The 56,315-nt window shown below is 70.1% G+C and carries 56 protein-coding genes (2 of these 56 cut by a window edge); 28 read left to right on the forward strand and 28 right to left on the reverse strand.

Features of this window, described 5'->3' with window-relative positions; translation table 11 throughout:
- The 7 genes in view from MIAR_RS08845 to MIAR_RS08875 are tightly spaced (at most 50 nt apart) and all read left to right on the forward strand, a layout consistent with a single transcriptional unit that may run on beyond the window.
- Positions 1-601: the 3' portion of an enoyl-CoA hydratase/isomerase family protein gene (locus MIAR_RS08845; RefSeq protein ID WP_285634342.1), read on the forward strand. 179 nt of this gene lie to the left of the window's left edge; the window shows 601 of its 780 coding nt (coding positions 180-780); its start codon lies beyond the left edge, outside the window; the stop codon is at positions 599-601.
- The gene (locus tag MIAR_RS08850; protein ID WP_285634345.1) at positions 598-1,452 is read left to right on the forward strand and encodes a 3-hydroxyacyl-CoA dehydrogenase family protein; all 855 of its coding nucleotides are present in this window, start codon (positions 598-600) and stop codon (positions 1,450-1,452) included. Before MIAR_RS08845 ends, MIAR_RS08850 begins: the two co-directional genes overlap by 4 nt.
- Positions 1,449-3,530: a phenylacetic acid degradation bifunctional protein PaaZ gene (gene paaZ, locus MIAR_RS08855; protein ID WP_285634348.1), complete on the forward strand. Its 2,082-nt coding sequence runs from the start codon at positions 1,449-1,451 to the stop codon at positions 3,528-3,530. Before MIAR_RS08850 ends, paaZ begins: the two co-directional genes overlap by 4 nt.
- On the forward strand, positions 3,527-3,916 hold the full coding sequence (gene paaI / locus MIAR_RS08860) for a hydroxyphenylacetyl-CoA thioesterase PaaI (RefSeq protein ID WP_285634351.1): 390 nt from the start codon (positions 3,527-3,529) through the stop codon (positions 3,914-3,916). Before paaZ ends, paaI begins: the two co-directional genes overlap by 4 nt.
- Positions 3,917-3,943: 27 nt before the next feature.
- On the forward strand, positions 3,944-5,245 hold the full coding sequence (gene paaK, locus MIAR_RS08865; RefSeq protein ID WP_425561569.1) for a phenylacetate--CoA ligase PaaK: 1,302 nt from the start codon (positions 3,944-3,946) through the stop codon (positions 5,243-5,245).
- A gap of 50 nt (positions 5,246-5,295) precedes the next feature.
- Positions 5,296-5,790 (forward strand): helix-turn-helix domain-containing protein, encoded by a 495-nt coding sequence (locus tag MIAR_RS08870; RefSeq protein WP_285634357.1) that lies wholly within the window; start codon positions 5,296-5,298, stop codon positions 5,788-5,790.
- Positions 5,787-6,125, forward strand: a complete 339-nt coding sequence (locus MIAR_RS08875) for a HepT-like ribonuclease domain-containing protein (protein WP_285634360.1) — start codon at positions 5,787-5,789, stop codon at positions 6,123-6,125. Before MIAR_RS08870 ends, MIAR_RS08875 begins: the two co-directional genes overlap by 4 nt.
- 81 nt (positions 6,126-6,206) lie before the next feature.
- Here MIAR_RS08875 and MIAR_RS08880 read toward each other — a convergent pair whose 3' ends face one another.
- Positions 6,207-8,291, reverse strand: a complete 2,085-nt coding sequence (locus MIAR_RS08880) for a RecQ family ATP-dependent DNA helicase (protein ID WP_285634363.1) — start codon at positions 8,289-8,291, stop codon at positions 6,207-6,209.
- Between the two features lie 54 nt (positions 8,292-8,345).
- On the opposite strand from MIAR_RS08880, the gene MIAR_RS08885 reads away from it, so the two are divergent.
- The 8 genes from MIAR_RS08885 (at position 8,346) to MIAR_RS08920 (ending at position 14,979) form a co-directional block, all read left to right on the forward strand.
- Positions 8,346-8,765, forward strand: a complete 420-nt coding sequence (locus MIAR_RS08885) for a pilus assembly protein CpaE (RefSeq protein ID WP_285634366.1) — start codon at positions 8,346-8,348, stop codon at positions 8,763-8,765.
- An 86-nt stretch (positions 8,766-8,851) separates the two neighbouring features.
- Positions 8,852-9,826, forward strand: coding sequence for a 1,2-phenylacetyl-CoA epoxidase subunit PaaA (paaA, locus tag MIAR_RS08890; protein WP_285634369.1), 975 nt, complete (start codon positions 8,852-8,854; stop codon positions 9,824-9,826).
- On the forward strand, positions 9,826-10,131 hold the full coding sequence (gene paaB, locus MIAR_RS08895; RefSeq protein ID WP_285635722.1) for a 1,2-phenylacetyl-CoA epoxidase subunit PaaB: 306 nt from the start codon (positions 9,826-9,828) through the stop codon (positions 10,129-10,131). Before paaA ends, paaB begins: the two co-directional genes overlap by 1 nt.
- Complete coding sequence (paaC, locus tag MIAR_RS08900; RefSeq protein ID WP_285634372.1) at positions 10,128-10,946, forward strand: 1,2-phenylacetyl-CoA epoxidase subunit PaaC; 819 nt, start codon at positions 10,128-10,130, stop codon at positions 10,944-10,946. Before paaB ends, paaC begins: the two co-directional genes overlap by 4 nt.
- A gap of 5 nt (positions 10,947-10,951) precedes the next feature.
- The gene (gene paaD / locus MIAR_RS08905) at positions 10,952-11,452 is read left to right on the forward strand and encodes a 1,2-phenylacetyl-CoA epoxidase subunit PaaD (protein ID WP_285635725.1); all 501 of its coding nucleotides are present in this window, start codon (positions 10,952-10,954) and stop codon (positions 11,450-11,452) included.
- A 14-nt stretch (positions 11,453-11,466) separates the two neighbouring features.
- Entirely contained in the window at positions 11,467-12,615 is a 1,149-nt protein-coding gene (gene paaE, locus MIAR_RS08910) for a 1,2-phenylacetyl-CoA epoxidase subunit PaaE (protein ID WP_285635728.1), read from the forward strand.
- Positions 12,616-12,653: 38 nt separating this feature from the next.
- Positions 12,654-13,424, forward strand: a complete 771-nt coding sequence (locus MIAR_RS08915) for an enoyl-CoA hydratase/isomerase family protein (protein ID WP_285634375.1) — start codon at positions 12,654-12,656, stop codon at positions 13,422-13,424.
- Positions 13,425-13,455: 31 nt separating this feature from the next.
- Positions 13,456-14,979 carry an ATP-dependent DNA ligase gene (locus MIAR_RS08920; RefSeq protein ID WP_285634378.1) on the forward strand — a complete coding sequence of 508 codons (1,524 nt, stop codon included), beginning with the start codon at positions 13,456-13,458 and terminating at the stop codon, positions 14,977-14,979.
- Positions 14,980-14,997: 18 nt separating this feature from the next.
- Here MIAR_RS08920 and MIAR_RS08925 read toward each other — a convergent pair whose 3' ends face one another.
- From MIAR_RS08925 to MIAR_RS08940, 4 genes are read right to left on the reverse strand one after another with little or no spacing between them, the layout of a single operon-like run.
- Positions 14,998-15,507, reverse strand: coding sequence for a phosphoribosyltransferase (locus MIAR_RS08925; RefSeq protein ID WP_285634381.1), 510 nt, complete (start codon positions 15,505-15,507; stop codon positions 14,998-15,000).
- Positions 15,508-15,511: 4 nt separating this feature from the next.
- A complete protein-coding gene (locus MIAR_RS08930) occupies positions 15,512-16,939 on the reverse strand; it encodes an amidase (RefSeq protein WP_285634384.1) in 1,428 nt (475 codons plus the stop codon).
- Entirely contained in the window at positions 16,932-17,108 is a 177-nt protein-coding gene (locus MIAR_RS08935; protein WP_285634386.1) for a hypothetical protein, read from the reverse strand. Before MIAR_RS08935 ends, MIAR_RS08930 begins: the two co-directional genes overlap by 8 nt.
- Positions 17,105-18,484 (reverse strand): hypothetical protein, encoded by a 1,380-nt coding sequence (locus tag MIAR_RS08940; RefSeq protein WP_285634388.1) that lies wholly within the window; start codon positions 18,482-18,484, stop codon positions 17,105-17,107. The genes MIAR_RS08935 and MIAR_RS08940 overlap by 4 nt, the downstream gene beginning before the upstream one ends.
- An 80-nt stretch (positions 18,485-18,564) precedes the next feature.
- On the opposite strand from MIAR_RS08940, the gene MIAR_RS08945 reads away from it, so the two are divergent.
- Entirely contained in the window at positions 18,565-19,458 is an 894-nt protein-coding gene (locus MIAR_RS08945; protein WP_285634390.1) for a polysaccharide deacetylase family protein, read from the forward strand.
- Positions 19,459-19,475: 17 nt separating this feature from the next.
- On the opposite strand, the gene MIAR_RS08950 is transcribed toward MIAR_RS08945, so the two are convergent.
- From MIAR_RS08950 to MIAR_RS09020, 15 genes are all read right to left on the reverse strand, one after another.
- A complete protein-coding gene (locus MIAR_RS08950; protein WP_285634392.1) occupies positions 19,476-20,201 on the reverse strand; it encodes a maleate cis-trans isomerase family protein in 726 nt (241 codons plus the stop codon).
- A 20-nt stretch (positions 20,202-20,221) separates the two neighbouring features.
- Positions 20,222-20,839, reverse strand: coding sequence for a cupin domain-containing protein (locus MIAR_RS08955; RefSeq protein ID WP_285634393.1), 618 nt, complete (start codon positions 20,837-20,839; stop codon positions 20,222-20,224).
- Between the two features lie 10 nt (positions 20,840-20,849).
- On the reverse strand, positions 20,850-21,605 hold the full coding sequence (locus MIAR_RS08960; protein ID WP_285634394.1) for an aldolase/citrate lyase family protein: 756 nt from the start codon (positions 21,603-21,605) through the stop codon (positions 20,850-20,852).
- Positions 21,602-22,012, reverse strand: coding sequence for a cupin domain-containing protein (locus MIAR_RS08965; protein WP_285634395.1), 411 nt, complete (start codon positions 22,010-22,012; stop codon positions 21,602-21,604). Before MIAR_RS08965 ends, MIAR_RS08960 begins: the two co-directional genes overlap by 4 nt.
- A gap of 1 nt (position 22,013) precedes the next feature.
- Positions 22,014-22,931 carry a polysaccharide deacetylase family protein gene (locus MIAR_RS08970; RefSeq protein WP_285634396.1) on the reverse strand — a complete coding sequence of 306 codons (918 nt, stop codon included), beginning with the start codon at positions 22,929-22,931 and terminating at the stop codon, positions 22,014-22,016.
- Between the two features lie 81 nt (positions 22,932-23,012).
- Entirely contained in the window at positions 23,013-23,831 is an 819-nt protein-coding gene (locus MIAR_RS08975) for an MBL fold metallo-hydrolase (protein ID WP_285634397.1), read from the reverse strand.
- Entirely contained in the window at positions 23,828-24,532 is a 705-nt protein-coding gene (locus tag MIAR_RS08980; RefSeq protein WP_285634398.1) for an MBL fold metallo-hydrolase, read from the reverse strand. The genes MIAR_RS08975 and MIAR_RS08980 overlap by 4 nt, the downstream gene beginning before the upstream one ends.
- 13 nt (positions 24,533-24,545) lie before the next feature.
- Positions 24,546-25,217 (reverse strand): cysteine hydrolase family protein, encoded by a 672-nt coding sequence (locus MIAR_RS08985; RefSeq protein WP_285634399.1) that lies wholly within the window; start codon positions 25,215-25,217, stop codon positions 24,546-24,548.
- Positions 25,218-25,287: 70 nt separating this feature from the next.
- Positions 25,288-26,889, reverse strand: coding sequence for an ABC transporter substrate-binding protein (locus MIAR_RS08990; RefSeq protein ID WP_285634400.1), 1,602 nt, complete (start codon positions 26,887-26,889; stop codon positions 25,288-25,290).
- A 61-nt stretch (positions 26,890-26,950) separates the two neighbouring features.
- Entirely contained in the window at positions 26,951-27,769 is an 819-nt protein-coding gene (locus MIAR_RS08995) for an MBL fold metallo-hydrolase (protein WP_285634401.1), read from the reverse strand.
- A gap of 11 nt (positions 27,770-27,780) precedes the next feature.
- The gene (locus tag MIAR_RS09000; RefSeq protein WP_285634402.1) at positions 27,781-28,608 is read right to left on the reverse strand and encodes an MBL fold metallo-hydrolase; all 828 of its coding nucleotides are present in this window, start codon (positions 28,606-28,608) and stop codon (positions 27,781-27,783) included.
- 72 nt (positions 28,609-28,680) lie between these two features.
- On the reverse strand, positions 28,681-29,742 hold the full coding sequence (locus tag MIAR_RS09005; protein ID WP_285634403.1) for an ABC transporter permease: 1,062 nt from the start codon (positions 29,740-29,742) through the stop codon (positions 28,681-28,683).
- Entirely contained in the window at positions 29,739-30,563 is an 825-nt protein-coding gene (locus tag MIAR_RS09010; RefSeq protein ID WP_285634405.1) for an ABC transporter ATP-binding protein, read from the reverse strand. Before MIAR_RS09010 ends, MIAR_RS09005 begins: the two co-directional genes overlap by 4 nt.
- 1 nt (position 30,564) lies before the next feature.
- The gene (locus MIAR_RS09015) at positions 30,565-31,416 is read right to left on the reverse strand and encodes an ABC transporter ATP-binding protein (protein ID WP_285634407.1); all 852 of its coding nucleotides are present in this window, start codon (positions 31,414-31,416) and stop codon (positions 30,565-30,567) included.
- A complete protein-coding gene (locus MIAR_RS09020; protein WP_285634409.1) occupies positions 31,413-32,300 on the reverse strand; it encodes an ABC transporter permease in 888 nt (295 codons plus the stop codon). Before MIAR_RS09020 ends, MIAR_RS09015 begins: the two co-directional genes overlap by 4 nt.
- 301 nt (positions 32,301-32,601) lie before the next feature.
- Between MIAR_RS09020 and MIAR_RS09025 the strand changes: the two genes are divergently transcribed.
- From MIAR_RS09025 to MIAR_RS09050, 6 genes are all read left to right on the forward strand, one after another.
- Positions 32,602-33,546 carry a branched-chain amino acid transaminase gene (locus MIAR_RS09025; RefSeq protein ID WP_285634412.1) on the forward strand — a complete coding sequence of 315 codons (945 nt, stop codon included), beginning with the start codon at positions 32,602-32,604 and terminating at the stop codon, positions 33,544-33,546.
- Positions 33,543-34,445: an acetamidase/formamidase family protein gene (locus MIAR_RS09030; RefSeq protein ID WP_285634414.1), complete on the forward strand. Its 903-nt coding sequence runs from the start codon at positions 33,543-33,545 to the stop codon at positions 34,443-34,445. Before MIAR_RS09025 ends, MIAR_RS09030 begins: the two co-directional genes overlap by 4 nt.
- A 1-nt stretch (position 34,446) precedes the next feature.
- Positions 34,447-35,871, forward strand: coding sequence for a dihydroorotase (locus MIAR_RS09035; RefSeq protein WP_285634416.1), 1,425 nt, complete (start codon positions 34,447-34,449; stop codon positions 35,869-35,871).
- Positions 35,872-35,881: 10 nt separating this feature from the next.
- Complete coding sequence (locus MIAR_RS09040; RefSeq protein WP_285634419.1) at positions 35,882-37,372, forward strand: MFS transporter; 1,491 nt, start codon at positions 35,882-35,884, stop codon at positions 37,370-37,372.
- Positions 37,373-37,473: 101 nt separating this feature from the next.
- On the forward strand, positions 37,474-38,289 hold the full coding sequence (locus tag MIAR_RS09045) for a class II glutamine amidotransferase (RefSeq protein WP_285634421.1): 816 nt from the start codon (positions 37,474-37,476) through the stop codon (positions 38,287-38,289).
- A gap of 164 nt (positions 38,290-38,453) precedes the next feature.
- On the forward strand, positions 38,454-40,190 hold the full coding sequence (locus MIAR_RS09050) for a thiamine pyrophosphate-binding protein (RefSeq protein ID WP_285634423.1): 1,737 nt from the start codon (positions 38,454-38,456) through the stop codon (positions 40,188-40,190).
- A gap of 33 nt (positions 40,191-40,223) precedes the next feature.
- Here MIAR_RS09050 and MIAR_RS09055 read toward each other — a convergent pair whose 3' ends face one another.
- From MIAR_RS09055 to MIAR_RS09080, 6 genes are all read right to left on the reverse strand, one after another.
- Positions 40,224-41,969, reverse strand: a complete 1,746-nt coding sequence (locus MIAR_RS09055; protein WP_285634425.1) for a Na+/H+ antiporter — start codon at positions 41,967-41,969, stop codon at positions 40,224-40,226.
- Between the two features lie 102 nt (positions 41,970-42,071).
- Positions 42,072-42,683, reverse strand: coding sequence for a response regulator transcription factor (locus MIAR_RS09060; protein ID WP_285635731.1), 612 nt, complete (start codon positions 42,681-42,683; stop codon positions 42,072-42,074).
- Positions 42,677-43,855, reverse strand: a complete 1,179-nt coding sequence (locus MIAR_RS09065) for a sensor histidine kinase (RefSeq protein ID WP_285634426.1) — start codon at positions 43,853-43,855, stop codon at positions 42,677-42,679. The genes MIAR_RS09060 and MIAR_RS09065 overlap by 7 nt, the downstream gene beginning before the upstream one ends.
- A gap of 26 nt (positions 43,856-43,881) precedes the next feature.
- Positions 43,882-44,694 carry an ABC transporter permease gene (locus tag MIAR_RS09070; protein WP_285634428.1) on the reverse strand — a complete coding sequence of 271 codons (813 nt, stop codon included), beginning with the start codon at positions 44,692-44,694 and terminating at the stop codon, positions 43,882-43,884.
- A 2-nt stretch (positions 44,695-44,696) separates the two neighbouring features.
- Complete coding sequence (locus tag MIAR_RS09075; protein ID WP_285634430.1) at positions 44,697-45,668, reverse strand: ABC transporter ATP-binding protein; 972 nt, start codon at positions 45,666-45,668, stop codon at positions 44,697-44,699.
- Positions 45,669-45,752: 84 nt separating this feature from the next.
- Complete coding sequence (locus MIAR_RS09080; protein ID WP_285634432.1) at positions 45,753-47,621, reverse strand: FAD-dependent monooxygenase; 1,869 nt, start codon at positions 47,619-47,621, stop codon at positions 45,753-45,755.
- 147 nt (positions 47,622-47,768) lie between these two features.
- Here MIAR_RS09080 and MIAR_RS09085 point away from each other — a divergent pair, with 147 nt between their 5' ends.
- Positions 47,769-48,458, forward strand: coding sequence for an IclR family transcriptional regulator (locus MIAR_RS09085; RefSeq protein ID WP_285634434.1), 690 nt, complete (start codon positions 47,769-47,771; stop codon positions 48,456-48,458).
- Positions 48,459-48,508: 50 nt separating this feature from the next.
- On the opposite strand, the gene MIAR_RS09090 is transcribed toward MIAR_RS09085, so the two are convergent.
- Positions 48,509-50,005: an APC family permease gene (locus MIAR_RS09090; RefSeq protein WP_285634436.1), complete on the reverse strand. Its 1,497-nt coding sequence runs from the start codon at positions 50,003-50,005 to the stop codon at positions 48,509-48,511.
- A 136-nt stretch (positions 50,006-50,141) separates the two neighbouring features.
- Here MIAR_RS09090 and MIAR_RS09095 point away from each other — a divergent pair, with 136 nt between their 5' ends.
- The 4 genes from MIAR_RS09095 (at position 50,142) to MIAR_RS09110 (ending at position 54,549) form a co-directional block, all read left to right on the forward strand.
- Complete coding sequence (locus MIAR_RS09095) at positions 50,142-50,690, forward strand: TetR/AcrR family transcriptional regulator (RefSeq protein ID WP_285634438.1); 549 nt, start codon at positions 50,142-50,144, stop codon at positions 50,688-50,690.
- A gap of 79 nt (positions 50,691-50,769) precedes the next feature.
- The gene (locus MIAR_RS09100) at positions 50,770-52,101 is read left to right on the forward strand and encodes an NAD(P)/FAD-dependent oxidoreductase (RefSeq protein WP_285634440.1); all 1,332 of its coding nucleotides are present in this window, start codon (positions 50,770-50,772) and stop codon (positions 52,099-52,101) included.
- A 14-nt stretch (positions 52,102-52,115) separates the two neighbouring features.
- Complete coding sequence (locus tag MIAR_RS09105; protein WP_285634442.1) at positions 52,116-53,144, forward strand: AraC-like ligand-binding domain-containing protein; 1,029 nt, start codon at positions 52,116-52,118, stop codon at positions 53,142-53,144.
- Positions 53,128-54,549 carry an aldehyde dehydrogenase family protein gene (locus MIAR_RS09110; protein ID WP_285634445.1) on the forward strand — a complete coding sequence of 474 codons (1,422 nt, stop codon included), beginning with the start codon at positions 53,128-53,130 and terminating at the stop codon, positions 54,547-54,549. Before MIAR_RS09105 ends, MIAR_RS09110 begins: the two co-directional genes overlap by 17 nt.
- Before the next feature lie 100 nt (positions 54,550-54,649).
- Here MIAR_RS09110 and MIAR_RS09115 read toward each other — a convergent pair whose 3' ends face one another.
- Positions 54,650-56,065, reverse strand: a complete 1,416-nt coding sequence (locus MIAR_RS09115) for an MFS transporter (protein WP_285634448.1) — start codon at positions 56,063-56,065, stop codon at positions 54,650-54,652.
- Positions 56,066-56,194: 129 nt separating this feature from the next.
- On the opposite strand from MIAR_RS09115, the gene MIAR_RS09120 reads away from it, so the two are divergent.
- On the forward strand, positions 56,195-56,315 hold the 5' end (the start) of the coding sequence (locus tag MIAR_RS09120; protein WP_285634451.1) for a fumarylacetoacetate hydrolase family protein. 1,349 nt of this gene lie beyond the right edge of the window; 121 of the gene's 1,470 nt are visible here — the first part of the coding sequence; the start codon lies at positions 56,195-56,197; its stop codon lies beyond the right edge, outside the window.

The following is a 56,315-nucleotide window of genomic DNA, read 5'->3' on the forward strand; positions in this document are numbered from 1 at the left end:
CGGCGTCTTCGCCTCCGGAGCGGACATCGGGCAGTTGCGCGACCGCACCGCCGAGGATGCCCGTCGCGGCATCAACTCGACGGCGTTCCGCCGCATCCGCTCCCTGCCGATGCCGGTGATCGCCGCCGTCGACGGCTACGCCCTGGGCGGCGGCGCCGAGCTCGCGTACGCCGCCGACATCCGCATCGCCACCCCGCGCGTGAAGTTCGGCAATCCCGAGACGGGCCTCGGCATCATCGCCGCCGCGGGCGCCACCTGGCGGCTGCCCGAGATCGTCGGCCACGCCCGCGCCAGCGAGCTGCTCCTCACCGGCCGCATCATCGATGCCGATGAGGCGCTGTCGTGGGGCCTGGTGTCGTCGCTGCACGAGCCGGGCACGCTGCTCGACGCCGCGCACGCCGTCGCCGACCGCATCGGCGCGAACGGCGCCCGTGCCACCGAGCTCACCAAGCGCGCACTGCTCGCGCCGGCCGATCAGCATCCGGCGATCGAGCTCGAGGTGCAGGCCGAGCTGTTCGACAGCGATGAGAAGCACCGCAGGATGACGGCGTTCCTGGAGCGCCGCACCGCCACGCAGCAGAAGACGGAGAAGAACTCATGACCGTACCCGGAACCGTCGGGGTGCTCGGCGGCGGGCGCATGGGAGCGGGCATCGCACATGCGTTCCTGCTCGCCGGCTCCCGCGTGATCCTCGTCGAGCGTGATGCGGAGTCGGCGGATGCCGCCCGCGAACGCGTGCTGGCCAGCATCGCCACCTCGGTGCAGCGCGGCGACCTCTCAGACGCCGATCACGCCACGTCCTCGCTCTCGGTCAGCACCGACTTCGCCGACTTCGCGGCCGCGGCGCTCGTCGTCGAGGCCGTGCCCGAGGACCGCGATCTCAAGGCGGGCGCGCTCGCCCGGATCGAGGACGCCGTGGCCGCGGAGGCCGTGCTCGCCACGAACACCTCGTCGATCTCGATCGACGATCTCGCGGCATCGCTGGCCCGGCCCGACCGATTCCTCGGCCTGCACTTCTTCAACCCCGTCCCGGCCTCCAAGCTCGTCGAGATCGTGGTCGGCGAGCGCACCGCCAAGGACGTCGTCACCTCCGCCCGGGAATGGGTCACGACGCTGCGCAAGACGCCGGTCGTCGTACGCGACTCCCCTGGCTTCGCGTCCAGCCGGCTGGGTGTGATGCTCGCGCTCGAGGCGATCCGGATGCTGGAGGAGAACGTGGCGGATGCCGCGGACATCGACGCCGCCATGGAGCTGGGCTACCGCCATCCGATGGGACCGCTGCGCACGACCGACGTGGTGGGGCTCGACGTGCGGCTGGGGATCGCCGAGGAGCTGGCGCGCGAGCTGGGGCCTCGGTTCGAGCCCCCGGCGCTCTTGCGGCGCATGGTCGCCGAGGGGAAGCTGGGCCGCAAGAGCGGCGAAGGATTCTACGTGTGGAACGAGGAACGATGACCGACTATCTGCCCAGCTACGTCCAGGGCGCCTGGTGGACTCCGTCCGGTGCGCCGAAGGCGACCGAGGTCCGCGACGCCTCCACCGGCGAGGTGGTCACGCGCGTCTCCACGGAGGGCCTCGATCTCGCAGGCGCGCTCGAGTACGCCCGCACGACCGGGCATGCGAGTCTGGCCGCGCTCACCTTCCACCAGCGTGCCGTCCTGCTCAAGCGGTTCGCTCTCGCCCTGACCGAGCGCAAGGACGAGCTGTATGCGCTGTCGGCGCGCACCGGCGCCACGAAGGCGGACTCCTGGGTGGACATCGACGGCGGCATCGGCGTGCTGTTCTCTTATTCCGGAAAGGGCCGCCGCGAGCTGCCCAACAGCCGCGTGTACGTCGACGGCCCGGTCGAGCCGCTCTCGAAGGACGGCACCTTCCTCGGCCGCCACGTGTACACCACGCTCCCCGGCGTCGCCGTGCAGATCAACGCCTTCAACTTCCCGGTCTGGGGATCGCTGGAGAAGTTCGCACCGGCCTTCCTGGCCGGCATGCCCACGCTCGTGAAGCCCGCCACGCCCACCGGCTACCTCGCCGAGGCGATGGTGCGCATCCTCGTCGAATCCGGCCTGCTGCCGGAGGGCTCGCTGCAGCTGGTCAGCGGCAGCGTGCCCGATCTGTTCGACGACCTGCAGCTGGGCGACCTCGTCGGCTTCACCGGCAGCGCATCGACCGCCGAGTCGCTGCGCCGGCACCCCTCGGTGCAGACCGGCGGCGTGCGGTTCACCGCCGAGACCGACTCGATCAACGCCTCGGTGCTGGGCACGGATGCCACCGCAGGGACGCCGGAGTTCGATGCCTACGTGCGGCAGCTGGTCACCGAGATGACCACGAAGGCCGGGCAGAAGTGCACCGCGATCCGCCGTGCGATCGTGCCGACCGCTGCGGTCGATGACGTGATCGCGGCCGTGCAGGCCCGTATCGCCGAGAAGACCGTGCTGGGCGACCCGCGCGCCGAGGGCGTCACCATGGGCCCTCTGGCGTCGACTGCGCAGCGTGACGAGGTGCTGCGGCAGGTGCAGAAGCTGCAGGATGCCGGCGGCCAGGTCGTCGTCGGCACCATGGCAGCCCCCGAGGTTCGCCTGGCCGACGGCAGCACCGGCGTCGCACCGGACGGAGCGTTCGTCTCGCCGGTGCTGCTGCGCTTCGATGACGCGCAGGCGGACGCCGTGCACGGCGTCGAGGCGTTCGGACCCGTCTCGTCGCTGCTCACCTACGACACCACCGCCCAGGCCGCGGCGCTCGTGAACCGCGGCGGCGGATCGCTCGTGACCAGCGTCGCCACGCACGACCCGGCTCAGGCCGTGGAGCTCGCGTCGCGCATCGCGCCGTTCAACGGCCGGATGCTGCTCCTCGACCGCGACGACGCCCGCTCCTCCACCGGCCACGGATCCCCGCTGCCCAACCTCGTGCACGGCGGGCCGGGGCGCGCCGGCGGCGGCGAGGAGCTCGGCGGCATCCGCGCCGTCCTGCACCACATGCAGCGCACCGCGGTGCAGGGCTCCCCCGAGATGCTCACGGCGCTGACCGGGGTGTGGCACGCCGGTGCGACCGCGCACGCCGATGGCCGGCATCCGTTCCGCAAGTCGCTCTCGGAACTGCGCATCGGCGACCAGATCGTGTCGGCGTCGCGTGAGGTCACCCTGGACGACATCGAGACCTTCGCGCACTTCACCGGCGACACGTTCTACGCCCACATGGACGAGAAGTCGGCCGCGGCGAACCCGTTCTTCCCCGGCCGGGTCGCACACGGCTACCTGCTCGTCTCATGGGCGGCCGGCCTGTTCGTCGACCCGGAGCCCGGCCCCGTGCTCGCCAACTACGGTCTGGAGAACCTGCGGTTCATCACACCGGTCTCCCCCGGCGACAGCATCCGCGTCGAGCTGACCGCCAAGCAGATCACCCCACGCGAGACTGACGAGTACGGCGAGGTGCGCTGGGATGCTGTGATCCGCAACCAGGAGGACGAGCTGGTCGCCACCTACGACGTGCTCACGCTGGTGAGCAAGGAGCCGGTCTCGGCGGAGGTGTCGGCATGAGGGCGATGATGCAGCGGGACGCCGCGTCGGCATCGCTGGGCATGGTGGTGGAGCTCGATGAGCCAGGGCGGGCCGTCGTCTCGATGCCGGTGCGCGAGGACATGCTCAACGGCTTCGCCATCACGCACGGCGGACTCGTGTTCACGCTCGCCGACACGGCGTTCGCGATCGCCTGCAACGAGGACGAGCGCGTGACCGTCGCCGCCGGCGCGGACATCACCTTCCTCAAGTCGACCGGTGCCGGCCAGACCCTGACGGCGACCGCGGTGAAGCGCGTCGTCAGCGGACGCACCGGCCTGTACGACGTGACGGTGACCGACGAGACCGGCGAACTGGTCGCCGAGTTCCGCGGCCGATCCATCACCACCAACCGCGCCGCCGAATGACGCGCTGACCCTCACCCGGAGCACCAGATGTCGACGATGACAGCACCCGCAGCAGACCAGCTCGACCCCGCCGAGCGACTCTCCCGGCCGGAGCTGGAGGCGCTCCAGCTGGAGCGCCTGCAATGGACCGTCCGCCACGCCTACGAGAACGTGCCGCACTACACGCGCAAGCTCGACGAAGCCGGCGTCTCACCCGACGACATCCGGTCCCTCGCCGACGTGCGGCTGCTGCCCTTCACCACCAAGGAGGATCTGCGGCAGAACTACCCGTTCGGCATGTTCGCCGTGCCGATGGAGCAGGTGCGCCGCGTGCACGCCTCATCGGGCACGACGGGCCGCCCGACCGTGGTCGGCTACACCGACGCCGACCTGTCGAACTGGGCCGACCTCATCGCCAGATCGCTGCGCGCCTCCGGCATCCGCCCCGGCATGAAGGTGCACAACGCCTATGGATACGGCCTGTTCACCGGCGGGCTGGGCGCTCACGCCGGCATCGAGCGGCTGGGTGCGACAGTCATCCCGATGTCGGGAGGTCAGACCGCGCGACAGGTGCAGCTCATCCAGGACTTCCAGCCGGATGCCATCCTCTGCACGCCCAGCTATCTCCTCACGATCGCCGACGCGATGGAGGAGGCGGGCATCGACCCGAGATCGACATCGCTGAAGATCGCGGTGCTCGGCGCCGAGCCGTGGACCAACGAGATGCGCGCCGAGCTGGAACGTCGCCTGGACATCGACGCGCTGGACATCTACGGCCTGAGCGAGGTGATGGGCCCTGGCGTCGGAAACGAGTGCGTCGAGACCAAGGACGGCCCGCACATCTGGGAGGACCATTTCCTCCCCGAGGTGGTCGACGAGAACGGGCAGCCCCTGCCCGACGGAGAGATCGGCGAGCTGGTGTTCACCTCGCTGACCAAGCAGGCGTTCCCGGTGCTGCGCTACCGCACGCGCGACCTGACCCGCCTGCTTCCCGGGACCGCGCGACCGGCGATGCGCCGCATGGAGAAGGTCACCGGGCGCAACGACGACATGATCATCCTGCGCGGCGTGAACATCTTCCCCACCCAGATCGAGGAGCTCGTGCTGGGAATCGAGCAGCTCACCCCGCATTTCGTCATCGAGCTGACCCGCGAGGGCCGGATGGACGCCATGGCGGTGCGCATCGAACGGCACCCGAGCCTGGAGCGCGACGTGTGCGAGGCTGCGGCGAAGGTGCTGGCCGAACGCATCAAGACTCACGTCGGCTCCAGCGTCGCGGTGCGACTGGAGGAGCCCGGAGCGCTCCCGCGCAGCGAGGGCAAGTACAAGCGGGTGTACGACCTGCGCTGATCCGACTATCGCGGATAGGTGATATCGCGCATCCGCGATAGACTGCCGATGTGAGCCGAGCCGGGGAGATGATCCGTCTCGCACGGAGCGAGAGCGGTCTGACTCAGTCCGCCCTCGCTCAGCTGGCAGGCGTCCCTCAGAGCGTCATCAGCGCCTACGAGAACGGACGGCGCGAGCCGTCTTTCGCCGCTGTCGACCACCTCATCTCCGCCGCGGGCCTGACTGTCGAGGTCGTTCCGCATCCGCCATCGAAAGAACGGATGCTGCCGCGCGTCCGCGCTCGTGCTGCGGAACTGCGCAGTGCACTCGAGCCGCTCGGCGCCCGTTCGATCCAGGTCTTCGGCAGCGTCGCCCGCGGTGACGACACGGCCACCAGCGATGTCGACCTGCTGGTCGACATCGCACCGGACGTCGGAATGTTCAGTCTGCTTCGGATGCAGAGCGAGGCGGAGGCGATTCTCGGCCGAGCGGTGGATCTGGTCCCCCGCGGAGGCTTGAAGCCCGAGGTCGCCGAGACCGCGCTGCGCGAGGCGATCCCGCTGTGAACCGCCGAGCAGACAGTCGACTCGAGGACATCGCCGCCGCGTGCGATGCGATCAGCAGATACATCCGCCGCGCCGATATGGACGATGAGATCGTCTTCGACGCGATCCGGATCCGGCTGATCGAGATCGGCGAAGCGGTGAAGGACCTCAGCGTCGATGTCACAGACCTCGAGCCCGAGGTGCCCTGGAAGGACATCGCCCGAATGCGCGACCACCTCGCGCATCGGTACTTCGACACGACACATGCCATCGTCGACGCGACCGCGCGACACGATGTTCCCCTCCTCGCCGCCGCTGTACGGCGGCTCCTCGGAGACGCTTCCTCGAAGGCCTGAACAAGCGAGCCTTACTCTCCAGGACGAGACTTCGCGTCGTGACGCCGGTCCCATGCTGGAACGGAGGTTTCGATGGTTGTCCTATCCCCGCAGCGCGAGGGTGAACGGGAGCACCGCGGTCGCGCCTGCCTGGCGCAGTGTCCGGGCCGCGACGGTGACGGTCCAGCGACTGTCGGCGATGTCGTCGACCAGCAGCACGGGGCCCTCCGGGACCTGCAGGCCCTCAGCGGTGAAGCGATCCCAGACCCCGGCCAGGCGGAAGGCGCTGTTGCCGCCGGGGCCTCCGGTCGGCCCTCCGCCGGCGAAGCCGAGCTCGCCCAGGTACGGCAGCCGCCCGATCTCCGCGAAGCCGCGCGCCAGCGTGCCGGTCAGCTGCGGACGTGAACGCGACGGCATCCCGACCACTGCCACCGGGCGCTCGTCCCAGTCCCAGCCGGCGAGCACGCGCACGCAGGCGGCCAGCACCTGCGGTGGCACCGGGGCATCCGACGCTCCTGCGGCGAACAGTTCGCGCAGCGTGCCGCCCCAGCCCAGGTCGGTGAGCCGGGCCAGCGCCCGGCCTTCTGCGGCCTGCTCATCCGCGCCGATGCGCCCCTTCACGGGGACGCCGAGCCGATCGGCGCCCGTGGGCCACTGACGACGCGGCTCGATGGGCACGCCGACGCGATCCAGGGCACCGGAGGCGGCTGCTCCGGCATCCGCGCCGATCTCGGTCGGGAACCAGGCGCCGGCGCAGTTGTCGCAGCGGCCGCAGGGCGCAGCGGTGGCATCGTCCAGGGAGCGCTGCAGGAACTCCATCCGGCAGCCACCGGTCCGCTGGTAGTCGATCATGTGCTGCTGCTCGGCCCGTCGCTCGCCGGCGATGCGCTCGTAGCGCTCCGCGTCGTAGGTCCAGCCGGCCCCGGTGGACACCCAGCCTCCCTGCACGCGCCGGACCGCGCCGTCGACGTCGAGCACCTTCAGCAGCAGCTCCAGCGGGGTGCGGCGGATGTCGACCATCGCCTCGAGGGCCGGCGTCGATACCGGGGCATCGCCGAGCGCGGCGATCACCCGCTCGGCACGCTCCCGGTCGGGCATGGACGCCGTGGCGAAGTAGTGCCAGATGTCCTTGTCCTCCACGCCGGGCAGCAGCAGCACGTCGGCGCTCTCGCTGGCGCGTCCCGCACGCCCGACCTGCTGGTAGTACGCCACTGGCGACGACGGGGCGCCGAGGTGGATCACGAACCCGAGATCCGGCTTGTCGAAGCCCATCCCCAGCGCGCTGGTGGCGATCAGCGCCTTCACCTCATTGCGCTTGAGCATCCCCTCGGACTCCTCGCGCTCCTCGGCGTCCGTCTGCCCGGTGTACGCGCGCACGTCGTGACCGTGCTCGCGCAGCAGCCGCGCGGTGTCGACGGCCGCCGCGACCGTGAGCGTGTAGATGATGCCGGAGCCGGGCAGATCATCGAGGTGGCTCAGCAGCCAGGCCAGCCGGCTCGCGGCGTTCGGCAGCTGCAGCACGCCGAGTCGCAGGGATGCCCGCGCGAGTGGTCCGCGAATCGTGAGGACGTCCTCGCCACCCAGCTGCTCGGCGACGTCGGCGACCACACGGCTGTTCGCCGTCGCCGTGGTGGCGAGCACGGGCACCCCGGCCGGCATCTGCGCGATCAGGTCGCGCAGCCGCCGGTAGTCGGGCCGGAAGTCGTGGCCCCAGTCGCTGATGCAGTGCGCCTCGTCGACCACCAGCATCCCGATGCGCTGCACCAGCGTCGGCAGCTGCTGCTCCCGGAACGCGGGATTGTTCAGCCGCTCGGGCGAGACCAGCAGCACGTCGACCTCGTCGCGATCGAGCCGCGCCACCACGTCGTCCCACTCGTGTGCGTTGGTGGAGTTGATCGCGACCGCCCGCACCCCGGCGCGCTCGGCCGCGGCGATCTGGTCGCGCATCAGCGCGAGCAGCGGAGAGACCAGCACGGTGGGCCCTGCCCCCTGCCTGCGCAGCAGCAGGGTCGCGACGAAGTACACCGCGGACTTGCCCCAGCCGGTGCGCTGCACTACCAGCGCCCGGCGGCGCTCGGCGACCAGCGCCTCGATCGCCTCGTACTGCCCGTCGTGGAAGCCGGCATCCGGGCGCCCGACGAGGTCCCGCAGGGCGGCTAGGGCGGCATCGCGGGTGGTGGAGGTCATGCCTTCCACTCTGCCCCACGCGACCGACACGGACGACCGGACTAACGTGGGCACATGATCAGTCGCGAGCTCGCCGTCGCCCTGCGGGAGGCCGGGCTCGTCTGGCATCCGGCATCCGGTGATCGCTTCCAGCTCGACCTGCCCGACGACGTCGAGCCGGAGGTCGAGGCCGAGACCTTCACGGTCAGCGAGATGACGATCGAGGCGCGGCGCACGCCCCGCGGCACGGACCTCGCGTTCAACGGCACGACCGAATGGGCTCTGGACGCCGTCGAGCTCGACGATGCCGTGTGGCTCCCCCGCGAGGACCAGCTGCGCGACCTGCTGCGCGGCACGTTCCGCCGTCTCGTCCGCCTGCCCGATGCGTTCCTCGTGGAGGTGGAGATCGCCGGCGAGACGCTGCAGTACGAGCATCCGGATCCCTCCGAGGCGTACGGGCGAGCGCTCCTGGAACTCATCGAGCGCTCCCGCTGAGCAGTTGCGCTTGTGCCGCCCGGCATCCGTGTGCGAGAATTACCAAACGATCGGTCAGTAAAAGATCACACGCCGAGGAGTCGAAGATGACCGCACCCGCAGACCTGTCCGTGGTGGACGACGCCGACGCGCTCGCGCGCTTCGACGAACTCGTCGCCAACGAGCAGCGCATCGAGCCCCGCGACTGGATGCCGGAGGCGTACCGCAAGACGCTGATCCGCCAGATCTCCCAGCACGCGCACTCCGAGATCATCGGCATGCAGCCCGAGGGCAACTGGATCACGCGCGCGCCCAGCCTGAAGCGCAAGGCGATCCTGATGGCCAAGGTGCAGGACGAGGCGGGCCACGGCCTGTACCTCTACTCCGCCGCGCAGACCCTGGGCATCACGCGCGACACGATGATGCAGCAGCTCATCGACGGCAAGGCCAAGTACTCGTCGATCTTCAACTACCCCACCCCCACCTGGGCCGACATGGGGGCGATCGGCTGGCTGGTCGACGGCGCCGCCATCGTGAACCAGGTGCCGCTCTGCCGCTGCTCGTACGGGCCCTACGGCCGCGCGATGGTGCGCGTGTGCAAGGAGGAGTCCTTCCACCAGCGACAGGGCTTCGAGATCCTGCTGACGCTCATGCAGGGCACCGAGGAGCAGCGCGAGATGGCGCAAGACGCAGTCAACCGCTGGTACTGGCCGAGCCTGGCCATGTTCGGCCCGCCCGACGACCAGTCCCCCAACTCCGCGCAGTCGATGACCTGGAAGATCAAGCGCTTCTCGAACGATGACCTGCGCCAGCGCTTCGTCGGAATGCTCGTGCCGCAGGCCGAGATCCTCGGGATCACGCTGCCCGACCCCGACCTGCGCTGGAACGACGAGACGCAGAGCTACGACATGGGCGAGATCGACTGGGACGAGTTCTTCGAGGTGCTCAAGGGCAACGGCCCCTGCAACGCCGAGCGGATCGAGCGTCGCCGCACCGCCCACGAGGAGGGCGCCTGGGTGCGCGAGGCAGCCGCCGAGTACGCCCGCAAGCAGGCCCTCCGTGCGGAAGGACAGGTGGCGTGATGGCGACCCCCGGTGGCTCCCCCGAGGAGACCTGGCCTCTGTGGGAGGTCTTCGTCCGCGCGAACCGCGGCCTGAGCCACGTGCACGTCGGCTCGCTGCACGCGCCCGATGCCAGCATGGCGGTCCGCAACGCCCGAGACCTGTACACCCGTCGCAACGAGGGAGTGTCGATCTGGGTCGTGCCGGCGGATGCCATCACCACCAGCGACCCCGACGACAAGGGCGCGTTCTTCGAGAGCCCGGCGGGGAAGAACTACCGGCACGCCGTGTACTACACGGCGTCCGAGGGGGTGCCGCACCTGTGAGCCACGACGACGTCCACGTCTCGGTCGACGAGCTGGAACTCGCGTCCGAGCTGTCCGGAGGGGAGGCGACCGCCGCCTCCGCCAACATCGCCGAGTACGCGCTGTGGCTCGCCGACGACGCCCTGATCCTGTCGCAGCAGCTGGGTGCGTGGATCTCCCGCGCACCGGAACTGGAGGAGGACGTCGCCCTCGGCAACATCGCCCTGGACCTGCTCGGTCACGCCCGCTCGCTGCTGCGGTACGCCGGTTCCTGGGACGGGCGCAGCGAGGATGACCTGGCGTACTTCCGCGACGAGGCCGAGTTCCGCAGCGCCTGGCTCATGGAGCAGCCCAACGGCGACTTCGCGCAGACCATCGCGCGTCAGCTGCTGGCATCCGCCTACATGTTCGAGCTGTACTCGGCGCTGCGCCGCTCAACCGATGAGACCCTCGCCGCGATCGCAGAGAAGTCCCTCAAGGAGGTGGACTATCACCGCGACCACGCCGTGCAGTGGGTGCTGCGGCTGGCCGGCGGCACCGAGCTCTCCCGCGAGAGGATGATCCGCGCGCTGAACGATGTGTGGCCGTACGTCGACGAGCTGTTCCGCGACGACCCGCTGATCGATCGCCTCGGCGATGCGGCGGCGCGTCCGTCCGCGCTCCGCGCCGGTTTCGACGCCGTGATCGCGACCGTGCTCACCGAGGCCGAGCTCGAGACACCGACGATCGGCCAGTCCCGGGCCGGCGGCCGGCACGGCGCTCATTCGACCCCGATGGGCCACCTGCTCGCCGAGATGCAGGTGCTCGCCCGACGGCATCCGGGAGCGAGCTGGTGACCACCATGACCGTCTCCGATGTCACCACCGCACGTGCGCGGGAGATCGCCGCACGCGTGACCGACCCCGAGATCCCCGTCCTGACCATCGAGGACCTCGGCGTGCTGCGCGATGTCAGGACGGATGCCGCGGGGCGCGTCACCGTCGACATCACGCCGACGTACAGCGGATGCCCGGCGATGGACGCCATCCGCGACGACGTCATCCTCGCGCTCACCGCCGAGGGATTCGAGGACGTCGAGGTGCGGCTGGCGCTCTCCCCCGCCTGGACCACCGACTGGATGAGCGCCGAGGGCAAGCGCAAGCTCACCGAGTTCGGCATCGCCCCGCCCTCCGGCCGGGCCGCCCTCGGGCAGGGGCCGATCCGCCTCTCGCTGAGTGTCAAGTGCCCGCGGTGCGGTTCGCTGAACACCCGCGAGGTGTCCCGCTTCGGCTCCACCTCGTGCAAGGCGCTCTACGAGTGCCGCGCGTGCCTGGAGCCCTTCGACCATTTCAAGGTGATCTGATGTCGCTGTTCCGGATGCCCGATTCCCGCCCGCATGAGAGCGCCGCCGCGCGCCCGAGCGGAGACCGGCACCGCGCACGGTTCCACACGCTGACCGTGTCGGACGTGCGCCACCTCACCGACGACGCCATCGAGGTGGGCTTCACGGTTCCCGCCGAGCTCGCCGACGACTACGCCTACCTGCCCGGTCAGTACGTGGCGCTGCGGGTGCACCTCGACGGGGCGGAGGTGCGCCGCTCGTACTCGCTGTGCCGCCCGCCGGTGCCCGTGCTCGACGGCGCGACCAGCCTGGCGGTCGCCGTCAAGCGCGACGAGGGCGGCCTGTTCTCCACGTGGGCGCAGACCGAACTGCATCCGGGCTTCGAGATCGACGTGATGAGCCCGCAGGGCACGTTCACCTCGGGGCTCGAGGAGCTCGAGGGCACGCACGTCGTCGGCATCGCCGCCGGCTCCGGCATCACGCCGATGATGGCGCTCGCGCGCAATCTGCTCACGGCGTCCGAGACCACGCGCTTCACGCTGCTGTACACGAACAAGTCCACCAGCGACGTGATGTTCCTCGAAGACCTCGCGGACCTCAAGGACCGCTACCCGACCCGGCTGGTGCTGCACCACGTGCTCTCGCGAGAGCAGCGCACCGCGCCGGTGCTCTCCGGACGCATCGACGAGGAGAAGCTGCGCACGATCCTGGACTCGCTCATCCTGCCCTCCACGGTCGACGAGTGGTTCCTGTGCGGGCCGTTCGCCCTGGTGGACCTGTGCCGCGAGGTGCTGGCCGACATCGGCGTGCCCCGCGAGCACGTGCGCTTCGAGCTGTTCACCACCGGCGACGCGCCCTCCGAGCGAGGCCCCCGCCAGGTGGAGGTGCGCGCCGGCGAGAAGGCGTACCGCATCGAGATCAACCTCGACGGGGTCTCCTCGACGGTGGAGAGCCCGGTCGACGCCCACGAGTCCGTGCTGAACGCCGCGCTGCGCGTGCGCCCGGACGCCCCCTTCGCGTGCTCGGGCGGCGTGTGCGGCACCTGCCGTGCACGGGTGCTGGAGGGCAGCGTGACCATGACCGAGAACTACGCGCTGGAGCCCGATGAGCTCGAGCGCGGCTACGTGCTCACCTGCCAGTCCCACCCCACCAGCGACCGCATCGTCGTCGACTACGACGTCTGACCGGACCGCGCAGGCCCGCCCACGACCGAAGGAGCATCATGATCGACCTCGCCATCGCCGACGGCGTCGCGCACGTCACCCTCAACGCCCCCTCGAAGCTCAACTCGCTCGACGAGCAGGCGCTGCACGACCTGGGCCGCGCCTACGACGAGGCCGAGCAGGCCGGCGTCCGCGCGCTGGTGCTGCGCGGCGAGGGCCGGGCGTTCTGCGCGGGGCGTGACATCTCCGGCGTCGACCCCCGGGATGACGACGTGATCGGCTACCTCGGAGGCCTGGTCACGCCGCTGCTCAAGCGGATGGCGGCCTTCCCCGCCCCGACGTTCGCCGTCGCGCACGGCGCATGCCTGGGCGTCGGCCTGGGGCTGCTGATCGCCACGGATGTCGTGTACGTCGCCGAGTCCGCGAAGATCGGCTCCCCGTTCGCCGCGCTCGGGGCGACACTCGACTCCGGCGGGCACGCCCTGTTCCTCGACCGGCTCGGCGCGCACAAGACGCTGGACCTCATCTACACGGGCCGGCTCATGACGGGCGCCGAGGCCGTGGCATCCGGCCTGTTCTCCCGCGTGCTCCCCGATGACGAGGTCGTGCAGGCCACCGAGGCCGCGGCGGTTGCGGCCTCCCGCGGAGCGACGGCGGCGTTCCTCGCGAGCAAGCAGCTGGTCGCCCGAATCCGGGACGGGCGGCTCGCGCTGTGGGAGTCGGTCGAGATCGAGAATGCCGCTCAGGCCGCCCTCTGCGACACGGACGACTACCGCGAGGGCTTCGCCGCCTTCCAGCAGAAGCGCAAGCCGGAGTTCCACGGGCGCTGACAACGTCGGTGGCCGGTGCGACAATTCCGGGATGATGCTCTCGGAGCTGGTCGCCACCACCGACGAGGTCGCGGCGACGTCGTCGCGGCTGGCCAAGATCGACGCGCTCGCACGGCTGCTGGAGCGCGCCGACCCGGACGAGGTCGTGCCACTGGTCGGACTGCTGCTCGCCTCACCGCGGCAGGGCCGGCTCGGAGTGGGCTGGCGCACGCTGACCTCGCTCGACGTCACTCACGCCACCGCAGCGACCCTCACCATCACCGACGTCGACCGGATGCTGGATGCCCTGGCCGCCGCGTCCGGTTCCGGATCCGCCGCCGCGCGGCATGACCTTCTCGCCGACCTCGCCGCGCGCGCCACCGGGGCCGAGTGGGACCTGCTCGCCCGCGCGATGCTGGGCGAGCTGCGCACGGGCGCCCTGTCCGGCGTGCTGCTCGACGCGATCGCCAGGGCATCCGGGCGACCGGTGGCCGCCGTCCGTCGCGCGGCCATGCTCGCCGGCGATCTCGGCGAGACCGCGCGGCTGGCGCTGACCGGCACGGAGGACGAACTGGACGCCGTCGGCCTGCAGGTGGGCCGCGCTGTGCTGCCGATGCTCGCGGCGAGCGCCGCGACCCCGACGGCGGCGCTCGAGATCACGGGCCGAGCCTCGGTGGAGTACAAGCTCGACGGAGCCCGGATCCAGGTGCACCGGCACGGCGATGAGGTGAGCGTGTTCACCCGCAGCCTCGCCGACATCACGCACCGGGTGCCCGAGCTCGTCGAGATCGTGCGTGCGCTTCCCGTGCGCGATGCGATCCTCGACGGCGAGACGCTGTCGCTCGACGAGGACGGCGGACCGCGCCCGTTCCAGGAGACGATGTCGCGCTTCGGTGCGGACGCGTCCCGCGAGCTCGCGCTGCGCCCCTGGTTCTTCGACGTGCTGCACCTGGACGGCCGCGACCTGATCGATGAGCCGCTCTCCACCCGTCTCGCCGAGCTCGAGCGCGTCGCGGGCGAGTGGCGGATGCCGGGGATCATCACCGACGACGCCGAGGCCGCCGAGCAGCTGTCCCGCGAGGCACTGGCCGCCGGTCACGAGGGCGTCGTCGTGAAGGCCGTCGATTCGCCGTACAGTGCCGGCCGCCGCGGAAAGTCCTGGGTGAAGGTCAAGCCCGTGCTCACGTTCGACCTGGTCGTACTGGCCGCCGAGTGGGGATCGGGCCGCCGCCGCGGGATGCTGTCCAACCTGCACCTGGGGGCGCTCGACCCCGTGGGCGAGTTCGTCGAGCCTGGCGGGCTCGTGATGGTCGGGAAGACGTTCAAGGGTCTCACCGACGAGTTGCTGCGCTGGCAGACCGAGACGTTTCCCGGTGTCGAGAGCCATCGCACGCCGCACGCGGTCTTCCTGCGCCCCGAGATCGTCGTCGAGATCGCCATCGACGGCGTGCAGCGCTCCCCGCGCTACCCCGGCGGCATCGCGCTGCGCTTCGCCCGCGTCAAGGGCTACCGCCCCGACAAGAACCCCGCCGAGGCGGACACCATCCAGGCGCTGCGCGCTCTGCTGCGCGGCTGACAGCCGCGCACACGGGGCTCAGGCGCTGGGCGGCAGGCCCTGGTCCTCCTCGACGACCGTGCCCTTGAAGGACCAGGGGAAGTTGATCCACAGGTCGGTGTCCTTGAAGGAGTAGTCGGGCTGGATGATCGTGGTCGGCTTCGTGTAGATGGTGACCGAGCGGACGTCAGCGCCCTTCTCCTGCAGCAGCTTCACGGCCAGCGCGAGGGTGCGGCCCGAGTCGGCGACGTCGTCGACCAGCAGCACGCGACGCCCGTTCAGGTAGTCCATGTCGAGCTCGGGCGGCAGCACCTCGGGGGCGTCCAGCACGGTGCCGATGCCGGTGTAGAACTCCATGTTGATCGCACCGCAGTTCTTGGCACCCAGGCCGTACGCGATGGCGCCCGCGGGCAGCAGTCCGCCGCGAGCGATCGCCACGACGACCTCGGGCACGAAGCCGCTGTCGAGGATGTTCCGGGCGAGCTCGCGCGTCGCGTCTCCGAAGCCGTCCCAGGTGAGCGTCTCGCGCTCGATCGCTGTATCCGTCATTGCTCTATTCTCGTGCATCCGGTGCCCGCGAGATCACCGGATCGAGCGGCACACGCGCACGCCAGGGCGAGATCGATTCGAGGCGGCGGGCGACGGCGATCAGTTCGGCGTCGCCGAACATCCGCCCGAGCAGGTGCATGCCGGCCGGGCGGCCGTCGGGTTCACCGCTCGGGATGCCGAGGCCCGGCAGTCCCGTGAGGTTGGCGGCGCTCAGCATCCGCAGGGCGCTGCCCAGCGACTCGTCGTCGCCGGCATCCGTCAGCTCGCTGGCCATCGTCGCCAGCAGCGGGGCGCCGGCGGGGAGGGTCGGCGCGGCGATCGCGGTGAGGTCCGCGTCGCTGAGCGCGCGCTCGATGCGCCTGCGCAGAGCGTGCCGCACGCGCAGCGCCAACCGGACGTCAGCCGGGTCGATGAGAGCGCCCGTCGCGATCATGACCCGCGTGCCCGGCAGGTACTCGACCGCCGCCGCGCGGAGACGCGACCGGTGCTCCGGCACGGACTCGGAGAGCGAGACGACGAGGCCTGCGGTGAGCGCGGCGTCCAGGAACGACAGGTCGAGCTCGACGATCTCCGCGCCCGTGTCGGCCAGTCGCGCGAGGGACTCGTCGATCGCCGTGCGCACCGGCTCGCCCACTCCCCAGAGCGACCACAGAGCGCGGTCGACGCCGATGCGGAGCGGACCGACCGGAGGCCTGAGGGCGCTGTCGGCGACGGAGCCGCCGAACGCGCGGTCGCGTGCGGCCGGATCGGCGATGGCATCCAGCACCAGCGCACAGCCGAGAGCGGATGCCGTGAGCGGACCGATCGCGTCCATGGTGCGGCTGATCGTGATCGCGCCCTCTGTCGAGACGAGGCCCGCGCTGGACTTGAGACCGACGATGCCGTTGACCGATGCGGGGTTCCGGATCGATCCGCCGGTGTCCGTCCCGAGCATCGCGGGCGCATCGCCCACCGCGACCGCCACGCCGGAGCCGATGCTCGATCCACCGGCGTAGCGCGCAGGGTCACGGGGGTTGAGGGTGGGCGGCTGCCCCTGTCCGAAGGCGAACTCGTAGGTGTGGGCCTTGCCGAGCAGCACGCCGCCGGCGTCGCGCAGCCGCGCCACGGCGACCGCATCCCGCTCCGCGGGGCCCGCGTCCGCGAGGGACTCGGATCCTCCGCGCGTGGGCATCCCCGCCACGTCGATGACGTCCTTCACGCCGACGGGGATGCCGTCCATCGGCCCGCGGGAGTTCCCCGCACGTCGGCGCGCGTCGCTCCGCCGCGCCTGAGCGAGAGCTGCATCCGCATCGACGAAGGCCCAGGCGTGCACGTGCGGATCCGTCGCGGCGATGCGCTCGATGCTCGACTGCACCAGCTCGACGCTGCTCAGGCTGCCGTCCGCGAGCGCCTGGGAGGCGTCGTCCACGCCGAGCCGCCAGAGCTCAGTCATCCGTGGTCTCCCCCGCTCGGACCAGTTCCGCGGCGATCGCGCGGAACACCGGCAGGCCGGCACGCAGATCCGTGATCGCCGCGGCGATGGCCGGCGCGTCCTCGCGGGCGATCTCGGCGCCGAGCAGTTCAACGACGACCGCGAGCTCGCCGGATGACAGCGCGCTCATGCGCGCGCCGCCGACAGCATCCGGCCGCGCTCCGCGACCGGCACCCCGCCGATGTACACGCGCCGCACGACGCGGAGGTCGTCGCGGTCGGCGATCACGAGGTCGGCGGGTGCTCCGCGTCGCAGCATCGCGCCGCCCTCGACCAGGCCGGGGACGAGCGCGGCGGGAACGGAGGTCACCATCTCCACGGCCTCCGCGAGGCCGCGATGCCCCCGCGCGATGACGTCCTGCACGGCCGAGATCAGAGGATCGTGGCGGCCGTCGTGCCCGTAGTCCGTGGCGAGGACGTCGACGAGGTCGATGCCCTCGAGCAGGGCGTCCCAGTGCTCCCGGGTCTGCACGGTCTCGCGGCCCTCGAGCAGGTCGAACACGCTCGCCTCTCCGTACCATCCGGCGTCGCGTCCGGACTCCGCCAGCCGCACCGCCTCCGAGGGCGTGTGCGAGGTGTGGTTCACGTGCCCGGCGATGATCGTCGCGGGCCGGCGGTCGTCCGATCGCTGAAGCTCGCGGATCAGGTCGGCGGATGCCGATGCGCTGTGCACCAGGGCGGGCACACCGAACCTCCTGGCAGCCTCCACGCCTTCCCGGATGCCGTCCCGCGCGCTGCCGACCGAGGGCATCACGGTGTCCACCACGAGCCGTCGCAGCGCCTCCGGGTCGACGCCGCCGAGCCCGGCCTGCGCGGCCCGCTCCGTGAACAGCTCGGAGCTGTAGGCGCCCTCGTCCATGAACCGCCCGAGCACCGACTCCTTCAGTCCGCGCGCCTGCGCCTGCGTGACGACGACGCCCGTGCGCCGGAGGATCGCCGCAGGGAGGAAGACCAGGTCCTGACCGCCGCCACCGAGGGTCTGCCCGCCGGCGAGCTCGCCGATCGCGACCGCGCCGTCCGCCAGCATCCGCTCGATCGTCTGCTGCGTGTGCTGCCCGGTCAGGCCCGCGCCGTCTGCGGCGAGCGCCGCCGCGATCGAACCGGGGATGTGCGCCGTGGCGCCGCGCACGTGCACGGCATGACGACGATCCGCCTCGCGGATCTCGTCCATGGTTCCGAGCCCGCAGGTGCTGAGCACGGTCGTCGTCCCGGCGATCGCATGACCGTCGAGGTGGCCGAGCCAGCGCTCGTCCGGCAGCGGTGCCGAGCCGCTGGGGAACAGCGGCGACGGGCTGACTCCGTGCGTGTGGATGTTGACCAGTCCCGGCATGAGGATGCTGTCGGGCTCGTCGACGACCTCACCGGCGAACGCCTCCGCGGCGCGGCGCGCGCCCAGCGCATCCAGCACCTCCACGATCCGGCCGTCGTCGACGACCACGGCGCCGCCCTCGAGGATCGTCCCGCCGGTGGCGGGCACCACCACGCCGGCACGGATAAGAGTCGGCATGGACTCCCCCTCTCGACGGCCGGCCTCGTCACCGGTAGATTCATCATATCGAAGCCGCTTCACTATAGCCAGGAGGACCGATGACCGCGCACCCCCTTCCCCGAGACCTGCGCGGCTACGGCGAGCACCCGCCCGAGGTGCTCTGGCCGGGCGGCTCCCGTGTCGCGGTCTCCCTGGTCATCAACGTCGAGGACGGCTCCGAGCGCAGTCGCGCCCGAGGCGATGACGCCGACGACCTCGGAGCACACTGGACGGCCCATCCGGCGCATCCGCATCAGCGCAATCTCGACCTCGAGTCCGCCTTCGAGTACGGCGCCCGCGCCGGGATCTGGCGGCTGCTTCGCACCCTGCGTCGTCACGACGCCCCTGCCACGGCCTTCTGCTGCGCCGCCGCGCTGGAGGCCAATCCCCGCATCGCCGAGGCCCTCGTCAGGGACGGGCACGAGATCGCCGACCACGGCCTGCTCTGGGAGCCGCACACCCTGCTCACCCCCGAGGACGAGCACGCGCGCATGGTGCGCTCCCGCGAGATCATCGAGGAGCTCACCGGCCGGCGGCCGACGACCTGGTACTCCCGTGACGGCCTCACCGAGCACTCCCGCTCGTCGATGATCGCCGAGGGGTTCCGCTATGACGCGAACAGCTTCAACGACGACGTCCCGCACGCGGGGCCGGACGGACTGGCCCTGCCGGTCATCCCGTACGCGGGCGACACCAACGACTCCGCACTGCTGCGGCAATACCCGACGGCGGCTTCCTTCGCGGGACATCTGTGCGATGCGCTGGATATGCTGCTCGACGACCCACGGGAGGGCGCAGGCGTGCTCAGCGTGGGGCTGCATCCCCGTCTGATCGGGCGCCCGGCGTACATCGGCGCCCTTGACGCACTGCTCCGCCGCGCCAGGGAGAAGGGTGCCTGGATCGCCACCCGCGAGCAGATCGCCGAGCACTGGAGCACGGCCATCGCTGCCTGAGGCGAGACGGGCCGTGCTCAGCCGTGTGCGAGCAGGCTCCCCCAGCCCGGGATGGGTCGGGCCGCACCGGCGAGCCGCAGCAGATGCCAGAGCGTCGCCGTCGCGCTGTCGATGACCGGGATCCCGAACTCCGCTTCGAAATCCGCCACACGGTAGGCGCTGCGCAGGTTCGTGCCGATGCACAGCACGCCGTCGACCTCGCCGGAGAAGGCCGGTCGCATCAGGGCGTCGATCCAGTCGTCGCCGACGCGGGCGATCTCGGCGTTGGCCAGTTCGACCTCGGGCGCAGACAGCACGGGCATCCGGATGCCGTCGGCCTCGTACTGCGCGACGATCTCCTCGGCGATGCCGCGCGGCCCCGGGAACACCAGACCGACCGAATTCAGCCCGAGTGCGTCCAGCGCGGCACGCGCGGCGAGCGTCGCGGTCGTGGCCGGCGCCCCGACCACCGCCGTCAGCTGCTCGCACAGGAGTCGGTCGCCGTCGAACCCCGTCCACGATCCCGACGTGCCGTGGAAGGCCACGGCATCCGGCTCGACGTCCGCGAGCAGCGCGGGCGCCTCGCCCAGCACCTCGGCGTCGATCCGGTCGCCCAGCGAGGCGGGGAGCCGGAACCGGCTGACGTGCGCGGCGACGTCGTCCTGCCCCGCCAGCATCCGCTGGATCGAGGACTCGGCGTTCGAGTTCGACGACGGCGCGAGCACGCCGAGGCGCACCGAGGGCCCGGGGGCTCGGGATGTCATGGTTCCTCCGAGAGTCGCGCTCAGTGCGCGCGGCCGAGCGACGGCGGCGTCGAGATCGCGAGCATCACGGCTGCCGAGTCGGTCCTGTTGCTCCACCAGTGCGGCAGGGAGGCGTCGTAACTGAGGCTGTCGCCCGCCTCGAGCTCGAAGTCCCGTCCCGCGACCGTGGCGACGAGCCGGCCGGCGTTGATGAGCACGACCTCCTCGCCCTCGTGGGAGTGCGGAACCGACGAGCCGTCGAAGCGCGCGGGGATGGTCATGTTCACGACGCCGAGCTTGCGCTCCGCATCCGGGACGATCAGCTCCATCATGATCCCCTGCGACGGGATCTCGATGCGACGACGGTCGGCACGGCGCACGAGCATCTGCTCGTTGCCGGGGTCAGGGTCTGCGAACATGCTGGCCAGCGGCAGGTCCAGCGAGTTGGCCAGGCGCAGCAGCGTCGCGAAGGACGGATTGCCGATGCCGCGCTCGATCTGACTGATCAGCCCGGCGCTGACTCCCGCCCGATCGGCGAGCTCCTCGACCGTGAAGCGGCCGGAGCGCTGCTCGCGCAGCTGAGCGCCGAGATGCGAGATCCAGAAGTCCCGATCGAGACCTTCCTCAGGGATCGACTTCGGCGTAGAGGTGGTACCCACGTTCAGCCCTTCACTTCGTTGACGATGGCTCGTTGTATCGAGACGATAGCGCGTCCTCGGCGCCCCGAGATGCAGCGAGGGTCCGAAGAGTCGCGGTCACCTCGCGCTCCCAGTACACCGCGGCCCTGTTCGCGCCGCGGGCGTGCACCTCGGCGGCGCGGGCCGCGGAGGGGGCGGGGAGACCGATCGGATGCCCGGACGCGGCCACCACGTCGATGACGCGCTGGACGGTGGAGTCCAGCTCCCCCGCGCGATCAGCCCGCGCGAGATCGTCCGCGAGATCTGTCGGGCCGATCCACGCCCCCTCGAAGAGCGGATGCGCGGCGAACTGCTCGATGGCGTCCACGGCATCCGTCGTCTCGACGAGCACGGAGAGCACGGGCACGTGCGCATAGGCGGTGCCGTAGCGCGAAGCGGGCGACACCTGCCGGGGGCGCTCCCCCTCGGGAGGGAATCGGGTCGCACGATGAGCGCTCTCGAGCTCTTCGACGCGGCGCACGCGCGGGAGCACCAGTTCGTCGGCGCCGGTGTTGGCGAAGGCCAGCAGGCAGTCGTCGTCCAGGGCGGGAACGCGGATGCCGACGCGCACCCCACTGCCGCGGAGTCGCTGCACGGCGTCGGCGCAGGCCGCGACCGTGATACCGGTCTGCTCGGCGTCGATGACGATCGAATCGATCCCGGCGACCTCGAGCAGGCCGAGCAGAGTCGGCGTGGGGTCGGCGGTGATCAGCCCGACCTCATCGCGGAGCGGTGCGTGCGCGTTCATTCGTCGCACACGAACTGCCAGTCGGCGGGCTTGCTCATCCCGACCACCATCTCGATGTTCTCGTCGGTGTCGTTGGTGATGCCGTGGCTCGTGGCGCGCGGGATGTAGATCCCGTCGCCGGGGCGCGCCCGGTAGTCGGTGCCGTCGAGATGCACGATCGGCGTGCCCGAGATGATCACGTAGAACTCGGAGACGTCCGGGTGATGGTGGCACAGATGGTGCTGCCCGGGCAGGATCCGCCCGAGGCTCACGTTGAGGTCGTCGGAACCGCTCAGGTCGCGGGAGATCAGGTTGCAGACCTGCCCCTGGTCGCGCTGACCCTTCAGCCCGATCTTGGCGAGGTCGCTGTACCCGATGTCGTGCGCGTTGTGCACGAGACGGGAGATGTCCGCCGGCGGACGGCCCATGTCAGCGCGCCTCCTCGAGCTCGCGCGAGCTCCCGGCGGGAGCGTGCTCCAGCCACCAGCGCGCGATCTCCTCACGCGTCGCGAACCAGACGCCCTGCTGCTCCTGCGCATAGGCGAGGAAGCGGCGCACGGCCATCGCGACACTGGGGCGGCCTCCGATGCGCAGGTGCACGCCGACCGACATCATCCGGGGCGTCTCCGCCCCCTCGATGAGCAGGCAGTCGAGGGTGTCGCGCAGTACGGCGAAGTAGTCGTCGGGACTGCCGAGGCTGCCGCTCCCCCAGAAACGGGCGTCGTTCGTGTCGCCGGAGTAGGGCACGACCAGGTGCGGACCCTGCTCTGTGTCCACGTAATAGGGCAGGTCGTCGGAGTAGGAGTTGGAGTCGTAAAGGAACCCCTCCTGCGCCAGGACGTCACGGGTCTCCTCGGTGATGCCCTCTCGGACGTACCATCCGGTGGGCCGCACACCGGCGGTCTCTTCGATGGAGGCGACGCAGCGGCGGATCTCGGCCCGCTGCTCCTCGGCCGTCATGCCGACCAGGCCGCGCCACTTGTACCCGTGCCCGCAGATCTCGTGCCCGTCGCGGACGATCGCACGCGCCGCCTCGGGGTTGCGCTCCAGGGCGACCCCGCAGGCCATGACGGTGGAGCGAACCCCGAACTCGCGGAACATGCCGAGGTAGCGCCAGATGCCCACGCGGCTGCCGTACTCGAAGAACGACTCCTTCATCAGGCTGCGACGGCTGGGGTCGGCTGACCAGCCGCCGAAGATCGAGATGTCCTCGTCGCGCTCGTCGCCGGCCTCGATCGACAGCTCGGCGCCCTCCTCGTAGTTCAGCACCAGCGAGACCGCCACACGCGCGCCGTTCGGCCAGCCCACGACGGGCGGGTGCTCTCCGTATCCGATGAGATCACGCATGGTCGGTGCTTCTTCCTCCGAGACCGGGCGGCAGCATCCTTGCGTTCACTCCGGTAGTCCAATCTTCATTATAGTGAATTCTCACTGGCCGAGCCCCCTGCCCTGATACACGGCTCGGTGCGCCGCGAGAGAGGTGCGCAGCATTCCGTCGACATCGTCGATGACGTTGCCGTGCGCGGGTCCGATGAAGCCGGTCGGATGCTCGTCGAGCAGGCCCTCGATGGCCGTGAAGGCGTCGCTGACGTCGACGAACTTCGTCCAGTAGAGAGCCCGGCCCGTGCCGTACGCCGCCTGCGCCACGGACGGGGGCTCGGGCATCTCCCCGGAGAAGAGACGGCATTGACCGGGGAGATGCGCCGGCTCGTCGGCCTCCTCGTCCGGCGACGGGACGTCGTGGATGAACGAGAAGCCGTCGGAGACGAAGAGCACCCCGGCTCCGGAGTCCCACGCCCAGGTGGTGTTCTCCAGATCGCGGATGTGCGCGGGAATCAGAACAAGCTCCCGTCCGCCGAGATCCACGGACTGCCCGGCGGGGACCGCGCGCAGGCGATCGGCGAACTCCGGGAAGTGCAGATGGTAATCGCGCACCTCGCCGAGGACGGTCGCCTGCGGGAACCGCTCCATCAGCGCGGGCAGGTTCCCCGCGTGCGGGATCTCGGGGTGGGTGGGGACGAGGTAGTCGAGGGTCCGCCCTGCGAGAGCCTCGTCGAGCTGAGCCAGGACCACCGCGCGATGCGCAGGGTCGCCGGTGTCGATCAGCGCGGTGCGCTCCTCGCCGATCACCAGATAGGCGTTGACGTGGTAGTGCACCTCCTCGCCGTGGCCGAAGGCGGACAGGCATCCGCCCAGCCAGTACACGCCGTCGGCGATCCGGCGGGGCGACTCGAACACGGCGGTCATGACAGTCCGATCCTCTCGATGGCGGCGGAGAGCGCGGCGGTCTGCTCCGCCACCTCCTCGCCCTCGAACGACCGGCCGTACCCGGGACCGATCAGTGAGATCCGTCTCTCCGCGACGACCGACCGCACGTGCGCCGCGATGTCCCCGGTCTCCGCGCGGGTGAACCAGCGGAACTTCGCCAGGCCGTTCTCGGCCGGCCCGTCACCGTGGGTGAAGGCGTCCGAGGTGAGCAGCGTGCCCGTCTCCGGCTCGTGCACCCACAGGGTGGGCAGCAGCCGCATCATCGGGGAGATGAGCTCGATGCGCATGCCGGGGTGCGGTTCGATCCACTGCGACGCGCCCGGCTCGACGCTCACGCGCCGCACCTCCGCGTGCGAGCGCGGCACGGTGATGCCCCCGGTGTACCAGACCGCGGCGATCGGGAACCGCGACTCGATGGCCGGCAGGTTCAGGCAGCACTCCATCTCGGTGCGGGTGAGCAGAACCGAGAGCGGGACGCCGCCGTCGTACAGCTCCCGCAGGGCGGAGAGCACCTCCTGCTCGTGGGCGCGGATGCCCGTGTCCACCAGCAGTGCACCGGTCTCGCCGATGATGAGATAACAGCTGACGGGCTGCGAGGCCCGCACCCCCGGAGGGCACCAGCTCACTCGCTCGTCGAGGTCGATGTCACCGCCGAGGCGGTGCACTGTGGTGGCCGACATCAGCGTGCCCCGCTCAGCGAGCGGCGCTCTCCCAGACCGCGATGGCCTCGTCCAGCGAGCAGTGGTCGTGGCGGGCGCGCATGACGGTCAGCGCCGCCTCGTGCACGGTCTCGTCGTACGCGCCGACCGCGTCGTCGATCAGCACCGCGTAGAAGTCGTTGGAGCCCGCATCTCGCAGCGTCGCCTCGACGCATCCGCCTGTCGACACCCCGACGATCGCGACCGACTCGATGCCCTGGCTGCGCAGCAGCATGGCCAGCTCGGTGCCGACGAACGCGCTCTGGCGGCGCTTGCGGATGACGATCTCATCGCCTTCGGGCTCGCATGCCTCGGTGAACTCCGTGAGCGGGTCCCCCTTGGCGCTGAGCCTGCCGAGGTCGGTCGAGCGGCCCTGACCCACGGTGTACAGGGCCCGCAACCAGGCTGCCGTCGAGCTCTTGCCGTCGGGCAGGTTCTCGACGCAGATGTGGAAGATCGGCACGCCGTTCGCCCGGGCGGCCCTGATCGCGCGACCGCACTGGTCGACGATACGCGGCATCATGCTCATGTCGTGGCCCGAGTCCGCGATGGCCCCGCCCTTGGAGACCGCGCCCTTCTGCATGTCGATGACGACCAGTGCGGTCGTGGCCGGGTCCAGCAGTTCAGCGAAGGTGTCGCGCACCTGCTTGCCGCAGATCTCGATCATGTCGTTCTCCTTTCAGACCCGGTGCCGGCCGGGATCGCTCTCCGACCGGCACCGGGGTGATGTCATCTCGTCAGCCGCCGAGGGCGGCGAAGTAGATCTGGTTGTTGGTGAGCGGATTCGCCCCGGTCAGGCCCTTCTGCCTCGCGAGCATGTTCTTGGTCTGCACGAGCGCGAGGATCGGCGAGCCCTCGTCGATGTAGTCCGCGGCGTCCTGCAGCAGCGTCTTGCGATCGGCCTCGCTGGTCTTGACATCGGCCATCTTCAGACGGGCCTCGTCGAAGCGGGGGTCGGCCCAGCCGGTGCTGTTGCTCGGAGCGCCGCCGGCGTAGAACGCGTAGCTGTAGAACGCCGGATCGTTGATGACGATCGGCTCGGAGTAGAGGATCGCCTGATAGCGGCCATCGATCACGGCGGTGGAGAAGTCCGTGGTGCTCGCGATGTTCTTCAGCGCGACGCGGATGCCCACATCCTTGAGCATCGACTGGATCAGCACCGCCGAGCGTTCGGCCACCGGGCCGGGACGCGTGACGCTGTAGCTCAGCTCCATGTCGAACCCGTCCGGGTAACCGGCATCCGCCAGCGCCTTCTTGGCCGCTGCCTTGTCGAAGGTGTAGCTCGGAGTCGCCTTCACACCGGGGAAGATCGCCTTCGACGGCTCACCGTAGCCCGAGTACGCACCCTTGACCAGAGCAGCACGGTCGATCGCCTGCGAGACGGCGCGACGCACCGCGGGGTCGGCGAGGGGTCCGGTCTTGGTGTTGATCATGAGCGTGTCGCGCGTCTGTCCGACGCAGTCGAGCACCTGCACGCCGGGGGCCTTCGCGAGCGAGGCGTACTGGTCGTACTCGAACGACCCGGCCACCTGGGCCTCACCGGACTCGACGAGCTGGCTGCGGGTGGCTGTGTTCGACACGGCCTTGATGACGACGCGCTTGACGGAGCCGCGCTTGCCCTCCCAGTGCGAGTCGGCCTTCAGCGTGAGCGACGTGCCGGGGGTGAACTCCTCGAGGTCCCAGCCGGAGTAGTCCGCGAGGTTCTTGGAGAGCCAGTCGTTGGCCGTCGGGTCGTCCGCGGTCGCGTGCTTCTTGGCCTCGACGCTGTCGTGGATGTAGAACAGGTTGTTCTGCAGCGACGCGAGCGTGTACGAGGTGACGACCTTGGTGTTCAGCTGGATGGTGTGCTCATCGATGATCTTGGTGAGGTTGTCGACATCGAACCCGCTCGTGGTCAGCGTGCCCTTCATGACCGGCTGACGGACCATGCCGATCTGAAGGCTCCACGCGACGTCCTCGGCCGAGAGCTTGTTGCCCCACTGGCTGGTCAGGTCGCGGAGCTTGACGATGACGCCGGTGCCGTCGGGGTTGAGCTCGGCGCTCTCGGCGAGGCGTCCGGTGAGGTCGGTCGACGGCTTGAGGCAGCTCTCCTCGGAGCCGGCTCCCTTGTACGCCATCAGCTGCGAGCCGAGGCCGCTGAGGACGACGTGGGAGGCACTGCCGCCCCACGGCGAGGGGGTCAGGCTGTCGGGAACCGCCCCGACGGCGACGACGACACTCTCGGGCTTCGACGCGGCCGGAGCCGTCCCGTCGGACGACGGTGTGCCGGAGCACCCCGTGACGACCAGCGAGACCGCCGCGGCGACTGCGCCGAGGAGAGCCAGACGTGAATGCTTCATTGCATGTTCCGTTCTGATTTCGGGTATTGCAGGGGTGGGTGGGGGCGAGCGGTGACCGACCTCAGTAGCGGTAGGCCTGCTTGTGGCCCGCTCGGATGATGGGCTCGACATCGCGGACGTTCGTGATGACGTTCCCGTGGGTGGGTGCGACGATCTCGACGCCGAGCTCGTCCACGAGCGCCAGGACGCGGTCGTAGACGCGATCGGCGTCGTTGTTGAATCGCGCCCAGTACAGTGCGCTGCCGGTGAAGAACGCGGCGTTCTCGACGGCGATGGGCTGGGAGAGTTCGTCCGTGGTGAGCGCGCACTCCCCCGGGAGGTGCAGCGGATCCTCGTCATCGAGCTCGGGACGGTGCATGTAGCAGAACCCGTCGGCTGTGAACATGACCTTCTCGCGCGACGCGACCGCCCACTGGGTGTTCGGGAGGTCGCGGATCATCGCTTCGACGATGCGCACCTCCTGTCCACCGCCGAGGTCGATCACGTCACCGGGGACGCGCGAGTTCAGGTTCGGCACGATCTGCGGGTAGAAGAGGTGGTAGTCGTGCATGTCGCCGACCACCTTGATGTCGGGGTACTTCTCGACGAGCCGGGGCAGGTTGCCGGTGTGCGGCAGCTCGGGGTGCGTCGGGAAGACGTAGGTGAGCGGCTCGTCTCCCAGAAGCTCGTCGAGCTTGGCGGAGATGGTGGGCCAGCTGGACGGGTTTCCGGTGTCGACGATCATCGACGCCTCGGTGCCCTTGACCACGTATGCCGAGTTGTGGCCGTGGATGACGCGGTCCGCGAGGTGGAAGGGCAGGCAGGCGCCCATCCAGAAGACACCCGGCCTGATCTCCCGGGGGAACTCGGCGGCCATCGTCTCGGTGATGATGTTCTCCATGGCGATGTCTCCTAGGCGGCGTCGTCGGCCAGTGCGGCCAGCATGAGGTCGAGGTGGCGGCGGACGCTGGCGCGCCCGCGGATGACGGCGCCGCGCGAGGGAGCGATGGCCTCGGGATCGAAGCGGTCGAAGGTCTCCACGAGCCAGTCGCGCAGCGGGTGCTTCGTCGCACGGGGAAGCCACTCGTACTTGGCGAACAGATGCGCGGCGACCTGCGCCGGCGTCGTGTCGTCCTGCACGGTGTCGTCGATGAAGCGGTAGCCGTCGGGACGGTCCATGACCCCGTGCGTGAAGGTGTCCGAAGTGAACAGCGCGCCGGTCTTCTCGTCCCAGCCCCAGAAGGTGGGGAGCAGGCGCAGCAGCGGCGACTGGACGTCGAGGATGCGGCCGGGAGCGACCTCGATGGTCATCGAGCGCTCGAGCGCATCGCCCTCGGCGGTGCGGGTCCCGTCGATCTGCTGGCGGCGCCCGCGGAGGGCCATCCTGCTCACGTCATCGAATGCGTCGAACGGGTTGATGACACCGCCGGTGAACAGCCGGAGGATGTCGAAGCGGCGCGCGATGGGCTCGAGGTTGGAGACGCAGTCCATCTCGGGGCGGGTGAAGAACATCGAGACGCCGCCGCCCTCTCCGATCAGCTCCGCGATGTCGTCGAGCACCTGCTCGCTGTGCACTGCCAGCCCCGAGTCGATGAGGAGGTGGTCCTCCCCCTCCGACAGCAGGTAGCAGTTCGACGCCTGGTAGCCGGTCGATCCGCGCGGGACCCAGCTGACGAGATCGCTGAGCTCGTAGGCTCCGCCGAGGACGGTCAGTCCGCCGTCATGCACTTTAGTGAACATGGCTTCAATCTATTGAAGATGGACGATGGTTGTCAAGACCCGGGGCACGGTTTCCGCAGGCGCGGAGCGGGCTCAGGCGGCCGTCGCAACGGCGGACTGCGGAGGGGCCTCGCGGCGACGCGGAGCGACGTTCTGCCGCGTGCGCGGGTCGAGCAGGGTGATGAGGGTGTCCAGCACCACGTAGCCGAGCAGGCTGGTCGCGCCCATCACGAGCACGAAGCCCTGGATGACCGGCACATCGCCCTTCAGCACGCCATCGAGGGACCAGCCCCCGATTCCGGGCCACGAGAACACGCTCTCGATGATCGCCGCGCCGCTGAGCGACGCGGCGAACAGCAGCACCATGTACGTCATCAGGGCACCGCGCACATCGGTGAGCGCGTACCGGAAGACCTGCCCCGGACGAAGTCCGCAGGCGCGGGCGAACTCGATCTGCGGCGACCCCAGGATCTGCAGCATCCCGGTGCGCACCGTCTTGCCGAACGCCGCCGCGAAGAACAGCCCGATGGTCACCGTCGGCAGCACGGCGCGACTGAGGATGGAGCCCACGGTCCCCCACTGGCCGGCGATCACGGCATCCACGGGAACCCAGCCGGTCACCTTCGGCGGCGGCGAGTCGAGGGCCGAGAGCATGCCCAGCGGAGCCGGCGCGATCTTCAGCTGCTGGTAGAAGATGAACAGCAGGATCAGCGCGAGCACGAACTCCGGCATCGCCATGAGGATCGACACCACCACGCCGAACGTGCGGTCGGGCAGGCGTCCCACGCGGTACGCGGCGACCGCGCCCATCGCCAGGCCGATGATCAGCGCGAGGATCAGTCCCGGGACCAGGTAGACGAGCGTGTTGGGGAGCCGGGTCCAGAGCTCCTCGGACACCGAGCTCCCGGTGAAGAACGACGTTCCCAGGTCGCTGTGCAGGACCCGCACCAGGTAGTCGAGGTACCGCTCGAGGAAGGGCTTGTCCAGGCCCAGCTGCTCGTTGATCCTGGCGACGTCCTGCGGGGTGGCGAACTCGCCGAGCAGCGCCTTGGCAGGGTCGCCGGGCAGCAGGGAGACCAGCCCGAAGCTGAGCGTGATCAGACCCCACAGCAGCAGGACGGCGATGATCAGACGGGAGATGATGTAGCGGATCATGATTCTCCTGAGACGTCGAGGTCGTCCAGCACGGCCGCGCGTCCGCGGTACGGGATCGGCGGCATGGCCGCTGCCATGAGATTGCGGGTGTAGTCCTCGACCGGGGCATCCAGCACCTGCTGCGCGGTGCCGCTCTCCACGAAGCGGCCGTGGTGCATGACCACGACGCGCGAGCAGAAATGCCGCACTGTCTCGATGTCGTGCGAGATGAACACGTAGGTCAGGCCGCGCGACTCGCGCAGCCGGTTCAGCATCCGCAGCGTGGACGCGCGGATCGTGAGATCCAGGGATGCCGTCGGCTCGTCGAGCACGACCAGCGACGGGTCGGTGACCAGCGCCCGGGCGATGCCGACACGCTGCTGCTGACCACCGCTGAGATTGGCGGGACGACGATCCAGGAAATCCGGCGAGAGCCCGACCTCCTGCAGCGTCGATGTCACGCGTTCGCGCCGAGCGGCGCGGCCACCGTAGCCGCCGTGCACGATGAGCGGCTCCTCGACGATCTGGCCGATGGTCAGGCGCGGGTTCAGCGAGGCGTACGGCTCCTGGAACACGATCTGCCAGCGGTGGCGATGGCGGCGCAGCTCGCGTCTGCTGAGTGCGCGGATGTCCTGCCCCTCGAGCACGACGGAGCCGCTGTCGGCATCGTAGAGACGCAGGATCAGCCGGCCCAGGGTCGACTTGCCCGACCCCGATTCGCCGATGATGCCCAGGCACTCGCCCTGCTCCACCGAGAGCGAGACCCCGTCCACAGCGACCTTGGCGCCGCCGTGGGGCAGGGCGAAGGTCTTGGTGACGTCGGTGAGTTCGATCAGTGCCATCTCAGTACTCCATGACCTTGGGCCGGGCGCCGACGGTGGCGATGTTCCTGGTGCCGCCCGCGGGCGACTCCTCCGGACGCACCACGGAGTCCAGCAGGGAGGCCGTGTACTCGTGCTCCGGTGTCACGAAGACGCGGGACACCGGCCCCTGCTCGACGATCCGCCCCTGGTACATGACCAGGACGCGGTCGCAGTAGTTGGCGACGACACCGAGGTCGTGGGTCACGATCAGCATCGATCGGCCGCTGTCGACGGTCAGCCTGGTGAGGGTGTCCAGCACCTGGCGCTGCACCGTGAGGTCGAGCGCGGTGGTCGGCTCGTCCGCGATCACGAGGCGGGGGTTGAGGAACAGCGCCATGGCGATGACCACGCGCTGCGCCATTCCGCCGCTGAGCTCGTGCGCGTAGCCGCGGATGACGCGCTCGGCGTCCTTCACGCCGGTGGCCTCGAGCAGGTCCACCGCGCGACGGTGCAGTTCCTGGCCGCGCGGCGCGCCGTGCGCCTTGGCGATGTTGTCGAACTGCTTCTCGATCCGCAGCACCGGATTCAGCGCGCTGAAGGGGTTCTGGGCGACGAAGCCGATCTCCTTCCCGCGGATCCGGCGCAGCTCGCGCTCCTTGAGGTCCAGCAACGAGGTGCCGTAGAAGTCGACGTGCCCCTCGGTCACCTTCCCCGGAGGCATCAGCAGCTTGATGATGGAGCGGACGACCGTGGACTTGCCGGAACCGGATTCGCCGACGATGCCCACCACCTCGCTCTCGCCGACGCCGAACGAGACGCCGTGCAGCGCGCGGATGGAGGTCGTCCTGTTCTCGAAATCGGTGACCAGGCCGGTCACTTCCAAGCCGCTCATCGGGCACGCTCCACTCGCTCGATCCGGTTCTCGATCGCACCGGCGATCACGTTGAACGAGGCGATCACCAGCAGCATCGCCAGGGTGGGGAACGCGGCGGCCCACCACTCCCCGCGGATCAGCATGCTCGCGCCGTCACTGATCATGGCGCCCCAGGTGGGGACAGGCGGGTTCACTCCGACGCCGAGGAAGTTCAGTGCGGCGATCGTGCCGAGCGCGTTCGCGGCTGTGAGCGTGGCCTGCACGAGCACCACGCCATAGGCGTTGCGGAAGACGTGGTTGAACGCCACGCGCATCGGCGAGCATCCGATGGCGACGGCGGCCTCGACGTAGCGGGAGGAGCGCAGGGCGATGGCGGATGCCCGGGACAGGCGCACGAAGCGCGGAGCGCCGACGATCGCGATCGCGAGGATGACGTTCCAGGCGCCGCCGCCCATGAGCTGGATCGCGACGATCGCGATGACGATGATCGGCAGCGCCGCGAAGGCGTCGACGACCCGCATGACCGCGTCACCCACCCGCCCGGTGGTGGCGAAGAGGCCGATCGGCACACCGACGACCAGCGCGAGCAGCGTGGCCGCCACGGAGATGGGCACGTCGAGCTTGGCGGCCTCGATCGTGCGAGCGAACACATCCATGCCGTTGCCGTCCGTGCCGAACCAGTGCACCCCGTTGGGTGCGATCCCGATCGCATTCGGGTCCGGGCGGAACGGATCGATCGGGTACGGGCCGATCAGCGCGAACACCGGCAGACCGATGATGACGATCACGGCGATGGTCGCCGCGATCCCGTTCCAGCGCGCGCCCAGGCGGAGCCGGCCCCGCCGGCTCCAGCGCACCGCGCGGATCGACGCCGATGTCGGCGGAGCGGACTGCACGCTCATGAGACCCTGCTGCGGTGTCGGGCGGCTCCGGGAAGCGCGGCGGCCTGCGGCTGATCTGACATGCGGACTCCTGTCGTGACCTCGTCGTCGAGATCCTGAAGCGGATCATCAACTTATTGAAGACACATTCGACGCGAGAGTCAACCCTTGAAGTCGACTACACGCGTAAATCCTGACCTGACGACCCGAGTGCGATGTTTCATCAGAATGAAGAGCTTCACCCAGCATTGACTTCAGCGGCCCTGATCTTCATTATGGTGATGACAACACTTCTTGGTTGAAGACAGGATGGTGCACGACGATGTCCCCCACTCCCTCCCCGGTCCGCTATCTGCTGCACGACGGCGAGCTCATCGACTACGCGGACGCGCAGCTGCACGTGCTCAGCACGAGCACGAAGTACGGCGTCGGCGTCTTCGAGGGCTTCCGCGCGTACTGGAGCGAGGAGGACGGCGAGCTCTACGCGTTCCGCGTCGAGGACCATATGCGCCGGCTGATCGACTCCATGCGGGTCGTCGAGATCGACGGTCCCACCGACACCGCCGTGCTGGCCGATCAGCTGATCGGGCTCATCCGCGCGAACGAGCTGCGCTCGAACCTGCACATGCGCACGCAGGTGTTCGTGGACTCCCCCGACGGCAAGCCGGACGACACCGGTCCCGCGACGGTGTTCATGGCCGCGATCCCGATGGGCAACTACTTCGGCGCGACGGGCCTCGACGTGCAGATCTCCAGTTGGGCCCGCCTCTCGGACCGCGCGATGCCGCCTCGGGTCAAGTCGATCGCCAACTACCAGAACGGACGCCTCGCCCTGCTGGAGGCCAAGCGCAACGGCTACGGAGCGGCGCTGCTGCTCACCGAGAGCGGTCACGTCGCGGAAGGTGCGGGATACAACGTGTTCATGGTGCGCCAGGGCCGGCTCTGCACGCCCCCGTCGACGGACAGCATCCTCGAGGGGATCACCCGCGACAGCGTGCTGCAGCTGGCGAGCACGCAGCTCGGCCTCGACGTCGACATCCGCCCGATCGACCGCACCGAGCTCTACTCGGCCGATGAGATCTTCGTCTGCGGCAGCGCCGCAGAGGTCAACCACGTCACTTCCGTGGATCGCACGAAGATCGGCGACGGCAGCACCGCCGGTCCGATCACGGCGAGCCTGCAGGGCCTGTACGCGGATGCCGTGCGCGGCCGCATCGCCGGCTTCGGCCACTGGGTCACGCCGGTCTACGGCACTGCCTCGGCATGACCGGGATGACGGCGCACGCCGACTTCCTGCACGCCCGGGGCGAGTTCGACCCGGGCGCCGAACCGGTGCTGTCCGTCGCGCAGGGTCAGAGGTTCCGTCTCGAGGCGCGGAGCGTGCTCACCGATCCGCGCTTCGAGACGGCCGAGGACTTCTCGATCTTCTCCATCCCCGTCACGGGGCCCGTGCGCATCGAGGGCGTCCGTCCCGGCGACCTGGTCCGCATCGATGTCCACGACATCCGCATCGCCGAGCGCGGCGGCATGGTCACGATGCCGGGTCGCGGAGGCTTCGGCGAGCCCCTGGAGATGCACGGGATGGTGGTCCCGGTGCACGACGGCTTCGCGCACTTCCCGGATGACGTGCGCGTCCCGATCCGGCCGATGATCGGCAAGATCGGCCTCGCCCCCGAGGGCGACAGCCCGAACTCCTCCACCGTGGGCCGCTACGGCGGCAACATGGACTGCCGCGACATCATCAGCGGCTCCTCCGTCTTCATCACCGCGCAGGTGGACGGCGGCCTGCTCTACGCGGGCGATCTGCACGCCGTGCAGGGCGACGGCGAGTGCTCGCTCACCGCCGTCGAGATGGAGGGCTCGGTCGAGCTGTCCTGCCGCGTCGTGCGCCCCGCTCCCGTGCGCGGACCGGTGGTCTTCGCCGAGGATCGCATGATCGTGCTCGGTGACGGCGAGGACCTCGACGAGGCGGCCACCGTCGCGCTCGACGAGATGATGGCGATCGTGCGCGCCGACCGCGGGTGGACCCGCGAGCGCACCGCCATGCTCCTCTCCGCCGCCGCCGACGTCGCGGTCTCGCAGCTCGTCAACGCCCGCAGGAGCGTGAAGGTCTCCCTCGACACCCGCTACCTGCTCACCGCTCCCTTCCAGACGAAAGAGGACTGACATGTACGACCTCCTCATCACCGGCGGCCTGGTGGTCACCCCCTCCGGCGCCGAGCCGCTGGACATCGCGATCGCCGACGGCCGCATCGCCGCCCTCGCCTTCGCCGGCACCACCCCGCTCGACTCCGCTGCCCGAGTGATCGACGTCGGCGGCAAGCTGGTGGTGCCCGGCGGCGTCGACCCGCACGTGCACACGAACTCCGTGCTGCCCACCGCCGCCGAGAGCGGGATCATGTGCTTCGGAGCGGACCGGGTCAGCGAGGGCGCCATCTACGGCGGCACCACGACTCTGGTCGACTTCGCGCACTGGAAGCCCGGCGACGACCTCTCCGACTCGTTCGCCCGCAAGGCCGCGGAGTGGAACGGCCAGACCTACACGGACTTCGCTCTGCACGGCACGTTCAAGGAGCCCGAGGTTCCGTTCAGCGTGCTGGAGCAGATCCCGGATGCCGTGTGGAACGGCCACGGCAGCTGGAAGGTGTGGATGACCAACACCACCCCCACGCGTCCGCACCAGAAGACCGACCTCGGAAACATGTGGGGCATCATGGAGCAGACCGCCGCCGCGGGCGCCATGCTCGCCGTGCATGCGGAGGATGACGACATCGTCATGTACTCCTACCGCCGTCTCAAGCACCAGGGCGCGATCGGCATCGAGAACATGCACCACGCGCACAACGTGCTGTCCGAGCAGCTGTCGTTCCAGCGCGCGATCACGCTCGCGCGCCACGTGGGCGCCGCGATCTATCTGATGCACGTGAGCGCCAATGTCGGCATCGACGCCATCCGGAAGGCACGCGGCGAGGGCGCGCCGATCTACGGCGAGATCCTGCCGCACTACGCCTACTTCTCCGCGGAGAACTACCGCGAGCCTCACGGCGCGATCTACCACACCTATCCGTCCCTGAAGGATGCCGACGATCGCGACCACATGTGGCCGGCGCTCATCGACGGCACGCTCAGCACGCTCGCCACCGACGGCGTGTGCACGGACTTCGACGTGAAGACGCGAGGCAACACGATCTACGACGCCACGGGCGGTCACGCCGGCGTCGAGATGCGGATGGCCGTCGCGTACACCGAGGGCGTCGTGGGCCGCGGCCTCGACCTCACGCGCTATGTGGACCTCACCTCGGCGAACGCCGCGAAGATCCTGGGGCTGTATCCGCGCAAGGGCGCGATCGCGGTCGGCAGCGACGCCGATCTCGCCGTGATCGACACGGACGTGGACCGGCGGGTCACCGCCGCGGACCTGCACGAGGCCGATTACACGCCGTGGGAGGGGTACCGCACCCGCGCCTGGAACATGATGACGCTGCTGCGCGGCCAGGTGATGGTCGACGACCGCGACCTGGTGGCCGGTCCGGTCGGGGAACTGCAGAGCCAGCGCGTGTCGTCGGACGTGCTCAGCCGTCCGGCCTGCTGAGGGACCGCACATGACGGCGCCGGCCGCCGCGCCGGTGCGGATGCTGGTGATCAGCCTGATGGCGTCGATGCTCGTCGTCTCGTTCAACCAGACCGTGCTGAACACCGCGCTGCCCACCATCATCGCCGAGCTCGGCGGGCTGGACCGCATCGGCTGGATCGTGGCCGCGTTCGTGCTGACGTCCACGCTGAGCATGCCGCTGGCCGGTGCGCTGTCGGACGTGCTCGATCGCAAGCGCCTGCTGCTCGGAGCGAGCATCGTGTTCGGCCTGGGCACGCTGCTCGGCGCGCTGTCCTGGAACCTCGACGTGCTCATCATCGCCCGGCTCGCCCAGGGCATCGGCGGCGGCGGGGTGATGGTGCTGACGCAGACGATCATGGCCGCGGCGGTCCCCTCCCGCGAGCGCGCGAAGTACGCCGGCGCCTTCGGCTCGGTGTGGGCGGTCGCGACCATCAGCGGGGTGCTGATCGGCGGCTGGCTCACCGACGGACCCGGGTGGCGCTGGGTGTTCTGGGGCACCCTCCCCCTGCTGGCGGTGGCGATGGTGCTGGGCGCGAGATTCATCGCGCCGAGCAGGCCGAGTGACGTCCGGGTGCAGCCCGACATCGCCGGCATGCTGCTGCTGTGCATCGCGACGACCGCGCTGGTCACGGCCACCTCCGCCTCGCTCCCCGCCGAGTGGTCATGGTTCATCGGGGCGGTGGGCGCGGGCGCGGTGTGCGCACTCGTGTTCGCCGAGCGAAGGGCCGAGCAGCCGGTGCTGCCCGGCGTCCTGTTCCGCAGCCGCACCTTCGTCCTCGCGACGCTCGCCGGGATGCTGTGCAGCGGCGTCGCCTCGTTCGTGGTGCTCTCCTACCTGCCGTCGTTCGCGCAGATGGTGCTCGGGCTCTCCGCTCTGCAGGCGGGTCTTCTCCTGCTGCCCATGATCGTCGCGACGGTGACCTCGTCCACGCTGACCGGCTTCGCCGTGTCGAGGACGGGTCGGTACATCCTGATCCCGGCTCTCGGCGCCGGCGCCGTGGTGGTCGGGCTGCTGCTGCTCGGGACGCTCGGCCCGGACACGACCCCGCTCCGCCTCTCGCTCTCCGCGGCGCTGCTGGGCGCGGGCATCGGCACGAACGTGCTGCTGCTGACCCTGCTGGCGCAGAACGCCCTTCCGGCACGGAACATCGGCGTGGCGACGGCGGCCAACAACTTCTTCCGGCAGGCGGGCGCGACCATGGGGATATCGCTGGTCGGAGTCGCCTTCGCCTCGCGCCTGCACGACGCGCTGGCATGCGCGCTCGACACGCGCGGCATCCCGCAGCGCGAGGATCTGCCGCTGGCGACGATCTCCCCCGAGCAGCTCGCGCTGCTGGACCCCGGGCTGCGGTCGGCCGTGGCGGAGGCATACGCCTCCGCGCTGCCGCCGCTGTTCCTGGCGCTCATCCCCCTCGCCCTGGCCGCGCTGGTGATGATCCTCGCGCTCGAGCGGCGCCCGCTCGCCGAGTCGCACATCTGACGCACGGCCCCACCCCCGCCGGCGATGGGGTACAAACGAAGAGGGCGTCCGCTCCGCGGAACGGATTCCCACCGCATCCGTCCACCGACCGAGGTCCCCTCATGTGCCGCCTGTTCGCCTTCGTCTCCCCCGTCACCGCCAGCGCGCGCGGAGAGCTGGGAGCGGACGGCATGGAGAGCCTGCTGTCGCTGGCGCGGCTGCACGGCGACGGCTGGGGCCGTGCGAGTGTGCGCGCCCCCGGCGACGCTCCGATCGTGACCCGCTCGGCGATCTCCGCCGCCGAGGACCCCGACTTCGACGCGGCCCTTGCGACCCCCTGTCGCGCAGCCGTGGTGCACCTGCGCTGGGCGACCGCCGGGCTGCCCGTGAACATCCGGAACGCGCATCCCTTCGAGGCGGACGGCATGGCGTTCGCGCACAACGGGACGATCAAGCCGCGCGAGACGCTTCAGGGGCTGCTCTCCGCCGACAGCGTCGCAGCTCTGCAGGGCACGACCGACAGCGAGATGTACTTCGCGCTGATCCGCGAACGGGTCGCGGCCGGAGAGCCGCTCCCCGAGGCAGCGGCGCACGTCGCGCACACGCTGCGCGAGCTGTTCCCGCTCGCCAGCCTCAACGCGCTGATCATCGACGCCGAGCACCTCGTGGTCGTGCACGCCAGTGCCACCAGCATCCTCACCGAGCATGACCTGGCGCGACTGGCGCCGGTGGCGGAGATGCTTCCGGACGAGCACAACGAGGACTACTTCGCTCTGCGCATCCGGGAGACCGCCGACGGCACGGTCATGGTCGGGTCGACGGGCGTGGCCGGCCCGGACTGGGAGCCGCTCCCGGCCGAGTCGGTCATCGCCATCCGCCTCGACGACCGGAGGCGCTCGACGATCGGGATCGCCTCCCTCCTGGCCGCGCGATCCTGACGGAGCATCGCTAGAATCGAGGAGTCCGGCCACGGCCGGTGCCCGAAAAAGGGGCACGAAGCACTCTGCGACCGATCCAGGAGCACTTCCGATCGAGTCCCGCGATGGCGCGCGAGCGGCGAGACACATACGGACCCCCTCCGTTCCTCTCGAAAGGCTTTCGCATGCCCACCGTGTCCGCTCATGTCGCCCTCACGCTCGCCCAGCACATCGACCACGTCTTCGGCGTGATGGGCAACGGCAACGCCTACTTCCTCGACGCGATCGAGACCCAGACGGATGCCACCTTCACCGCGGTCCGCCACGAGCAGGGTTCCGTCGTCGCGGCCGACGCGCACTTCCGGGCATCCGGTCGCATCGCCGCGGCCACCACGACCTACGGCGCCGGCTTCACCAACACGATCACCTCGCTCGCCGAGGCCGTGCAGGCGCACGTGCCCCTGGTACTGGTAGTCGGCGACGAGCCGACGTCCGGCCCTCGTCCGTGGGATGTCGACCAGATCGCGCTGGCCTCGGCGGTCGGCGCGCGCACCTATACGACCGGCCGAGCGGATGCTGCGGCCACCACCGTCATCGCGATCGAGCACGCCCTCACCTATCGGGTGCCCGTGGTGCTCGCGATCCCCTACGACGTCGCGGCCCTCGAAGCGGGGCCCGTTCCCGAGGCGCCCGCGCCCCGCATCCCCGCTCCCCTGGCTCCGCGCGGCGAGTTCGCCGGCGGGATGCTGGACGAGATCGCGGCGGCTCTCGCCGGCGCCGAGCGCCCCTTCCTGCTGGCCGGCCGCGGCGCGTGGCTGGCGGGCGCGAGCGAGGCCCTCGGTGCACTGGCCGACGCGACCGGCGCCCTGACCGCGTCCAGTGCCCTGGGGCGCGGCGTGTTCCCCAAGACGCGCTACGACCTGGGCGTGACCGGCGGCTTCGGCGCCGACGGTGCCATGGAGCTCATCCGGCAGGCCGACGTGGCTGTCGTGTTCGGCGCCTCCCTGAACCAGTTCACGATGCGCTTCGGCGAGCTGTTCGCGCCCGGCACCCGCGTGTTCCAGATCGACGTGGCTCCCACCGCGACGCACCCGCACATCAGCGGCTTCGTGCGTGCGGACGCGCGAGTGGCGGCCGAGGCGCTGGTCGAGCGGCTCCGCTCGGCCGCATCCGACGTGCACCTCGCGCGGGAAAGTGCGCCTGCCGCGGACGAATCTGCGGGTACTGTCCGCACGAAGCGCACATCTCCGCGCGAAGCGCACAAGCCCTGGCGCGAGACCGTCGACGTCGCCTCGGCTCGCGCGTATCCCGAGGGCGATGCGCTCGCACCCGACGGACGCCTGGACCCGCGTTCAGCCGCGCGCCGCATCGCGGAGCTGCTGCCCGAGGACCGCGTGGTCGTCTCGGACGGCGGACACTTCATCGGCTGGGCCAACATGTACTGGCCCGTCGCGGCACCCGACCGGATGATGATGGTCGGCACCGCGTTCCAGTCGATCGGCCAGGGCTGGCCGAGCGTGGTCGGCGCGACCCGCGCACGTCCGGAGACCACGGTCGTGCTCACCTCCGGCGACGGCGGCGGCCTGATGGCGATCCCCGACCTGGAGTCGGCGGTCCGCGCGGCCGGCGGACACGGGATGGCCGTGATCTGGAACGACGCCGCCTACGGCGCCGAGGTCAACCTCTACGGGCTGAAGGGCCTGGCCGAGGGTCCCATGCTCATCCCACAGGTCGACTTCGCCGCGTTCGGCGAGGCCGTCGGCGCCGAGGGCGTCGTGGTGCGCACGCTCGACGACCTCGAGCGCCTGGCGTCCTGGGCATCCGAGGACCCGGCGAACCGCCGCTTCCTCGTGCTCGACCTGCGCATCTCGGGCAAGGTGATCGCCCCGTACCAGCAGGAGATCATCCGCGTGAACTCCTGACCCGCGCGAGGACCCCTCAGCCCAGTTGTTCGATCAGTCCAGCTGCTCGATCCCCTGCAGCCGCACCTGCTCCAGATCCAGATCTGCGGAGATCCGGTACACGACCAGGTCGTCGACCGTTCCCGATCTGCGCAGGCCCCGCAGAACCTCGCGCTTGTGCTCGATCACGGCGAGCTTGAGCCGCGACATCTCCTCGTGGCGGATTAGCGGCGAGCGCTGCTCCAGATCGACCTCGGTCGATGTGGCGACCATCTGCAGCGTCACTCGGTCGCTGCTCAGGCCCGCCGCCGCGGCCTGGTCACTGAGATCGACGGAGCCGTCGGCGAGCGGGTCGGGAGAATCGAGCAGAACCTCCATCGCACCCACCTCGGCGTCAATCATCGCGCGCTCCCTGGCCATCGCGCGTGCGTTGGCCAGTTCGAGGCGCTCGTAGCCCTCGCGGCGCAGGCGGTCGCGCACCTCGTCGCTGATCCCGTGCTGCGTGGCCAGCCCGTCGAGCGCAGCCATCGCCGCGCCGGAGATGGCGCGCTCGGCGAGCTCGTACTCCTCCGCCTCACCGTTGTCGACAGGGAAGCGCGCCCACCGCACGACCGCCGGCAGCAGCGGGCCCTGCACGAGCAGGCTCAGCAGGATGACTCCGGCCGTGACGAAGATGATGTCGTCGCGCCCGGCGAGGCGGATGCCCTCGCCGTCGGCGATCGGAACCGACAGCGCGATCGCCAGCGACACCGCGCCGCGCATGCCCGCGACGGTCGAGACGATCTGCATTCTGGTCCGAAGCCCCCTCGGATGCACCTGCCCGCCACCGAGCCGCTGGAACGGCAGGGCGAGCAGCTGGAACAGGAAGCGCACCACGAGCAGCGTCACCCAGACCACGACGGTCGCCAGCAGGAGCCAGCCGATGGTCTGCAGCGATGTCTGGTGCGCCACCCACTGCACCTCCAGACCGATCAGCACGAACAGCGCGCCGTTGAGCAGGAAGACCCCGAACGGCCACACCGCCTCGGCCTGCCGCCGGGATGCCGCGGTGGTGACCCGGGAGCTCAGGTGGGCGGCGATGAGTCCCGCGACCACGACGGCGAGAACGCCCGAGGCGTGGATCATCTCGGCGAGCAGGAACGAGACGAACGGCACCAGCAGCATCGTCACGTTGATCGCGATCGTCGACGGTGTGCGGCGCAGCAGCATCCACCCGGCCGCGGCGACCGCGGCCCCGACCAGGATGCCACCCAGGTACGAGACGACCACCGTCCAGGCGACGATGAGCGGCGTCACCTGACCGCCCACCGCGAGCGACACCGCGATGGCGTAGAGCACCAGCGCCGTGCCGTCGTTGGTCAGGCTCTCGGCCTTGAGCTTCATGAAGCTGCGCCGCGGCAGGAGGCGGCCGAGCGCGGCGACCGCGGTGGCGTCCGGAGGCGCGACCGCGGCGCCGAGGATCAGCGCGATCTCCCACGGCAGGCCGAACAGGACGGCCACGCCGGCGACGGCGAACGCCGAGGCCACCACGAGCAGGGTGCTCATCGGCAGGATGTACCGGAAGTCGCGACGGATGGACCGCAGCGAGGTCGTCAGGCTCTCCCAGAACAGCATCACCGGCAGGAACAGCAGCAGCACTGTCTCCGGGGGCAGCTGGATCTCCCGCAGCGCCGGCACGAAGCCGAGCAGCAGGCCGAAGACGACCAGCACCAGCGGCAGCGCGATGCGCAGCCGTGGAGCGAGCATCGTCCCGACCAGGATCGTGAGTCCCAGCAGGACCGTGATCTCCAGACCTTCCATGCGCCACCTCATCCGCCGTCGCAGCGGACGCGACGTGCTCAGAGCACAGCGCCCGTCAAGGAGACGGTATTCCCGTGTGTCCTCCCGGGGAAGAGGGTGCCGTCACACCCATCCCTTGTCCTGGGCGATGCGCACGGCCTGGGCGCGATTCCCGGCGCCGGTCTTGCCGATCGCGGATGAGAGGTGATTGCGCACGGTCCCCGCCGAGAGGAAGACCTCGGATGCGATCGCCGCGGCCGACCTTCCGTCCGCGGCCAGGCGCAGCACCTGGCGCTCCCTGTCGCTGAGCGGATTCGCGCCCTCGAACAGGCTCTCCTCGGCGAGCGCCGGATCGAGCACCCGCAGCCCGGAGTGCACGCGCCGCACGGCGTCGGCGAGTTCCTCGGCCGGGGCGTCCTTGGCCATGAAGCCCGCGGCGCCGGCATCCAGGGCCGACCGCAGGTAGCCGGGACGCGCGAACGTCGTGACGATGAGCACGCGGGTCGCCGGGCTCGCCGCGCGCAGCAGCCGGGTCGCCTCGATGCCGTCGACACCCGGCATCTGGATGTCCATCAGGCACACGTCCGGTGCGAGGGAGCCCACCATCGTCAGCGCCTCCTCGCCGTCGGCCGCGACGCCGACCACCTCGATGTCCGGCTCCAGCGCCAGCAATGCCGCGAGCGCACCCCGGACCAGCGCCTGGTCGTCGGCGATCACGATCCGAATGCTCACCAGGTGACCTCCACACGCGTTCCGCCCGTCACGGGCCTGACCAGCTCGAAGCGCGCGCCGGCGGCCGCTGCCCGCTCGCGCATGCCGCGCACGCCGTTGCCCTCCTGCTCACCGGCACCGCGTCCGTCGTCCTGGACGGCCAGCATGCCCGGCCGCACGGAGACGGTCACCGTCGAGGCGTCGGCGTGACGCAGGATGTTCGTGGTCGCCTCACGCAGGATCCAGCTGGCCGTCAGTCCCTGCGCGGGCGAGAGCGCACCGGGATCGCCGTCGACGACGGGCGTGACACCGGCGGATCGCAGCGCATCGGCGCTGGCCGACAGCTGCTCGGTCAGGGATGCGGCCCGGGCGCCCGCCACCGTCGCCCGCACGCCCGCGATCGCCTCCGCCGTCAGCGACTCGATCGCGGCGAGCTCGGCCTTGGCGCGCTCGGGGTCGGTGTCGATCAGACGGCGGGCGAGCTGCGCCTTGAGCTTGACGACGGTCAGCGAGTGCCCGATCAGGTCGTGCACGTCACGCGCCACGGCCTCACGGCCCTCGCTGGTCGCCAGTTCGAGGCCCAGCCGATCGGCGTCGGCGGAGCGGATGATGAGCCACGTCGAGACCGTGTTCACCACGCCCAGCAGGGCGATGATCGCGAGCACCGAGACGTAGCTCAGCCCTCCCGGCATCAGGAGGATCCACAGCACGGTCACCGTCACCGCGCCGGCGAAGGTCACCCAGTGCGCGATCCGGTTCAGCCCGTAGGACGCGAACGACATGATGAAAGGCAGGAAGCTCAGGGCCGAGCCGCCCTCCGCCGGGATCGAGATCACCGCGCAGACGATCAGCCCGGCGAAGAACAGCCACTGGCCGGGCGCCGGCGGACGCCCGAGACCGCCTCCCGAGCTCATCCCGCGCATGAAGCCGAGGACGTACAGGGCGACGAAGGCGGCCATCGCCGTCCAGCCGACGATGATCCACCCCTCGGGCGCCGTCGAGCCCAGCAGCGCGATCACGGGATACGCCAGGAAGACCAGCCAGATCACGGCCATCAGCCAGCCGAACCGGTCCCAGGGACTCTTCGGCTGCCTGTCTCGCCGCTCCGCCATCCACGTGGCGGGCAGCGAACCGGCCGCGGCCCGGATCGCCTCGGCGTCCCGGCCCGCGGCCGTCTCGTCGGTCTCCCGCATCATGAGTCCAACCTACTGACGCGCAGGTGTCACCGGCGTGTCCGCGAGCGGCGCACCCCTGCGACGACCAGCACCGAGAACAGGGTGAGCCAGACGAGCACGTTCAGCAGCGGCATCCAGAGCGGGTCGGCCTGCCCCGTGGTGAGCACCCCGTCGGTGAGCGGCCACCGGCTGAGCGCCACGAAACCGTACAGCGGGGTGAAGCGGGCGATCGACAGCATCACACCGTCCAGGGGCATGAACACGTTGCCGAAGAAGGCGAAGAAGGTCATCGAGATGGATGCCAGCGCGGCTGCGGAGTCGGCGTTGAAGAACAGCCCCACGCCCAGCCCGAACAGGCCGTACATCAGCCCGATGCCGAGGATGATCGCGGCGGCCGCGACCCAGCGCCAGGCGTCGTCCGCCTTCGCTCCCGTGAGCACGCCGGCCGTGAACACCGCGACCAGCGCGAGGGCGGCGAACGTCACCGAGGTGATGAGCTTGGTCAGGGCGTAGCCGACCGTTCCGAGCGGCGTCATGGCCAGCTGACGACCCCACCCCTGCTTGGACTCGGTGGCGGCCAGTGAGGTCAGCGAGCTCATCGCGACGGCTGTGCCGTAGGCGGCCATGGAGATCATCACGTAGAAGGACACGTTGCCGTGACCTGCGGACTGCGACCCGTACGCGGCGCTGGCGCCGAAGAGGATGTACATCACCACTGGCATCGCCAGGGTGAACGCGAGGGTGTACGGGTTGCGCAGCTGGCGCAGCGCCTCGATGCGGAGCATGGTCGGCGAGATGCCCTTGCGCGGGACGCGCAGAGCACGCGGCGTGCGGGTGAAGGCGGGGGTCGTGGTGGTCATGGTCAGTCCTCCGTCAGGGCGGTGAAGGCGGTTTCGAGGGTGGGCGCCGTGATCTCCAGATCGTGTGCTCCCGACGCGAGGAGTGCGGCGGCCACAGCATCCGAGTCGGCCGCGCGCAGGGTGAGCCGATCCGCGTCCACGCGCAGCTCGGTCACGTCGTCACGATCGCGCAGGGAGGAGAGGATCCCCTCGGCGCCGGCCTCGGGGAGGCTCGCGGCGACCGTCCTGGCGCCGAGCCCGGCGCGCAGCTGCGCCGTGGGCGCGTCCGCGACCACTCGGCCGTGGTTCATCACGACCGTGCGGCGGGCGAACTGCTCCGCCTCCTCCAGGTAGTGCGTGGCGAAGACGATGGTGCGCCCGGCATCGGCATCCGCCCGCATGACGTCCCAGAAGTTGCGGCGGGCGGTCACGTCCATGCCGGCGGTGGGCTCGTCGAGCACGAGCACGTCGGGGTCGGCGACCAGGGCCAGCGCGAACTTCACGCGCTGCTGCTCGCCACCGGAGCACTTCGACACCCGGCGGCGCGCGATCTTCTCGAGATCGGTACGGGCCAGCACCTCGGGCACGCGGCCGAGCGCGGCCCTGCCGTGCAGCGAGGCGATCAGGCGCACGGTCTCGCCGACGGTGAGGTCGGAGAGCAGCCCGCCGGTCTGCAGCACGGCGGCGATGGAGCCGTCGGCGGTGGCGCGCGCGGGGCGGCCTCCGAGCACCTGGACGGTGCCCTCGTCGGCATCCGTGAGTCCGAGCAGCATGTCGAGCGTGGTCGTCTTGCCCGCACCGTTCGGCCCGAGCAGCGCGACGATCTCGCCGCGGCGGATGACGAGGTCGACCCCGTCGACGGCCTGCACGCGGCGGTCACCCGTGCCGTAGCCCTTGCGCACGCCGCGCAGTTCGATCACGGCGTCCTGCTGATGCGCATCCTGGATGGCGGGAGCGGGGGTGACCCGCGTCTGCGGTGCTGCTGTCGTCTGCATGTATCCAGCGTCGTCGGCGCGGGCGCCGGACACCGGAGGGCGATGTCATGAGGTCGGCATGACAGATGTCATGCCGACCCGATGTCAGGATGCCGGCAGGAGGGCGCCCTCGAGAAACTCCGAGAGCCGGTCCACGGCGTCCAGCGGCAGGATCGCCGCCACGTACTGGTCGGGACGCACCACGACGACCACGCCGTCGCGGGAGAGCTCGCGCACGTCGAAGATGTCGTCGTGGCACCACACGGTGGGCGCCGCAGCGTACACCTTCTCCCAGTCCGTCAGTCCGAAGGGTCCGGTCTGCGGGCGGAACAGCGCCGGCGCGTCGGTGAACTCGAACTCGTCGTGACGCTGCTGGTAGATCGCCTTCACGTCGAACACGGCGTCCACGTCGCCGTCTCGCGGCGTGTAGCGCGCGAACACGGGCGTCACGGCATCCGCCCAGGCCGCCAGCTTCGTGGCATCCGCGTCGGCGAAGGCGTACACGCGCCAGCGCCCGTCGGCCGTCGCGTGGTGTCCGAGATGCACGGCGTTGCCGTCGCTGACCCGGGTGACCTCGGCCGACTTGAAGCGCTTGCCGAGAGGGAACCCGACGGCGAGCTCCTGCTGCGATGCGCCGTCGACGATCATGGACGGCTCGTACTGCGTCATGAACCCGGAGGGGAACTCCGCGGTGCCCAGGTAGAAGGTCGCGAGCTCCTGCGGGTCGGAGATCTCCTCGGGCTTGCGGGCCATGAGCGAGGACCACTCCTTGTCGAAGTCGATCAGCTGCTGGGCGACGGGACGGCGCTCGGCCCCGTAGGTCGAGAGCAGCTCCTGCGGAGCGCGCCCGCTGAGCACGTGCCCGAGCTTCCAGCCCAGGTTGAAGCCGTCCTGCATGGACACGTTCATGCCCTGGCCGGCCTTCGCGCTGTGCGTGTGGCAGGCGTCGCCCGTCAGGAAGACGCGGGGATGCCGGTCACCGTCCAGCGCGTCGTCGAATCCGTCGGTGACGCGGTGGCCGACCTCGTAGACGCTGTGCCAGGCGACCTGCTTCACGTCCAGCGTGTAGGGGTGCAGGATCTCGTTGGCCTTCTGGATGACGACCTCGAGCGGCGTGTGCTTGACCTGACGGTTGTCGCCCTCGGCGACCGCGCCCAGGTCGATGTACATCCGGCTGAGGTAGCCGCCCTCGCGCGGGATGTGCAGGATGTTGCCCGCCTCGGCGTTGATCGCGCACTTGGTGCGCCAGTCCGGGAAGTCGGTGTTGACGAGCACGTCCATCACGCCCCAGGCGTGCGCCGCCATGGCGCCGACGTGCTTGCGGCCGATCGCCTCGCGCACCCCGCTGCGGGCGCCGTCGCAGCCCGCGACGTACTTGGCGCGGATGGTGCGCTCCTCGCCCTCGCGGGGACCGGAGGTGTGCTTCACGCGCACCTCGACGGGGTACTCCCCCTCGTCCTGGACCGTGAGGCCCACGAACTCGACGCCGTAGTCGGGGACGATGCGGCCGGGGCCGTGGGCGGCGGCCTCGGCGAAGTAGTCCAGCACGCGCGCCTGGTTCACGATCAGGTGCGGGAACTCACTGATCTTCAGCCCGTAGTCCTCGGTGCGCGAGGTGCGGATGATGTTCTCGCGGTTCTCGGGGTCGGGGCCCCAGAAGTTCATCCAGCCGATGTTGTACGCCTCGGCGATGATCCGCTCGGCGAACCCGAACGCCTGGAAGGTCTCGACGCTGCGGGGCTGGATGCCGTCGGCCTGACCGAGCTCCAGGCGGCCGGCACGGCGCTCGATGATGCGCGTGCTCACGGTCGGGAACTGCGACATCTGGGCGGCCAGCAGCATGCCCGCGGGACCGGAGCCGACGATGAGCACGTCCATCTCGTCGGGGAGGTCCGCCGGGCGGTCGATGCCCAGTCCTTCGGCGGGGAGCACGCGGGGCTCGCCGGACACGTAGCCGTGGTGGTGGAACTGCATCGTCGGGTCCTTCCCTGGACTGCATCGTCAGGTCTTGCGCGGCAGGAACGCGTGTTCTATATTCGAACGCACCGTTCTACTATTGAACAGATCGTATACGACGAGCGGATGCCCTGACAAGAGCCGCCCGCGACCGAAGGAGCCACCGTGCCCGCCGCCCCCGCCTCGCAGACGCTGAGCCGCGGCATCCGGATCCTGGAGATCCTCGCCGACGGCCCCCTCTCGATCGACGAGGTCGCCGCACGGCTCGACGTGCATCGCTCGATCGCCTATCGACTCCTGCGCACGCTCGAGGATCATCGGCTCGTGGCGCGCAACGCGTCGGGGCTCGCGGCGCTGGGCCCGCGGATGGCGGCACTCGCCGCGGGAGTCGCACACGACCTGCAGGCCGAGGCGCTCCCCGAGCTCACGGCGGTCGCCAACGAGTTCGCCCTCACCGCGTTCCTGGCGGTGCTCGACGGCGACGAGGTCATCACGCTCACCAGCGTCGAGCCCCGCCATGCGGTCGCCAACGTCGCGCAGCGGCCTGGCACGCGGCATCCGGTCACGGCCGGGGCGCCGGGCAAGGCGATCCTCTCGCAGCTGGTGGATGCCGAATGGCCGGACGTCTCCGCGGCGCTGCGCGCCGAGGTGGCAGAGGCGCGTGCCCGCGGCTACGCGACCAGCCATGACGAGGTCATCCCGAATCTGCACTCGATCGCCGTGCCGCTCTCGCTGCGCGGCCGGCGCCCGGCCGCACTGGCCGTCGTGCACGTCGCCTCCCGGCATCCGGACGCCGAGATCGCCACCCGTCTACAGGAGTCGGCGACCGCGATCCGCGAGGCGCTCGGGGGCTGATCGGTCTGCCCGCGGGCATCCGTTCCGCCGCAGAGACGCACAGGAAGCGCTCAGTCCCCCACCACCTGCACCACCTGCGTGTCGCCCGTGCCCCGGCCGATGCCGGAGTAGACCTCGGGCCTGGCGCGCTTCAGCCAGACGCCCCAGGCGATGCCCACCAAGCCGGGCACGATCACCAGCGCGGGGAGAAGGAAGGTCGCGAGCGTCGGCTCCGACTGATCCAGCAGCACGTTGAAGTTCGCGAGGATCAGGATCAGCACCACCACCAGCACGATGCCCGAGATGATCGGGGCGATCAGGCGCGAGCCGACGCCGACGTCCCGGTGGTTCTGCCTGAAGTAGCCGACCACGGCGAAGGCGACGACCGCCATCAGCAGCACGAGGCCCAGCGCACCGGTGTTGGTCAGCCAGGAGAACAACGTCACCACGGGGAACAGCGGTCCCAGCTCGGAGCCGGCGCCGGCGATCGCGAAGATCACGATCACGACGATCGCCAGCACGGTCTGGGCGATCGACCCCGCCCACGGAGCTCCGTTGCGCACTGCCGACAGCCGCACCGGAAGCACACGCTCCCTGCCGAGCGAGAACAGGTAACGGGCGACCGCGTTGTGGAACGAGACGAGCGCGGCGAACAGGCTGGTGATGAACAGCACCGAGGTGATGTCGACGAAGAGCACTCCGATGTGCTCGGCCACGAAGCTGAAGAAGAGCGGCGGGCCGGCTTCCTCGGCCGGGATCCCGCCCGAGGTGATCTTCGACGGGCCGACGGCGAGCGCGAGCGCCCAGGACGACAGCGCGTAGAAGCCGCCGATGATCAGCACCGCGCTGAAGGTGGCACGGGCGACGGTGCGCTTGGGATCCTTCGCCTCCTCGCCGTAGATCGCGGCGGACTCGAAGCCCATGAACGCGGCGATGCCGAACACCAGGACTGCGCCGATGCCCGGCGTGAACAGCTCGGTCGGAGAGATCGGCTGCGCGGTGAAGCCCTCGGTGGGCTGCGCGAACGCGACGACGTCGAACACCAGCACGGCCACGAACTCCAGGCTCACGATCACGCCCAGCACCTTGGCCGACAGATCCACCCGGTTGACGCCCATCACGGCGACGACGGCGATGCACACCAGCACCGGAGCCCACCACGGCACGTCGACGCCGAGCTTCTCGTTCAGCAGCATCGACACCTGGAACCCGAACATGCCGTAGATGCCGATCTGCATGCAGTTGTACGACACCAGCGCGATCAGCGATCCCCCCACCCCGACAGGTCGACCGAGACCGCGCGCGGCGTAGGAGTAGAAGGCGCCGGCGTTCGTGATGAAACGGCTCATCGCCGCATAGCCGATCGCGAACACGGCGAGCACAGCGCCCAGCAGCACGTAACCGATCGGCACCGCGGTCGACCCGGTGACCGAGTAGGCGGTGGTCACGCCACCTGCGACGACCGTCAGGGGAGCGGATGCCGCGATGATCATCACCGTGATGGACGGGACGCCGAGTCGCCCCCGACTCGTGGAGGTGGGAGAGGTCTGTGCGAGATGGGCGCTCATGGGAACTCCTGCGTTCGTGAGTGCGTCGGGTGGATGCCGTCCATCGTCATCCGCGCGGTTCCGCTGATGTTGTCATCGCGCGCATCCGTGTTGTCCGCTCGTGCAGGCATCACCCGGAACCACCTAGGGTACTGGTGTGACCAGCTCTCCCGGGCGCGAGGCACTGCTGCGCGCCACCGTATCCGTCGTCGCCGACAGCGGCCTCCGCGCGCTCACCTACCGCGAGGTGGCGGCACGAGCGGGCGTCTCGCACGGTCTGGTGCGCCATCATTTCGGCTCACGAGACCAGCTGATCGCCGCCGCACTCGAGTTCGCCATCGCGGAGAGCCTGCGCGAGACGAGCATGGATGAGGCACCCGCGGATGCCGCGGAGTTCGCGGCCGGCATCGAATCCCTGGCGGCGCGCAGCACAGACGCGCAGGCGTTCCAGTACGAGCTGCTGCTGGAGTCACGGCGCCGCCCCGAGCTGCGCGAGCACGTGGAGCGCTACTACGAGACCTACCGGCTCGCCAACCGAAGGCGTCTGACCGAGCTGGGAGTGCAGGACGAGGAGCTGATCGACGCGATCTGGTTCGCGCTCGACGGCATCGTGCTCAAGCAGCTCACGCTGGGCGGAGGCGAGGACATCGATCGGGTGCTCGCCCGCATCCGCCGGCTGATCACGGAGGCGGCCCGCTCCGCCTGATCCGCGAACGATTCGCTTGACTATCCAATTGGATAGCCATACGCTCAGGTCCACACCTCAGGACCAAAGGCGGTTTTTCATGGCTGGCACCACCCCTCCCCGCGTCGCGATCGTCGGAGCCGGATTCGCCGGGCTCGTCGCGGCGCGCGAGCTCGAAGCAGCGGGCATCGACGTCGAGATCTACGAGGCGCGCGACCGCATCGGCGGGCGCGCCTGGACAGACGAGCGTCTCGGACATCAGCTGGAGATGGGCGCGACGTGGGTGCACTGGATGCAGCCGTTCGTGTGGACCGAGATCACGCGCTACGGGCAGGGCATCCACCCCAGCCCGATCGCCGACGACGCGTACTGGCTCAGCGACGGCGAGGTGCACCACGGCACAGAGGCCGAGCTCGACGAGAGACTCGCCCGCCCGCAGGAGCGCATCTTCGAAGGGTCCCGCGAGTTCTTCCCCTACCCCCACGAACCGCTGGGTGTGCTCGACTCCGGCGATGCGCACCTCATCGAGCGCTTCCGCGCCGCGGACCAGGGCAGTGTGCTCGACGCGCTGCGAGGCGGGGACTTCACCCAGGAGGAGATCGACCTCGCCGACGCGTACTGGTCCGCCGGCTACAACGGCCGCACCGCGACGGCGTCGCCGCTGATGGCCAAGCACTGGGCGGCGCTCAGCGATCATCGCCTCTCACTGCTCGACGAGCAGACCCTGCGCTTCAAGCTCGACGGCGGCATGCAGGGCATCTACCGCGCGATCGCCGCCGACCTGCGTGCGCCGATCCGGCTCAGCACCGCTGTGACCGCCGTCGCCCACGACGCCGACGGCGCTCGCCTCACGCTCGCCGACGGGACCGCCGTCGAAGCGGATGCCGTGATCGTCACCGCCCCGCTCGGCGCCCTGGACGGCATCGCCTTCTCCCCCGCGCTCCCCGCCCCCGCCCAGCAGGTCATCGACGACGGCTTCAACTGCACGGGCTTCAAGATCTGGATCCGCATCCGGGGGAAGCACTCCCTGATCGCCTATGCCCCCACCGGCAACCCGATCGCACTGGTGCGCAGTGAGTACTTCGACGACGACAGCACGATCCTGGTGGGCTTCGGTCCCGACCATTCGCAGATCGACCTGACCGATGCCGCGCACGTGCAGGAGATCGTGCGACGCTGGCGTCCCGACCTCGAGGTGCTGGAGTGCACCGGGCACGACTGGGTCGCCGACCCCTGGTCGGGGCAGACCTGGGCCACGCCGCGCTCGGGCCAGTTCCTGGAGGGCTGGAGCCTGTTCCGCGACACCGGCACGCGCCTGCGCTTCGCCGGCGCGGACTGGGCGAAGGGCTGGAACGGCGTCGTGGTCGACGGCGCCATCGAGACCGGCATCACCACCGCCCGCGGCCTGATCGACGAGTTCCGGCGGGGCTGACGACCATGCGGGCCTTGAGAGCGCCAGTCGCCGAGGTGCAGGCCGGCACGGCGAGCATCGCAGCCGGGCGGGCCGACGTCGACTGGGACTTCACCCGGTTCCGCGCCGCGGTGAACGATTCCTTCGTGCCGTTGCAGGTCACATCCGACCATCCGGGATCGTTCCGCGGCCGTATCAGCCATTCCGATGCCGGAGGCGTGCACGTCGCCGTCGTCGATGCCGACGAGCACGTCGTCGAGCGCACTCCCGCGCTGATCGCGGCGCGACCGCGACACTGCTTCAAGGTGGGCATGCTGACGGCCGGGCACGGGATGCTGGTGCAGGACGGCCGCGAGGTGCTGATGCGGCCCGGGATGCTGGCGGTCTACGACACCGAGCGACCCTACACGCTCGCCTTCGACGGCCCGTTCCGCAACCTGGTGGTGATGCTGCCGGCCGCGGACCTCGGTCTGCCACTGGACGCCGTGCGCACCCTGACCGCCGCATCCCTCGGCGGCGGTCAGGGCGGAGCCGGGGCACTCGTGCTCCCCTACCTGCACGGTCTTGCGGAGCATCCGGAGATCCTCGCAGGGTCTTCGGGGGCCCGGATCGCGCGCAGCACGGTCGATCTGATCGCCACCCTGCTCTCGCAGGAGCTGGCGCTCAGCGGCGCGGACGCCGATCCCCGGGCGCGCCTGTTCGCCGACATCCTCGATTTCATCGATCTGCATCTGAGTGACCCTGCGCTCGACCCTGCCGCGATCGCTTCCCGGCACTTCATCTCCCAGCGATCGCTGCACGCCCTGTTCCAGGAGAACGGTCAGACGGTCGCAGGCCGGGTGCGCCGGCGCCGGCTGGAGATGTGCCGCATCAGACTCGCGGATGCCGCGTTCCAGGACCACTCGATCATGAGCATCGCCTCGGCCTGCGGCTTCGCGGACGCCGCGAACTTCAGCCGCGCATATCGCGCGGAGTTCGGATGCTCACCCAGCCAGACCCGATCAGTCCTCACCTCCACCACTCCCATCACGACCGAGGAGCACCGCAATGTCCACCGCCTTTGACACGTACCAGAGCCTGCTCGCCGCCATCGCCGCCGACGGCGGGCCCTCACGCGAGGTGCACGACCCGGCCACGGGCGAGCTGATCGCGCGGGCCCCGATCCACGACGAGACCGACCTCGCCCATGCGATCGAGCGGGCCCGATCCGCGCAGCCCGGATGGGCTGCGCTCTCCGACGAAGAGCGCAGCGCGGCGCTGAACCGTGTCGCGGATGCCGTCGAGGCCGCGGCCGAGCCGCTCGCCGAGCTGCTCTCGCGCGAGCAGGGCAAGCCGCTGAACGGCCCGAACGCCCGCTTCGAGGTGGGCGCGTGCGCGGCCTGGCTGCGCGCGACCGCCGCGACGCCGCTGCCCGTCGAGGTGGTGGTCGATGACGGCGACACCTACGCCGAGCTGCACCGCCGCCCGATCGGCCTGGTGGCGGCCATCACTCCGTGGAACTGGCCGATGATGATCGCGGTCTGGCAGATCGCGCCGTCGCTGCGCATGGGCAACGCGGTGGTGACCAAGCCCTCGGAGTACACCCCGCTCAGCGGGCTCGCACTCACGGCGGTGATGAACTCGGTGCTGCCGGACGGCGTCCTGAGCACCGTCGTCGGCGACGGCGCTCTGGGTGCGGCGATGACCACCAGCCCGGCGTTCGGCAAGATCATGTTCACCGGCTCCACGGCGACCGGGAAGCGGATCGTGCAGAGCTCGGCCGACAACCTCACCCGGCTCACGCTCGAGCTCGGCGGCAACGACGCCGGCATCGTGCTGCCCGACGTGGACCCCGCTGCCATCGCGCAGGACCTGTTCTGGGGCGCGTTCATCAACACGGGCCAGACCTGCGCGGCGATGAAGCGTCTGTACGTGCACGAGGACGTCTACGACGAGGTCGTCGCGGCGCTGGCCGAGGTCGCCGCCGCCATGCCGATGGGCGTGGGAGTCGACGAGCAGAACGTGCTGGGTCCGCTGCAGAACCGCATGCAGTTCGACGTCGTCGATCGCCTCGTCGAGGCCGCCAGGAGCTCCGGCGCGCGGGTCGTGCTGGGCGGCGACCCGGACCGTGGCGCCGTGGGCAACTTCTACCCGACCACGCTCATCGCCGACATCGATCCGGCGAACCCGCTGGTGCTCGAGGAGCAGTTCGGTCCGGCGCTTCCGATCATCAGGTACCACGATGTCGACGAGGCGATCGCCCTGGCCAACGGCGTGGACGTGGGCCTGGGCGCCTCGGTCTGGTCGGCCGACCGCGCGAAGGCCCGCGAGATCGCGACGCGTCTGCAGGCCGGCACCGTGTGGATCAACTCGCACGGCGGCGTGCACCCGATGATCCCGTTCGGCGGCGTGAAGCAGTCCGGTTACGGGCTGGAGTTCGGCGCCGAGGGCCTGAAGTCGGTCTCGGTGCCGCAGGTGATCAACGGCTGAGGCCGCTCCGGCCCCGTGTGAAGGACGTTCGCGCTTCTGAAGGACGCTCGGTGCTCCGGCATCCTTCAGAAGCGCAGACGTCCTTCAGAAGTCGCGGGCCTCAGGCCTTGGACATCCCGTAGATCGGGGACTTCGCCTGCTCGGCCTCGTTCTCCGGCCCCAGCGGGATGCCGGTGCGGTCGCGCAGCAGCAGGGTGGCGAGGAGACCGATCACGGTCATGCCGGCCAGATACCAGGTGATGCCGGTGGTGGAGTGCGTGTTCTGGAAGATGGCCTGAGCGATCAACGGCGAGAACGCGCCGCCCACGATGGCGCCGATCGCGTACGAGATCGAGACGCCGGAGAACCGGATGGACGCCGGGAACAGCTCCGAGTAGAGCGCGGCCTGCGGCCCGTAGGTGAATCCGAGCCCGATGGTGAGGATCACGAGCGCCGCGGCGAGCGAGCCGAGCGTGCCGAGATTGGTCAGGAAGAACAGCAGGAAGACGCCGATCAGCTGCAGCACCCAGCCGATGATGTAGGTGTTGCGCCGCCCGATCCTGTCGGAGATCCAGCCCGCGAACCAGGTGAAGAACAGCCAGCTGATCCCCGACAGCGCGACGATCCAGAAGACCGCACCGGTGTCCAGGCCGATCGGCCCGTTGGGGTCGGTGGCGTAGTGCTGCACGTAGCCGCCGGTGGTCATGTATCCGACGGCGTTGTTGCCCGCGAACACCAGTGCCGCGATGATCACGAGCGGCAGGTGGTGGCGCAGCAGCTGGATGATCGGCATGCGCGTCTCCTCCTTGCGCTCGGCGATCTCCTGGAACACCGGGCTCTCCGAGACGCGACGGCGCACCCAGTAGCCGACGCCGATCAGCACGACCGACAGCAGGAAGGGGATGCGCCAGCCGATCTGGCCGAAGGCGGTGTCGGCGAGCGCGACGTCCGACCCGGGCTTCGGGCCGGGGAAGATCGTCTCGGTCAGCGCCAGCACCATCGATGCCAGCAGCAGCCCGATCGGCACGCCGATCTGCGGGGATGCCCCGAACAGCCCGCGCTTGTGCTTGGGCGCGTGCTCCACGGCCATCAGCACGGCGCCGCCCCACTCGCCGCCGGCCGAGATGCCCTGGATCACGCGCAGCACGATCAGCAGGATCGGCGCCCAGACGCCGATCAGCGCGTGCGTGGGCAGCACGCCGACGAGCGTGGTCGCGCCGCCCATCAGCAGGAGCGTGAGCACCAGCATCGGGCGACGGCCGATCTTGTCACCGAAGTGCCCGGCCAGGAATGCGCCCAGCGGCCGGAACAGGAAGCTGACGCCGACGCTGAAGAACGACACGATCTGCGCGAAGTCCTTGCCCATCGGCTCGAAGAACAGGGCCGCGAAGACGGTGGCCGCGGCGAACGCGTAGATGAAGAAGTCGTACCACTCCACGGTGGTCCCGACCACGGTGGCGACGACGACGCGACGCCGGTCTGCGGCGCTCGCGATGGTTCCGGTCGGGGTGAACCCGTCCTCTGACTTGCCGCTCATGTCTCTCTCCTTCGAGGTGACTGTCGGGGATTCCACGTGATGCTTGCCCCGGGATGCGACGATGATATACGATTTCGCATACGACGCACAAGGCATCCTCCCTGTGCGCGAACGCGAGGAGGCGCATCCATGACGGCGATCACCCGACCGGGCAAGATCATCGCGATCCACCTGAACTACGTCTCGCGCGCCGATCAGCGCGGCCGCCGCCCCGCAGCACCCTCCTACTTCTTCAAGCCCGCGAGCTCCG

This window comes from Microbacterium arabinogalactanolyticum (genome assembly GCF_030268005.1).
Classification (GTDB): Bacteria; Actinomycetota; Actinomycetes; order Actinomycetales; family Microbacteriaceae; genus Microbacterium; species Microbacterium arabinogalactanolyticum.

Coding starts and splice junctions, on each gene's coding strand:
- MIAR_RS09070 (WP_285634428.1), bottom strand. CDS start 44,694: ATGACCACCACGACCCCCGCCTTCACCCGCACGCCGCGTGCTCTGCGC.
- MIAR_RS09020 (WP_285634409.1), bottom strand. CDS start 32,300: ATGAGCGTGCAGTCCGCTCCGCCGACATCGGCGTCGATCCGCGCGGTG.
- MIAR_RS09010 (WP_285634405.1), bottom strand. CDS start 30,563: ATGGCACTGATCGAACTCACCGACGTCACCAAGACCTTCGCCCTGCCC.
- MIAR_RS09040 (WP_285634419.1), top strand. CDS start 35,882: ATGACGGCGCCGGCCGCCGCGCCGGTGCGGATGCTGGTGATCAGCCTG.
- MIAR_RS08965 (WP_285634395.1), bottom strand. CDS start 22,012: ATGGGCCGTCCGCCGGCGGACATCTCCCGTCTCGTGCACAACGCGCAC.
- MIAR_RS08925 (WP_285634381.1), bottom strand. CDS start 15,507: ATGACGGATACAGCGATCGAGCGCGAGACGCTCACCTGGGACGGCTTC.
- MIAR_RS08920 (WP_285634378.1), top strand. CDS start 13,456: ATGATGCTCTCGGAGCTGGTCGCCACCACCGACGAGGTCGCGGCGACG.
- paaB (WP_285635722.1), top strand. CDS start 9,826: ATGGCGACCCCCGGTGGCTCCCCCGAGGAGACCTGGCCTCTGTGGGAG.
- MIAR_RS08850 (WP_285634345.1), top strand. CDS start 598: ATGACCGTACCCGGAACCGTCGGGGTGCTCGGCGGCGGGCGCATGGGA.
- paaK (WP_425561569.1), top strand. CDS start 3,944: ATGTCGACGATGACAGCACCCGCAGCAGACCAGCTCGACCCCGCCGAG.
- MIAR_RS09090 (WP_285634436.1), bottom strand. CDS start 50,005: ATGAGCGCCCATCTCGCACAGACCTCTCCCACCTCCACGAGTCGGGGG.
- MIAR_RS09110 (WP_285634445.1), top strand. CDS start 53,128: ATGTCCACCGCCTTTGACACGTACCAGAGCCTGCTCGCCGCCATCGCC.
- MIAR_RS08880 (WP_285634363.1), bottom strand. CDS start 8,291: ATGACCTCCACCACCCGCGATGCCGCCCTAGCCGCCCTGCGGGACCTC.
- MIAR_RS09050 (WP_285634423.1), top strand. CDS start 38,454: ATGCCCACCGTGTCCGCTCATGTCGCCCTCACGCTCGCCCAGCACATC.
- MIAR_RS08915 (WP_285634375.1), top strand. CDS start 12,654: ATGATCGACCTCGCCATCGCCGACGGCGTCGCGCACGTCACCCTCAAC.
- MIAR_RS09055 (WP_285634425.1), bottom strand. CDS start 41,969: ATGGAAGGTCTGGAGATCACGGTCCTGCTGGGACTCACGATCCTGGTC.
- MIAR_RS08985 (WP_285634399.1), bottom strand. CDS start 25,217: ATGATCGAGATCTGCGGCAAGCAGGTGCGCGACACCTTCGCTGAACTG.
- MIAR_RS08930 (WP_285634384.1), bottom strand. CDS start 16,939: ATGACTGAGCTCTGGCGGCTCGGCGTGGACGACGCCTCCCAGGCGCTC.
- paaE (WP_285635728.1), top strand. CDS start 11,467: ATGCCCGATTCCCGCCCGCATGAGAGCGCCGCCGCGCGCCCGAGCGGA.
- MIAR_RS08885 (WP_285634366.1), top strand. CDS start 8,346: ATGATCAGTCGCGAGCTCGCCGTCGCCCTGCGGGAGGCCGGGCTCGTC.
- MIAR_RS08975 (WP_285634397.1), bottom strand. CDS start 23,831: ATGACCGCCGTGTTCGAGTCGCCCCGCCGGATCGCCGACGGCGTGTAC.
- MIAR_RS09100 (WP_285634440.1), top strand. CDS start 50,770: ATGGCTGGCACCACCCCTCCCCGCGTCGCGATCGTCGGAGCCGGATTC.
- MIAR_RS08970 (WP_285634396.1), bottom strand. CDS start 22,931: ATGCGTGATCTCATCGGATACGGAGAGCACCCGCCCGTCGTGGGCTGG.
- paaD (WP_285635725.1), top strand. CDS start 10,952: ATGACCGTCTCCGATGTCACCACCGCACGTGCGCGGGAGATCGCCGCA.
- MIAR_RS09035 (WP_285634416.1), top strand. CDS start 34,447: ATGTACGACCTCCTCATCACCGGCGGCCTGGTGGTCACCCCCTCCGGC.
- MIAR_RS08960 (WP_285634394.1), bottom strand. CDS start 21,605: ATGAACGCGCACGCACCGCTCCGCGATGAGGTCGGGCTGATCACCGCC.
- MIAR_RS09030 (WP_285634414.1), top strand. CDS start 33,543: ATGACCGGGATGACGGCGCACGCCGACTTCCTGCACGCCCGGGGCGAG.
- MIAR_RS09115 (WP_285634448.1), bottom strand. CDS start 56,065: ATGAGCGGCAAGTCAGAGGACGGGTTCACCCCGACCGGAACCATCGCG.
- paaI (WP_285634351.1), top strand. CDS start 3,527: ATGAGGGCGATGATGCAGCGGGACGCCGCGTCGGCATCGCTGGGCATG.
- MIAR_RS09005 (WP_285634403.1), bottom strand. CDS start 29,742: ATGATCCGCTACATCATCTCCCGTCTGATCATCGCCGTCCTGCTGCTG.
- MIAR_RS09025 (WP_285634412.1), top strand. CDS start 32,602: ATGTCCCCCACTCCCTCCCCGGTCCGCTATCTGCTGCACGACGGCGAG.
- MIAR_RS08990 (WP_285634400.1), bottom strand. CDS start 26,889: ATGAAGCATTCACGTCTGGCTCTCCTCGGCGCAGTCGCCGCGGCGGTC.
- MIAR_RS09065 (WP_285634426.1), bottom strand. CDS start 43,855: ATGATGCGGGAGACCGACGAGACGGCCGCGGGCCGGGACGCCGAGGCG.
- MIAR_RS09015 (WP_285634407.1), bottom strand. CDS start 31,416: ATGAGCGGCTTGGAAGTGACCGGCCTGGTCACCGATTTCGAGAACAGG.
- paaA (WP_285634369.1), top strand. CDS start 8,852: ATGACCGCACCCGCAGACCTGTCCGTGGTGGACGACGCCGACGCGCTC.
- MIAR_RS08950 (WP_285634392.1), bottom strand. CDS start 20,201: ATGACATCCCGAGCCCCCGGGCCCTCGGTGCGCCTCGGCGTGCTCGCG.
- MIAR_RS08935 (WP_285634386.1), bottom strand. CDS start 17,108: ATGAGCGCGCTGTCATCCGGCGAGCTCGCGGTCGTCGTTGAACTGCTC.
- MIAR_RS09080 (WP_285634432.1), bottom strand. CDS start 47,621: ATGCAGTTCCACCACCACGGCTACGTGTCCGGCGAGCCCCGCGTGCTC.
- MIAR_RS08945 (WP_285634390.1), top strand. CDS start 18,565: ATGACCGCGCACCCCCTTCCCCGAGACCTGCGCGGCTACGGCGAGCAC.
- MIAR_RS08940 (WP_285634388.1), bottom strand. CDS start 18,484: ATGCCGACTCTTATCCGTGCCGGCGTGGTGGTGCCCGCCACCGGCGGG.
- MIAR_RS08980 (WP_285634398.1), bottom strand. CDS start 24,532: ATGTCGGCCACCACAGTGCACCGCCTCGGCGGTGACATCGACCTCGAC.
- MIAR_RS09045 (WP_285634421.1), top strand. CDS start 37,474: ATGTGCCGCCTGTTCGCCTTCGTCTCCCCCGTCACCGCCAGCGCGCGC.
- MIAR_RS09000 (WP_285634402.1), bottom strand. CDS start 28,608: ATGTTCACTAAAGTGCATGACGGCGGACTGACCGTCCTCGGCGGAGCC.
- MIAR_RS08995 (WP_285634401.1), bottom strand. CDS start 27,769: ATGGAGAACATCATCACCGAGACGATGGCCGCCGAGTTCCCCCGGGAG.
- MIAR_RS09075 (WP_285634430.1), bottom strand. CDS start 45,668: ATGCAGACGACAGCAGCACCGCAGACGCGGGTCACCCCCGCTCCCGCC.
- paaZ (WP_285634348.1), top strand. CDS start 1,449: ATGACCGACTATCTGCCCAGCTACGTCCAGGGCGCCTGGTGGACTCCG.